General features: G+C 70.9%; 54 protein-coding genes. 35 read left to right on the top strand and 19 right to left on the bottom strand.

The genetic code is table 11. The features are described from left to right. Positions 1-8: 8 nt before the first annotated feature. From LCH29_RS31245 to LCH29_RS31220, 6 genes are all read left to right on the top strand, one after another. Positions 9-380 carry a DUF4229 domain-containing protein gene (locus LCH29_RS31245; RefSeq protein WP_446465049.1) on the top strand — a complete coding sequence of 124 codons (372 nt, stop codon included), beginning with the start codon at positions 9-11 and terminating at the stop codon, positions 378-380. Between the two features lie 350 nt (positions 381-730). Then, entirely contained in the window at positions 731-2,071 is a 1,341-nt protein-coding gene (locus tag LCH29_RS31240; protein WP_446465048.1) for a dicarboxylate/amino acid:cation symporter, read from the top strand. Positions 2,072-2,274: 203 nt separating this feature from the next. Then, positions 2,275-2,856, top strand: coding sequence for a hypothetical protein (locus LCH29_RS31235; protein WP_446465047.1), 582 nt, complete (start codon positions 2,275-2,277; stop codon positions 2,854-2,856). Next, entirely contained in the window at positions 2,856-3,308 is a 453-nt protein-coding gene (locus tag LCH29_RS31230; RefSeq protein WP_446465046.1) for a hypothetical protein, read from the top strand. Before LCH29_RS31235 ends, LCH29_RS31230 begins: the two co-directional genes overlap by 1 nt. A gap of 23 nt (positions 3,309-3,331) precedes the next feature. Continuing rightward, positions 3,332-3,772 (top strand): hypothetical protein, encoded by a 441-nt coding sequence (locus LCH29_RS31225; protein ID WP_446465045.1) that lies wholly within the window; start codon positions 3,332-3,334, stop codon positions 3,770-3,772. A 23-nt stretch (positions 3,773-3,795) separates the two neighbouring features. Continuing rightward, the gene (locus LCH29_RS31220) at positions 3,796-4,866 is read left to right on the top strand and encodes an ATP-binding protein (RefSeq protein ID WP_446465044.1); all 1,071 of its coding nucleotides are present in this window, start codon (positions 3,796-3,798) and stop codon (positions 4,864-4,866) included. Here LCH29_RS31220 and LCH29_RS31215 read toward each other — a convergent pair. Then, positions 4,831-5,832, bottom strand: a complete 1,002-nt coding sequence (locus tag LCH29_RS31215) for an alpha/beta hydrolase (RefSeq protein WP_446465043.1) — start codon at positions 5,830-5,832, stop codon at positions 4,831-4,833. The two genes, LCH29_RS31220 and LCH29_RS31215, sit on opposite strands and share 36 nt — an antisense overlap. Before the next feature lie 254 nt (positions 5,833-6,086). On the opposite strand from LCH29_RS31215, the gene LCH29_RS31210 reads away from it, so the two are divergent. Next, positions 6,087-6,692, top strand: coding sequence for a TetR/AcrR family transcriptional regulator (locus LCH29_RS31210; protein WP_446465073.1), 606 nt, complete (start codon positions 6,087-6,089; stop codon positions 6,690-6,692). A gap of 24 nt (positions 6,693-6,716) precedes the next feature. Here LCH29_RS31210 and LCH29_RS31205 read toward each other — a convergent pair whose 3' ends face one another. The 5 genes from LCH29_RS31205 to LCH29_RS31185 form a co-directional block, all read right to left on the bottom strand. Beyond that, on the bottom strand, positions 6,717-7,316 hold the full coding sequence (locus LCH29_RS31205; protein ID WP_446465042.1) for a hypothetical protein: 600 nt from the start codon (positions 7,314-7,316) through the stop codon (positions 6,717-6,719). Next, positions 7,313-7,813 (bottom strand): matrixin family metalloprotease, encoded by a 501-nt coding sequence (locus LCH29_RS31200; RefSeq protein WP_446465041.1) that lies wholly within the window; start codon positions 7,811-7,813, stop codon positions 7,313-7,315. The genes LCH29_RS31205 and LCH29_RS31200 overlap by 4 nt, the downstream gene beginning before the upstream one ends. 160 nt (positions 7,814-7,973) lie before the next feature. Continuing rightward, positions 7,974-9,152: a lipase family protein gene (locus LCH29_RS31195; protein ID WP_446465040.1), complete on the bottom strand. Its 1,179-nt coding sequence runs from the start codon at positions 9,150-9,152 to the stop codon at positions 7,974-7,976. A gap of 145 nt (positions 9,153-9,297) precedes the next feature. Beyond that, positions 9,298-10,395 carry an AraC family transcriptional regulator gene (locus LCH29_RS31190; protein WP_446465039.1) on the bottom strand — a complete coding sequence of 366 codons (1,098 nt, stop codon included), beginning with the start codon at positions 10,393-10,395 and terminating at the stop codon, positions 9,298-9,300. A 187-nt stretch (positions 10,396-10,582) separates the two neighbouring features. Then, on the bottom strand, positions 10,583-10,786 hold the full coding sequence (locus tag LCH29_RS31185; RefSeq protein ID WP_009715975.1) for a cold-shock protein: 204 nt from the start codon (positions 10,784-10,786) through the stop codon (positions 10,583-10,585). 360 nt (positions 10,787-11,146) lie between these two features. Here LCH29_RS31185 and LCH29_RS31180 point away from each other — a divergent pair, with 360 nt between their 5' ends. The 5 genes from LCH29_RS31180 to LCH29_RS31160 all read left to right on the top strand — a co-directional run bounded on the left by LCH29_RS31180 (position 11,147) and on the right by LCH29_RS31160 (position 16,632). Then, positions 11,147-12,019, top strand: a complete 873-nt coding sequence (locus LCH29_RS31180; RefSeq protein WP_446465072.1) for a menaquinone biosynthetic enzyme MqnA/MqnD family protein — start codon at positions 11,147-11,149, stop codon at positions 12,017-12,019. A gap of 260 nt (positions 12,020-12,279) precedes the next feature. Continuing rightward, positions 12,280-14,118 carry a protein kinase domain-containing protein gene (locus tag LCH29_RS31175; protein ID WP_446465038.1) on the top strand — a complete coding sequence of 613 codons (1,839 nt, stop codon included), beginning with the start codon at positions 12,280-12,282 and terminating at the stop codon, positions 14,116-14,118. 78 nt (positions 14,119-14,196) lie between these two features. Further along, positions 14,197-15,375: a cyclic dehypoxanthinyl futalosine synthase gene (mqnC, locus tag LCH29_RS31170; RefSeq protein WP_446465071.1), complete on the top strand. Its 1,179-nt coding sequence runs from the start codon at positions 14,197-14,199 to the stop codon at positions 15,373-15,375. Continuing rightward, entirely contained in the window at positions 15,375-15,845 is a 471-nt protein-coding gene (locus tag LCH29_RS31165) for an imidazolonepropionase-like domain-containing protein (RefSeq protein WP_446465037.1), read from the top strand. Before mqnC ends, LCH29_RS31165 begins: the two co-directional genes overlap by 1 nt. A 94-nt stretch (positions 15,846-15,939) precedes the next feature. After that, a complete protein-coding gene (locus LCH29_RS31160) occupies positions 15,940-16,632 on the top strand; it encodes a demethylmenaquinone methyltransferase (protein ID WP_446465036.1) in 693 nt (230 codons plus the stop codon). 22 nt (positions 16,633-16,654) lie between these two features. Here the strand turns inward: LCH29_RS31160 and LCH29_RS31155 are convergent, their stop codons facing one another. Continuing rightward, a complete protein-coding gene (locus tag LCH29_RS31155) occupies positions 16,655-17,161 on the bottom strand; it encodes a GNAT family N-acetyltransferase (RefSeq protein WP_446465035.1) in 507 nt (168 codons plus the stop codon). 105 nt (positions 17,162-17,266) lie between these two features. Between LCH29_RS31155 and LCH29_RS31150 the strand changes: the two genes are divergently transcribed. Beyond that, complete coding sequence (locus LCH29_RS31150) at positions 17,267-18,589, top strand: geranylgeranyl reductase family protein (protein WP_446465034.1); 1,323 nt, start codon at positions 17,267-17,269, stop codon at positions 18,587-18,589. Between the two features lie 22 nt (positions 18,590-18,611). On the opposite strand, the gene LCH29_RS31145 is transcribed toward LCH29_RS31150, so the two are convergent. After that, positions 18,612-19,394, bottom strand: coding sequence for a VOC family protein (locus tag LCH29_RS31145; RefSeq protein WP_446465033.1), 783 nt, complete (start codon positions 19,392-19,394; stop codon positions 18,612-18,614). A gap of 204 nt (positions 19,395-19,598) precedes the next feature. Here LCH29_RS31145 and LCH29_RS31140 point away from each other — a divergent pair, with 204 nt between their 5' ends. Then, entirely contained in the window at positions 19,599-20,018 is a 420-nt protein-coding gene (locus tag LCH29_RS31140; protein WP_123107985.1) for a CBS domain-containing protein, read from the top strand. Positions 20,019-20,132: 114 nt separating this feature from the next. On the opposite strand, the gene LCH29_RS31135 is transcribed toward LCH29_RS31140, so the two are convergent. Beyond that, positions 20,133-20,933 (bottom strand): C40 family peptidase, encoded by an 801-nt coding sequence (locus LCH29_RS31135; protein WP_446465032.1) that lies wholly within the window; start codon positions 20,931-20,933, stop codon positions 20,133-20,135. A gap of 743 nt (positions 20,934-21,676) precedes the next feature. On the opposite strand from LCH29_RS31135, the gene LCH29_RS31130 reads away from it, so the two are divergent. From LCH29_RS31130 to nuoN, 14 genes are all read left to right on the top strand, one after another. Then, on the top strand, positions 21,677-22,036 hold the full coding sequence (locus LCH29_RS31130) for an NADH-quinone oxidoreductase subunit A (RefSeq protein WP_009715964.1): 360 nt from the start codon (positions 21,677-21,679) through the stop codon (positions 22,034-22,036). A gap of 32 nt (positions 22,037-22,068) precedes the next feature. Continuing rightward, positions 22,069-22,623, top strand: a complete 555-nt coding sequence (locus tag LCH29_RS31125; protein ID WP_009715963.1) for a NuoB/complex I 20 kDa subunit family protein — start codon at positions 22,069-22,071, stop codon at positions 22,621-22,623. Then, the gene (locus LCH29_RS31120; protein WP_009715962.1) at positions 22,620-23,357 is read left to right on the top strand and encodes an NADH-quinone oxidoreductase subunit C; all 738 of its coding nucleotides are present in this window, start codon (positions 22,620-22,622) and stop codon (positions 23,355-23,357) included. The genes LCH29_RS31125 and LCH29_RS31120 overlap by 4 nt, the downstream gene beginning before the upstream one ends. Next, on the top strand, positions 23,357-24,700 hold the full coding sequence (locus LCH29_RS31115) for an NADH-quinone oxidoreductase subunit D (RefSeq protein ID WP_446465031.1): 1,344 nt from the start codon (positions 23,357-23,359) through the stop codon (positions 24,698-24,700). The genes LCH29_RS31120 and LCH29_RS31115 overlap by 1 nt, the downstream gene beginning before the upstream one ends. A gap of 17 nt (positions 24,701-24,717) precedes the next feature. Further along, positions 24,718-25,527, top strand: a complete 810-nt coding sequence (nuoE, locus tag LCH29_RS31110; RefSeq protein WP_179940456.1) for an NADH-quinone oxidoreductase subunit NuoE — start codon at positions 24,718-24,720, stop codon at positions 25,525-25,527. Further along, positions 25,527-26,906: an NADH-quinone oxidoreductase subunit NuoF gene (nuoF, locus tag LCH29_RS31105; protein WP_446465030.1), complete on the top strand. Its 1,380-nt coding sequence runs from the start codon at positions 25,527-25,529 to the stop codon at positions 26,904-26,906. The genes nuoE and nuoF overlap by 1 nt, the downstream gene beginning before the upstream one ends. Beyond that, positions 26,903-29,392 carry an NADH-quinone oxidoreductase subunit G gene (locus LCH29_RS31100; RefSeq protein ID WP_446465029.1) on the top strand — a complete coding sequence of 830 codons (2,490 nt, stop codon included), beginning with the start codon at positions 26,903-26,905 and terminating at the stop codon, positions 29,390-29,392. The genes nuoF and LCH29_RS31100 overlap by 4 nt, the downstream gene beginning before the upstream one ends. A 115-nt stretch (positions 29,393-29,507) precedes the next feature. After that, a complete protein-coding gene (gene nuoH / locus LCH29_RS31095) occupies positions 29,508-30,875 on the top strand; it encodes an NADH-quinone oxidoreductase subunit NuoH (RefSeq protein WP_446465028.1) in 1,368 nt (455 codons plus the stop codon). Further along, positions 30,865-31,494, top strand: a complete 630-nt coding sequence (gene nuoI / locus LCH29_RS31090) for an NADH-quinone oxidoreductase subunit NuoI (protein ID WP_446465027.1) — start codon at positions 30,865-30,867, stop codon at positions 31,492-31,494. The genes nuoH and nuoI overlap by 11 nt, the downstream gene beginning before the upstream one ends. Beyond that, on the top strand, positions 31,491-32,387 hold the full coding sequence (locus LCH29_RS31085; RefSeq protein WP_446465026.1) for an NADH-quinone oxidoreductase subunit J: 897 nt from the start codon (positions 31,491-31,493) through the stop codon (positions 32,385-32,387). Before nuoI ends, LCH29_RS31085 begins: the two co-directional genes overlap by 4 nt. Continuing rightward, entirely contained in the window at positions 32,384-32,683 is a 300-nt protein-coding gene (nuoK, locus tag LCH29_RS31080; RefSeq protein ID WP_009715954.1) for an NADH-quinone oxidoreductase subunit NuoK, read from the top strand. Before LCH29_RS31085 ends, nuoK begins: the two co-directional genes overlap by 4 nt. Before the next feature lie 16 nt (positions 32,684-32,699). Next, positions 32,700-34,640, top strand: coding sequence for an NADH-quinone oxidoreductase subunit L (gene nuoL / locus LCH29_RS31075; RefSeq protein ID WP_446465025.1), 1,941 nt, complete (start codon positions 32,700-32,702; stop codon positions 34,638-34,640). Between the two features lie 3 nt (positions 34,641-34,643). Beyond that, positions 34,644-36,308 (top strand): NADH-quinone oxidoreductase subunit M, encoded by a 1,665-nt coding sequence (locus LCH29_RS31070; protein ID WP_123103552.1) that lies wholly within the window; start codon positions 34,644-34,646, stop codon positions 36,306-36,308. After that, positions 36,305-37,957, top strand: coding sequence for an NADH-quinone oxidoreductase subunit NuoN (gene nuoN / locus LCH29_RS31065; RefSeq protein WP_446465024.1), 1,653 nt, complete (start codon positions 36,305-36,307; stop codon positions 37,955-37,957). Before LCH29_RS31070 ends, nuoN begins: the two co-directional genes overlap by 4 nt. 262 nt (positions 37,958-38,219) lie before the next feature. On the opposite strand, the gene LCH29_RS31060 is transcribed toward nuoN, so the two are convergent. The 3 genes from LCH29_RS31060 to fahA form a co-directional block, all read right to left on the bottom strand. Further along, complete coding sequence (locus LCH29_RS31060) at positions 38,220-38,531, bottom strand: hypothetical protein (protein ID WP_446465023.1); 312 nt, start codon at positions 38,529-38,531, stop codon at positions 38,220-38,222. 688 nt (positions 38,532-39,219) lie between these two features. Further along, the gene (locus LCH29_RS31055; RefSeq protein ID WP_446465022.1) at positions 39,220-39,723 is read right to left on the bottom strand and encodes a hypothetical protein; all 504 of its coding nucleotides are present in this window, start codon (positions 39,721-39,723) and stop codon (positions 39,220-39,222) included. 58 nt (positions 39,724-39,781) lie between these two features. Beyond that, positions 39,782-41,068: a fumarylacetoacetase gene (gene fahA / locus LCH29_RS31050; RefSeq protein WP_446465021.1), complete on the bottom strand. Its 1,287-nt coding sequence runs from the start codon at positions 41,066-41,068 to the stop codon at positions 39,782-39,784. Positions 41,069-41,277: 209 nt separating this feature from the next. On the opposite strand from fahA, the gene LCH29_RS31045 reads away from it, so the two are divergent. The 6 genes from LCH29_RS31045 to LCH29_RS31020 all read left to right on the top strand — a co-directional run bounded on the left by LCH29_RS31045 (position 41,278) and on the right by LCH29_RS31020 (position 48,454). Continuing rightward, the gene (locus tag LCH29_RS31045) at positions 41,278-42,522 is read left to right on the top strand and encodes a carboxylate--amine ligase (protein WP_446465020.1); all 1,245 of its coding nucleotides are present in this window, start codon (positions 41,278-41,280) and stop codon (positions 42,520-42,522) included. A gap of 19 nt (positions 42,523-42,541) precedes the next feature. Further along, the gene (locus LCH29_RS31040; protein WP_446465019.1) at positions 42,542-43,747 is read left to right on the top strand and encodes an FAD-dependent oxidoreductase; all 1,206 of its coding nucleotides are present in this window, start codon (positions 42,542-42,544) and stop codon (positions 43,745-43,747) included. Between the two features lie 237 nt (positions 43,748-43,984). Next, entirely contained in the window at positions 43,985-44,992 is a 1,008-nt protein-coding gene (locus tag LCH29_RS31035; RefSeq protein WP_446465018.1) for a polyprenyl synthetase family protein, read from the top strand. Positions 44,993-45,231: 239 nt separating this feature from the next. Further along, complete coding sequence (locus LCH29_RS31030) at positions 45,232-46,509, top strand: LolA family protein (protein WP_446465017.1); 1,278 nt, start codon at positions 45,232-45,234, stop codon at positions 46,507-46,509. A 21-nt stretch (positions 46,510-46,530) separates the two neighbouring features. After that, the gene (locus LCH29_RS31025) at positions 46,531-47,484 is read left to right on the top strand and encodes an ABC transporter ATP-binding protein (RefSeq protein ID WP_123103572.1); all 954 of its coding nucleotides are present in this window, start codon (positions 46,531-46,533) and stop codon (positions 47,482-47,484) included. Beyond that, complete coding sequence (locus LCH29_RS31020; RefSeq protein ID WP_446465016.1) at positions 47,471-48,454, top strand: ABC transporter permease; 984 nt, start codon at positions 47,471-47,473, stop codon at positions 48,452-48,454. The genes LCH29_RS31025 and LCH29_RS31020 overlap by 14 nt, the downstream gene beginning before the upstream one ends. 48 nt (positions 48,455-48,502) lie before the next feature. On the opposite strand, the gene LCH29_RS31015 is transcribed toward LCH29_RS31020, so the two are convergent. From LCH29_RS31015 to LCH29_RS31005, 3 genes are all read right to left on the bottom strand, one after another. After that, positions 48,503-49,504: a M28 family metallopeptidase gene (locus LCH29_RS31015; RefSeq protein WP_446465015.1), complete on the bottom strand. Its 1,002-nt coding sequence runs from the start codon at positions 49,502-49,504 to the stop codon at positions 48,503-48,505. A 193-nt stretch (positions 49,505-49,697) separates the two neighbouring features. Then, positions 49,698-50,684, bottom strand: coding sequence for an EamA family transporter RarD (gene rarD / locus LCH29_RS31010; protein WP_446465014.1), 987 nt, complete (start codon positions 50,682-50,684; stop codon positions 49,698-49,700). A gap of 140 nt (positions 50,685-50,824) precedes the next feature. Beyond that, a complete protein-coding gene (locus LCH29_RS31005; protein ID WP_446465013.1) occupies positions 50,825-51,682 on the bottom strand; it encodes an SDR family oxidoreductase in 858 nt (285 codons plus the stop codon). 106 nt (positions 51,683-51,788) lie between these two features. Here LCH29_RS31005 and LCH29_RS31000 point away from each other — a divergent pair, with 106 nt between their 5' ends. Next, a complete protein-coding gene (locus LCH29_RS31000; protein WP_446465012.1) occupies positions 51,789-52,157 on the top strand; it encodes a winged helix-turn-helix transcriptional regulator in 369 nt (122 codons plus the stop codon). Positions 52,158-52,233: 76 nt separating this feature from the next. Here the strand turns inward: LCH29_RS31000 and LCH29_RS30995 are convergent, their stop codons facing one another. The 4 genes from LCH29_RS30995 to LCH29_RS30980 form a co-directional block, all read right to left on the bottom strand. Continuing rightward, a complete protein-coding gene (locus LCH29_RS30995) occupies positions 52,234-53,316 on the bottom strand; it encodes a 2-oxoacid:ferredoxin oxidoreductase subunit beta (protein WP_446465011.1) in 1,083 nt (360 codons plus the stop codon). Beyond that, the gene (locus LCH29_RS30990) at positions 53,309-55,258 is read right to left on the bottom strand and encodes a 2-oxoacid:acceptor oxidoreductase subunit alpha (RefSeq protein WP_446465010.1); all 1,950 of its coding nucleotides are present in this window, start codon (positions 55,256-55,258) and stop codon (positions 53,309-53,311) included. The genes LCH29_RS30995 and LCH29_RS30990 overlap by 8 nt, the downstream gene beginning before the upstream one ends. Positions 55,259-55,501: 243 nt before the next feature. After that, positions 55,502-56,161: a LuxR C-terminal-related transcriptional regulator gene (locus tag LCH29_RS30985; RefSeq protein WP_446465070.1), complete on the bottom strand. Its 660-nt coding sequence runs from the start codon at positions 56,159-56,161 to the stop codon at positions 55,502-55,504. Between the two features lie 110 nt (positions 56,162-56,271). Further along, positions 56,272-56,575: sensor histidine kinase (locus LCH29_RS30980; RefSeq protein WP_446465009.1), on the bottom strand; the 304-nt coding region annotated here is incomplete at its 5' end.

Genomic DNA, 56,575 nt, shown 5'->3' with positions numbered 1-56,575 from the left:
ACCCCGTCGTGTCACTCAAGTCGAGCGCCACGTTCCGCTACACCGGCATGCGCCTGGGGATCTTCGCCGGTTGCTTTCTGGTCATGTGGGCCCTGGTCTACTTCCGCGTGGTCCCCGCGGGCCTCGGCGCCTCCAACCTGTTCTGGGTCGTGCTGCTCGCACTGATCGTCTCCGCCCCGCTCAGCTTCGTCCTGCTGCGCAAGCAGCGCGAGGCCATGGCGGTGCAGGTCGCCGAGCGCGTGGACCGGGCCAAGGAGCGGCTGGCGGCGAGCCAGAGCCAGGAGGACGCCTCGTCCGCCGAGTCCAGCGCGCCCGCCGAGTCCACCGCGCCCGCCGCGTCCCCCGCGTCCGCGCAGGACGGTTCGCGCGCCGGCGCGTAACCCGGTGTAAGGCTCCTCACACTCCGCACACCTTTCCCAACGCCCTCCGGGCCAGCAGCCGCTGGCCCGGAGGGCGTTGAACTGTTTCCGGCCACTCCGTGCGCCCCGCGGCCGGTCCGAAAGGTCAAAGATTTTCTTTGGGTCCCCCAAAGCAGCAGTGTTAATGTGCTTGTCATGAAGACAGCAGCCGCGCCCTCTATCGCAGCGAGCGTTCCGCTCGTGGCGCGCCTGCACATCGATCTTTGCCGCTGCCGGTCCGCGGCCTGTCGCCGCCGCTGACCCCTTCGTCGTACAGCGGCCGGATCCCGTACGGACTCCTGGCTTCTTCTCGCCCTCTTACCTCCCCCGGAGTGTGTCCGTTGTCGTCCCTCCCCGAGACGTCCGACAAGACGTCGTCCTTCCGCCTGCCCAAGGTGCCGTTCTGGGCGCAGATCCTGCTGGGTCTCGTCCTCGGCGTGGTGCTCGGCTGGGTCGCCCGCAGCGGTGACGTCGGCTGGCTGGTCACCACGCTCGACAAGATCGGCTCGATCTTCGTCCAGCTGCTGAAGCTCGCCGTCGCCCCGCTGGTCTTCTTCGCGATCCTGATATCGATCACGAACCTGCGGAACGTCAGCAACGCAGCCCGGCTGGCCACCCGCACGCTGCTGTGGTTCATGGCCACCTCGCTCATCGCGGTCGCCATCGGCCTGGCCATCGGCCTGCTCACCAACCCGGGCGGGGGCACCGGCCTCACCCCGAAGGACGGCGCCAAGCCCGACGAGGCCGGGTCCTGGCTGGACTTCCTCACCGGCATCGTGCCGATGGACGTCATCACGCCGTTCACCAAGCTCAACGTCCTCCAGATCGTCTTCATGGCCGCCGTCGCGGGCGTCGCCGCCCTCCAGCTCGGTGAGAAGGCGCAGCCGATCCTCACCCTGAGCCAGTCGGTGCTGGAGCTGCTCCAGAAGGCCCTGTGGTGGGTCATCCGCCTCGCCCCGCTGGGCAGCCTGGGCCTCATCGGCTCCGCCATCGCCGAGTACGGCTGGAACCTCATCAGCAAATACGCGACCTTCACCGCCGACGTCTACATCGGCTGCGCGCTGGTGATGTTCGGCGTCTACCCGCTGCTGCTGGCGACCGTCGCCAAGGTCAACCCGCTGAGCTTCTTCAAGGGCGCCTGGCCCGCGATCCAGCTCGCCTTCGTCTCCCGCTCATCGGTCGGCACCATGCCGCTCACCCAGAAGGTCACCGAACGCCTGGGCGTGCCCAAGGAGTACGCGTCCTTCGCGGTGCCCTTCGGCTCGACCACCAAGATGGACGGCTGCGCCTCCATCTACCCGGCGCTCGCGGCGATCTTCATCGCCGAGATCTTCGACGTGCACCTCGGCATCGGTGACTACCTGCTGATCGCCTTCGTCTCGGTCATCGGCTCCGCCGCCACGGCGGGCCTCACGGGCGCGACGGTCATGCTCACCCTGACCCTCTCCACCCTCGGCCTCCCCCTGGAGGGCGTCGGCCTGCTGATGGCCATCGACCCGGTCCTGGACATGATGCGGACGGCCACCAACGTCGCCGGACAGGCCCTGGTGCCGGTCGTGGTCTCGGCCCGCGAGAAGATCCTCGACCACGACGCCTACACCCACGCCACCTCCTCGCCCCTGGACGACCGCGACGAGGCCGCCGCGCCGGAGCGCCAACTGGCCACCGTGTAGCCCCTTCGTATCGGCGCGGCCGCCGGTACGCCGCCCCGTACGCCGATACGTCTGTGCCCCCGGGACCTCATTGAGGCTCCGGGGGCACTTTTGTGATCAGAGTGTGCTGCATTGCTGTCAATTCCTTTCACGCTATGTGTTATTGAGTGTTACGGCGCTAATATGTGCTTCGTGTACATGCGGTCGTAACGGGGGGAACACGCATGCCTGACACCACAGCGGGGAAATCGCTGCGCTCCGCGCGCGACATGATCGAAAAGGCGCTCCGGGAGATGACGGACAAGGCCGTTCTCCCGAAACCGGGTGCCGAGCGGGGCGTTGTCGGCAAAATCGCGCTCCGTCACATCCTGAAGATGATCGATGTCGTGATCGCGGCGCTGGAGACCCCGCCGGAATCCGACTCGATCGTCGTGTACGGGATCCTCGCCGAGGAGTGCGAGCCCGTTCTGGGGCTGTCGGCGAGTGACGTATTCAGCGCGCTGGTCGAGATGTGCGGCGAGCCGCATGGATCGTCCATCCGGCCGGAACTGCCGCGGGCGAAGCAGGCGGTGATCGACACGCTCCGCAGGGAGCTCGTCGCGGTGACCGTCGAATACCGGGCCCGGCCCGGGGAGACGGGGGTGCGGGTCATCGAGATGCTGTACGGAGCCGATCGGCAGAAGGTGCGGCGCAAGCGCATCAAGCAGGAGATCGACTGGGGCGACATCCCCGAGGACGTGCGTGCGCGGATCATTCGTGACGGCGACGAGGGCGTCACCTTGAGCCTTCCGCTGGGGAGGGATTGATGGCCTTCTTCATTCCCCTGATCATCGCCGCGTTCGGGCTGGCCATGTGGAACCGGATCATGGTCTGGGCCCGGGAGCAGCTTTTCCCCTGGGTGGCGGAGCACCTTCCCTGGATGTCCGAAACGGTGAAGCTCGCCTTCACCGAGCTGGACAAGTACGCCACGGCGGTCCGCAGAAATGTGAAGGCGGCCTGGAAGCAGCTGCGGTCCTATCTCCTCGAGCAAGTCATCGAGTTCGAGAAGGGGATCGCCCCGAACACCTACGTCCGGCGCATGACCGCGCTGATGAAGAACCATCTGCGCAGTGACGCGCCGGTCAAGCGGATCGTGGTCGAGGAGGACGTCGCCTGGGACGACCTTCCCGAGAAATACCGTCAGTCGCTGGTGGCGGGCGACGGGGGCAGTTATCGCATGGACGTGACCAGGATGCGCGACCAGGAACTCGAAGAATGAGCCGCAGAGAAAGAAGCGGGCACATGTCGCTGTGGTGGTGGACGGGCGTCGGTGTAGTGGTGGTGGCGGCGGCCCTGGTCGCGTCGCGGCGATGGCCGCGGCCCGCCGTGCGCGCGGGGGGCGGCCGTCTCACCGCGGTCGTGCTGGATGCCCTGGCTGAGGACTGGGCGGCGCGCATGGACACGCGCCCCGATGACATCCGGGCCGCCGTTCTCGGCTCCGGAGCCGCCGAGCTGCGCGCCCGGCTCCGATCGGAAGTGCGGGAGGTGGAGGTCGTGTTCATCAGGCCCGCGACCGGGCGGTCGGACGCGCACACCGTCGTCCGCTGCGTCTTCGGAAATCCCGAAAGCGCTCTGGTGACCGAGACCGTCACCGGCTGGGACGACATTCCCGACGGCGTCCGCGCGGAGTTCATCCGCCAGGAAATCGACGAGGTCAGCCGCCACTGGTCCGTGGCGAGCTGACACCACTGATACGGGGGCAGTGAATGGACGAGGGACGCAACACCGTGCCGCGGCGCTGGACGTTCACCACATCCGGCGCCGCGACGGCCGGATCGGCGACCGCGACCACAACCGAGACCGCCACGGCGACCGCGACCGAGCGCGACGGGGGATCTCCGGAGGCGGGATCTGCGGAGGCGGTCGACTTCCGGGTGGAGCAGCCCACCCGGACCTTCGGCGATCTCGTTCTCGCGGAGGTGGTCCGCAGACGCGTCGACACCGCGCTGAACGTGGTCGCGCACCGCGACGTGCTGTTCAAGGAATGGAACCTGGCGTCGATTTCCCCGCACCGCGGCGGTGCGGTGGTGAGCCTGTACGGACCGCCCGGCACGGGTAAGTCCGCGTGCGCGGAGGCCATCGCCCACCGGCTCGGCCGTCCGTATCTCCGGGTGAGCTACGCCCAGATCGAATCCCGGTACGTCGGGGAGACGCCGAAGAACATCGTGCGCTGTTTCGCCGAGGCCCGTCGGCACGATGCCGTGCTCATCTTCGACGAGGCGGATTCCATTCTCGGCCGCCGCCTGAGCCGGGTCACCCAGAGCGCCGACCACAGCGTCAATGTGTCCCGCTCGGTGATGCTCACCGAACTGGACCATTTCGACGGCGTCGTCGTCTTCACGACCAACTTCCCGGAAAACTACGACGTGGCGTTCGTCCGGCGGATCCTGGCGCATATCCGGCTGGAACTCCCCGACCTCGCCGCGCGGCGCGATCTGTGGACGAAACTCCTCCCGAAGGAACTTCCGCTGCACCCCGAGGTCACCGCCGACATCCTGGCGGCCGAATCCGAGGGCATGGCCGGTGGCGACATCGTCAATGTCGTCATGGCCGCCGCGGCGGCGGCCGTGGCCCGTCGCGGAGAGCGGCGCGTGGTCGAACTCGCCGATCTCCGCGACGAACTGGCCGCCACGGCGCGGGCGCGGCGGGAGGTCGGGAACCCGCCCTCGTCGCCGCGCCTGGTGGCCTGGGAGGACGTGCCCGGGGCCGGGGCGGAGGCGGGCGTGGGTGCGGGGGTGGGGTCAGGGCCGGGCGAGGGCGGCGGTCAGAAGGGGTAGCGCACGGCCCAGTTCGCGCTCCCAGTACGGCCAGGTATGGGTGCCGGGGCCGTAGAGACGGGCGGTGAGGGCCAGCCCATGGGCCCGGGCGCGGCGTACGTAGTCCTCGGCCATCAGCCCCAGGCCCCGTTCGAGGGTGTCGACGGGGCTGCCCGCGGGGTCCAGAGGGCCGGGGGTGCCGTCGCCGCAGGAGACGTACACCGGGTAGCCGCGGGGGAGCCGGGTGAGCTGGGTGTACGGGTCGTGGGCCGCCCAGATCGCGGACTGGGCCGCGGGATCGCCCCACAGGGCGGTGGGGTCGGCGCCGTACCGCTTCACGATGCCCTGGACTCCGCTGGGGTCCCGCAGGGGGTGGACGACACCGCTGAACGACGCGGCCGCGCGGAAGAGCCGGGGGTGGCGGGCCGCGTACGACAGGGCGCCGAAGCCGCCCATCGACAAGCCCGCGACCGCCCGGCGGCCGTTGCCGCGCAGCGTGCGCTCCAGCAGCGGGCGCAGCTCGCCGAGGTGGAAGGTCTCCCAGGCGGGCGGGCCGTAGGCGCCGTCGTTCCACCAGTTCGAGTAGAAGCCGGAGGGGCCGCCCTCCGGGGACACCACCAGGGCGGGGAGGGACGCGGTCAGCCCCTCGACGTCGGTGTTGAGGGTCCATGCCTCCCAGCCGGGCCCGGGGTCGCAGCAGCCGTGCAGGAGGTACAGGATCGGCCAGCGGTGGTGCGGCTTGCGGTCGTAGTCGCGGGGCAGCAGGACCCGGGCGTGGCCGTCGCGGGCGAGGGCGGGGGAGTGGATCGTCAGGTCGAGGACGCGTTCGCTGACGCGGTCGGCGGCGGTGATGCGCGCGCGGTCGGCGGCGGTGCCGCGGGCGAGGCCGGCGGGCCGGGGCCGGGAGCGGGCCTCGGCGGGGGTGGGGAGCAGGGGCGCGGCGGCCAGTGCGGCGAGTGCGGCGGCGGCGCGGCGGCGGGAGGGCATCGTCCGTATCTCCTTCGCTCGGTGCGTGCGAGCTGAACGGTGGAGCTGAACGGGGCGTTGCACGTGCGCTGTTGACACTGTGAAGGGAGCCGCGAGCCGTGACAAGAGTGAGGTGCCGACCACGTGATCTTCGTCCCGGTCCGCCGTAGGCTGGTGGGCGTAAGAGTGTGCGGGGGCACTGTCGTAAGGGGGCGGGGCGCGTGGGCGGGGCGACGAGGAGCAAGCGCGTACCGCGGGTGGTGCGGGAGCAGCAGATGCTGGACGCGGCGGTGCGGGCCTTCGCGCGGCGCGGCTACCAGAACGCCTCGATGGACGACATCGCCGAGCTGGCCGGGGTGTCCAAACCGCTGGTCTATCTGTACCTCAACTCCAAGGAAGAGCTGTTCGCGGCGTGCGTCCGGCGGGAGGCGGCGTCGCTGGTGGCGGCGGTGCGGGGCGCGGTCGAGCGGGGCGCGCCCCCGGATCGCCAGCTGTGGAGCGGGCTGAGCGGCTTCTTCGCGCACACCGCCCGGCACCCCGACGGATGGGCGCTGCTGCACGTTCAGGCGCGCACGCACGGACACCCATACGCGCGCGAAGTGGCCGCGATGCGGACGGAGATCGTGGCGTTCGTGACCCAGCTGATCGCGGCGGCGGCGCGGAAGGGCGCGCCGTCACCGGAGCGGCGGATGGCGGCCGCCGAGGTGTCCGGGCTCGCGCACGCGCTGGTCGGGGCGGCCGAGTCGCTGGCGGACTGGGCGGGCGACGGCACGGAGCCGGACGGCCCCTCGGCCCAGGAGGCGGCGGCCACCCTGATGAACTTCGCCTGGGCGGGGCTCGGGAACCTGCTGTGCGGACAGGGCTGGTCGCCCGCGCGATAGGTCCTACGGGTCCGGCGGGGCGGGTCAGCCGAGCCGGGCCCGTGCGTACAGCTCCGCCGGGTCCGCCGCGCGGGACACCGCCGAGGGGTGCACGTCCCGCTGGGACACCGGATGGCTGACGCCCTCCCGCCATTCCGCGGACGGGTCCGTTCCGCTGTCCGAGCCCGCCTTGTCCGGCGCCAGCTCCAGCGGCAGGAAGTTGGACGGGGCGGTGTGCCAGCCGTCCGGTGCCACCCGCGTGGCCAGCAGATACGTCCGCCCGGGCAGCAGCGACGGGGCCTCGCCCACCACGACCCGTTGCCGCCGCAGCGGGTCGTCGCCGCCCTCCTGGGCGACCCGTACGCTCCCGGACACCTTCCCCTTGAGGGCGGACTGGACCTCGACCCGGTACGTCGTCCACAGCAGCCGGTCGCCGTCGGTGCGCCGCACCCCCTCGCGGGCGGTGACCTTGCCGATGAAGACGTCATCGGCCCAGCCCGCGGCGAGCCCGGGCGTGTCCAGCCGGACCGCGTAGCTGGGGTGGTAGTGCGTACTGCCGTAGGGGACCTCGAACCAGGCCAGCGAGCAACCGCCCGCCGCCACCAGGGCCGTGGCCAGCGCGATCGTTCCGGTGCGGGGGTTCATGAGCCCCACACGGCCCGGTACGCGGCGATGTCGGCGGACGCCGGGGCGAAGGCGGTGCGGGTGTCGTTGCAGTACATGACGGCGCCGGGGGAGGAGCGGTGGCCCAGCCGGAGGGCGTGCCCCAGCTCGTGGGTGACGACGCCGCGCTTCACGTCGGCCGGGTACGAGGCGAGGAAGTGGGCGTTGAGGACGATGTCGTCGGAGCCCAGATCGTGCGATTCCCACAGCCCCGACCAGCCGATGTCGGCGCGGTCGACATCGGTCGCGTCGACGTCCGCGTAGGCCGTGCCGGTGTGCGGCTTGATGTCGACCTTGCCCAGGGCGTTCCAGTCCTCCCGGGCCCGTGCCCACTCCGCGGTGTACTTGGTGTGCAGGGTGTACGTCAGCTCCGAACCGTCCACCGACCCGGCCGTGTTCGGATCGTCCGGGCAGTCGGCGGCGACGGCCGGTGACGCGGGCAGCCCCGCGCACAGCCCGGCGGTCAGGGACGCGCTCACCGCGATGCGTATACACCGCCGGGCGAAACGGGCGCCATTACATCGACCCACGTCCGCAAACCCCTCGTTCGTGTGAGGCCCGAGAGCTTCAACGTACGAGGGGCCGCGGGGCGCCGCATGCGCACAGGGCCTCCCGGGGGAACCGGAGGCCGTGGCTCACTCAGGTGCCGCAGTTACCGGCGGCCGGTTCGTCGGCCAGCCGCGCGCCGAGCCAGGCCATGGCGGCCGGGACCCCGGTGACCGCGGTCGTCACATGGTCGGTCGGATAGCTCTTCCACTCCACCGGCGCCCCCTTCTCGCACCACCGGGCGCGCAGGTCCGCGCCGACCTGGTACGGGATCAGCTCGTCCACCGTGCCCTGGTAGAGGTAGACCGGATGGTCGGGGGCGTGGTCGCCCAGATAGGAGGCGCGCAGCGCGACCTGCCAGAGCGGCGAGGCCAGCGGATCCTTGACGGTCACGTCCGACAGGTTCTGGAAGAGCCCGGCGATGGTGCTGATCGAGACGCAGTTGTTCCGCATGAAGGCGACGTCGTCCTTGCCCTTCTCGTTGAGGTAGGAGTCGAGCGCCAGTTCGGGGAAGGCGGCGTCCTGCCCGGCGAGCGCCATCAGGGCGAGCCCGGCGCCCACACCGCCGTCGTTGTACTCGAGGGTGGCGGGCAGATCGGCGGGGACGCCCCCGGCGACCGTGCCCTTCACCCGCAGCTCGGGCGCGTACGAGGCGCGCAGCTGGGCGGCCCAGCCCGCCGCCTGGCCGCCCTGCGAGTACCCCATGATCCCGACCGGGCCGTCCGGCGAGAGGCCCGCCTCGGGGAGCCGCTGCGCGGCGCGCGCCGCGTCCAGCAGCGCGTGTCCCTCGGACCGGCCGACGGTGTAGGTGTGGTCGCCGGGGGTGCCCAGGCCCTCGTAGTCGCTGACGGCGACGGCCCAGCCGCGGCGCAGCGCGAGGTCGATCAGCTGGCCCTCGGAGCTGGTGCCCTGCGGGAAGCGGCCGGAGGCCGCACAGCCGTCGGCGAGGCCGACGGCGCCCATGCCCCAGGTGACCAGCGGACGGGGGCCGGTCTTGCCGTCGTCGGGGACGATGACGGTGCCGGAGACGGTGTTGGCGGTGCCCCGGGCGGTGGTCGAGCGATAGGTGATGTGCCAGGAGCGGGTGGTGACCGGCGCGCCGGGCACGGTGCGGAACGAGGTCGGGGACTTGGTGACGATGTCACCCGGCTTGCCCTGGGTGGTGGCGGTCCGGGGGGTGTCGGTCGTGGCCATGGCCGCTGGTGCTGTGGACAGCGCGGCGGGCAGGGCCAGGGCGGCGAGGGCGGCGAGCACGGTGGTGCGGGTGCGCATACGGCTCTCCCATGGGTGCGATGGTGCTGCGGTGCTGTGTGGGGGACCGTAGAGACGTGTGGTTTGTCTGTTGCTGACCGGAGCGCTCAGATTTGCTGGCCTCATGTCTCAGGGCATGTCTCACCGGGCGCGTTTCACCCGCGCGTCATCCGGTCGTGCGGCCGTACGCCAGCCGGTACGCGCCCGGTGTCATCCCCGTCCAGCGCCGGAACGCCCGGTGGAACGCGGTGGCTTCGGAGAAGCCCAGCCGCACCGCCAGCTCCTCGATCGGTTCGCCGGTCTCGCGCAGGCTGCCGATCGCCGCGTCCCGCCGCACCTGGTCCTTGAGTCGCTGGAACGAGGTGTCCTCCTCGTCCAGCCGTCGGCGCAGCGTCGCCGGGCTGACCGCGAGCCGGGCCGCGACCTCCCGCAGCTCCGGCAGCCGACCGGCGGGCCGTCGTCCGGCGCTGCGGACGCCTGGCCCGCCGCCGGTCCGCGGCCCGCCCGTCCGCAAGCCCCCGGCGAGCACGTGGCGCACCTGCTGGGCGACGGTCGTGCCGTACTCGGGGCGGCCGAGCAGCCCGTCGGGTGCGCGGCGCAACAGCGCCTGGAGGGACGCCTCGTCCTGGATCACGGGCGCGGACAGCCAGTGGGGGTCGAATCCGGCCGCCGTGCGGTCCCCTCCGAAGTACGGGGTGCAGTCGAACAATTGCTCGTACTCGTCGGCGTGCGGGGGCGCGGGGTGGGCGAACTGGGTCCACAGCAGCGGGATCCGGCGTCCGATCAGCCAGCCCGCGAGCCGGTGCCAGATGAGCATCAGCCATTCGGCGACGATCTGGCTCTCGTGGCGGGTGCGTAACTGCCCGCGGAGGCCGAACACCGCCTCCTGGCCCTCGCCGTGCTCCAGCGCCAGGTTCGGCCCGCCGGGGAAGAGCCGGTAGAAGCGGGCGCCGCGCTCCAGGGCGGTGCCGAGGTCGGGGCAGCCGAGCGAGGCGTAGCACATCATGGCGAACGTGCCGGGCCGGCTGCGCGCGGAGCCGAGCCCCAGGAACTCGTCCCCCGTGGCCCGGTGCAGGGCGCGCACCAGCCGGGCGAACTGCTCGGGGGAGAAGCGCGCACGGTCGTCGCCGAGCAGCAGCGGCGGTATCCGGGCCCGCTGGAGCAGTGGCGCGGTGTCGACGCCGAGCCGCTGCGCGCCGTGCACCGCGGCCCGTACGTGGTGCACCGTGACCGTTCGCCGCCCCCGACCCTTGGTCCGCCCCATGATTGAAACGTTAACCCGATCAGGCGGGCGGTGTCGACGGTGTGTCGTCGCCATCTTACGGAGCGTGAAGTTCGGGGTTTCGCTTTCGAAAGAAAATGAACGGTCCGTGAATAGAAAAGCCCGGAAAAGGCAGGAGCCCCGCCACCCCGTCGATGCGGGGGAGCAGGGCTCCTTGGGTACTGCTGACTCAGACCGCGCTGACGTTCTCAGCCTGCGGGCCCTTCGGGCCCTGGGTGACGTCGAAGGTCACGGCCTGGTTCTCCTCCAGGGAGCGGAAGCCAGACGCGTTGATCGCGGAGTAGTGAACGAAGACATCGGGGCCGCCGCCGTCCTGGGCGATGAAGCCGAAGCCCTTCTCGGCGTTGAACCACTTGACGGTTCCGGTAGCCATAAAGCCCTCCTTGGGCCAAAGGGTTGCCCTGCTCCAGAACCTGCAAGAAGTCTGAAAACTACAAAAGCCCGCGGTTACATGCTCCGCAGGCTCTGTACTGCAAGGGAAACCAAACTGCAACTTGCGGCGAGCCTAGCACGCTCTGTGTCCAAGGGGAAAGAGTCGAAGATCACGAATACGAGGGTTTCCGGATCTCTTGGGCGGGACAGGATCGCAGGTCGAGCCCTCGGCGCCGCGAGATATCGGGCCCATCCGGGTCCCCCCGCCGCAGGTTCGGGGGAAGAGCGGCGCTAGCCTCCGGTTGTGGACAATTCACCGAGTTCCCCCTCGCGGAGTACACCGGACGCCGCCGAAAGCGTCATCCCCGGCTCGCCGGGCCGCCGCGACAGGCCGAGGGTCGGCCACATCCAGTACCTCAATTGCATGCCGCTGTATTGGGGTCTCGCCCGGACCGGCTCGCTGCTCGACTTCGAGCTGACCAAGGCCTCGCCCGACGCGCTCAACGACCAGCTGGTCGAAGGCAGCCTCGACATCGGCCCGATCAGCCTCGTCGAGTATCTGCGCAACGCCGACGACCTGGTCGCACTGTCCGACATCGCGGTGGGCTGCGACGGGCCCGTCATGTCGTGCGTGATCGTCTCGAAGGTGCCGCTGGAGCGGCTGGACAAGGAGCGCGTCGCCCTCGGCTCGGCCTCGCGGACCTCCGTACGCCTGGCCCAGCTGCTGCTCGCCGAGCGGTACGGGATCGAGCCCGACTACTACACCTGCCCGCCCGACCTCAGCCTGATGATGCAGGAGGCCGACGCGGGGGTGCTGATCGGCGACGCCGCGCTGCGGGCCAACCTCCACCACGCCCCGAAGCTGGGCCTCCAGGTCCATGACCTGGGGCAGATGTGGAAGGAGTGGACCGGGCTCCCCTTCGTCTTCGCGGTCTGGGCCGCCCGCCGTGAGTACCTGGAGCGCGAGCCGGAGATCGTGCGCGAGGTGCACCGGGCGTTCCTGGAGTCCCGGAACCTGTCCCTGGAGGAGGCGGGCAAGGTCGCCGAGCACGCCGCGCGCTGGGAGGACCTGGACGCGTCGGTGCTGGAGCGCTACTTCACCACCCTCGACTTCTCCCTGGGGGCGAAGCAGCTGGAGGGCATCGCCGAGTTCGCCCGCCGGACCGGCCCGACGACCGGCTTCCCGGCGGACGTCCGGGTGGACCTGCTGGACGCCCCCGCCGCGAAGGGTTAGCCGACCGGGCTGTGCCGTGGCTGTCATGCCCGCCTAGGTCCTGTCCGGCGGATCTTCGTGGATCAGGCCGCGGCGTCTGGTGCAGGGGGCACCTCCCAGCGGTAGCTGGGGGAGCATCGCAAGGCGGAGGATCGTCCTCGTACTGGGCGTACTCGGACGACTCCGACAGCGCGGCGAGGTGCGGTGCCAGGCGTCGCGGCCCCGCGAAGATCCGCCGGACAGGGCCTAAGCTGGTCCGGCGCAGTCGACGGGGGAGGCACATGCAGCCGCTGGGAGCGGAGGACCCGCAGGTCATCGGGGCGTACCGGCTGCTCGGACGGCTCGGTTCCGGCGGCATGGGCGTGGTGTACCTGGGCCGCAGCGCGGGCGGGCGCACCGTTGCGGTGAAGGTGGTGCACGCGCACTTCGCGCTCGACGAGGAGTTCCGCGCGCGCTTCCGGCGCGAGGTCGACGCCGCGCGCCGGGTCGGTGGGTCCTGGACCGCGCCGGTCCTCGACGCCGACCCGGAGGCACGCGTTCCGTGGGTGGCGACCGGGTATGTGGCGGGCCCCTCGCTCAGCCAGGCCATCAGCGACGAGGGCCCGCTGCCCGAGTCCTCGGTACGGGCCCTGGCCGCCGGTCTCGCGGAGGCGCTGGGCGCCGTCCACGGACTGGCCCTGGTCCACCGCGACGTCAAGCCGTCCAACGTGCTGCTCGCCCTCGACGGCCCACGGCTGATCGACTTCGGTATCGCCCGGGCCACCGAGGGCACCGTCTCCCTCACCTCCACCGGCGCCTCCATCGGCTCGCCCGGCTACATGGCGCCCGAGCAGATCCTCGGCCAGCCGGTGAGCGGCGCGGCCGACGTCTTCTCGCTGGGCGCCGTGCTGACGTACGCGGCCACCGGCGAGCAGCCCTTCCCCGGCGACAGCTCGGCCTCGCTGCTCTACAAGGTGGTCCACGAGGAGCCGCAGCTCGGGTCTGAGCTGACCGGTGAGCTGCGCGACGTGGTCGCCGAGTGCCTGGCCAAGAACCCGGCGGACCGCCCCACCCCCGAGCAGATCGCGCGCCGCCTGGCCCCCGCGGACGGCGCCTCGGGGCTCGTACGGTCCGGCTGGCTGCCGGGCGCGCTGATCGAGCGGGTGAGCCGACAGGCGGTCGAACTGCTCGACCTGGAGGCGGAGGCGGTCGCGCCGCCGCCCGCCGCGCCGGGGACGCCCGCGTCCGGAGTTCCCGTGTCCGGAACACCCGCGGTGCCTGCGTCCGGAACGCCTGCGTCCGGAACGCCCGCCTCCGGAACGCCCGTGCCCGGACCTGCCTCCGGAACCCCCGCGTCCGGAACCCCCGCGTCCGGGACGCCCGTGCCCGGGTCTGCCTCCGGAACCCCCGCGTCGGCCCCCGTGCTGGGTGCGTTCGGCCCGCCCCCGACGTACGCGAACCAGCCGTCGTACGCCAACCAGCCGGGCCACGGGCCGGGCGACCCCGCGACCCCGCCCCCCAACCAGCCGTCGAGCGGCGGCGGCGACGCCGCCGGGCAGCAGGGCGGCCGCGGCTTCGCGCTCTCCGCCGCCCTCGGCGGCAAGAAGCGCCCCAAGGCGCTGAGTTGCTCCCTGGTGCTGTCCGTCGCGGGCGCGCTCGCGATCGCCACGACCGCCGTGTTCCTCGTCCAGAACATGTCCGGGGACCCGGGCGGCGACACGTCGGCCGACGGCGGCGCGTCCCAGACCCGCCCGGCCAGCCCGGGGGCGTCCGACTCGTCCGGCGGATCGGATGTGCCCAAGGCGTTCCTCGGCACCTGGCAGGGCGATCTGACCTCCCAGAACGGCATCCCCGTCGGCACCATGACCATCACCTTCCAGCGCGGCTCCACCGGCCAGCAGGTCGCGTCGGGCCGGGTGAAGCTGTCCGTGGTGCGTTGCGACTTCACCTGGAAGCTGGTTTCCGCGACGCAGAAGGAACTGCACCTCGACGCCCGCTTCCGCGGGGACGGGCCCAGGACGGGGTGCAGCGACAGCTCGACGGACGAGCAGTACACCCTCGGATCCGAGGGCACCCTGAAGTACCGGGCGAAGGACCGGCAGGCGGGCGATCCGACCGGTACCCTGCGCCGCTTGCGCTGAGATGCGGGGGCGTACGCTGGGTCGGTCCGCCCGAACACCTCCGAAAGGGACGCCCCGGTGACCGCACACGCCACGCTGATGGCAGTCCTCGACCGCGCCGCCGCCGGGGGGCGTATCACCCCGGAGGAGGCGCTCGACCTCTACCGGTCGGCGCCGCTGCACGCCCTGGGGGCCGCCGCCGACGCCGTACGCCGCCGTCGCTACGCGGGTACCGAGCACATCGCGACGTACATCATCGAGCGGAACATCAACTACACCAACGTGTGCGTGACGGCGTGCCGGTTCTGCGCGTTCTACGCCGCGCCCAAGGACACCGCCAAGGGCTGGACCCGCGACCTCGACGACATCCTGCGGCGCTGCGCCGAGACCGTCGAACTGGGCGGCACCCAGATCATGTTCCAGGGCGGCCACCACCCGGACTACGGCGTCGAGTACTACGAGAAGCACTTCTCGGCCATCAAGAAGGCGTTCCCCCAGCTGGTGATCCACTCGCTGGGCGCCTCCGAGGTCGAGCACATGGCGCGCATCTCCGGCGTATCGGTCGAGGAGGCGATCCGCCGCATCCACGCCGCGGGTCTGGACTCGTTCGCGGGCGCGGGCGCCGAGCTGCTGCCCGAGCGGCCGCGCAAGGCCATCGCCCCGCTGAAGGAGTCCGGCGAGCGGTGGCTGGAGATCATGGAGATCGCCCACAACCTCGGCGTCGAGTCCACCTCCACGATGCTCATGGGCACCGGTGAGACCAACGCGGAGCGGATCGAGCACCTCCGCATGATCCGTGACGTACAGGACCGGACGGGCGGCTTCCGCGCCTTCATCCCGTACACGTACCAGCCCGAGAACAACCACCTGAAGGGTCAGACGCAGGCGACCGTCTTCGAGTACCTGCGGATGATCGCGATCGCCCGGCTCTTCCTCGACAACGTGGCCCACATCCAGGGCTCCTGGCTGACCGTCGGCAAGGAGGCCGGACAGCTGTCGCTGCACTACGGGGCGGACGACCTGGGCTCGGTGATGCTGGAGGAGAACGTGGTCTCCTCCGCCGGTGCGAAGCACCGCTCCAACCGGATGGAGCTGCTCCACCTCATCCGTACGGCCGGGCGGGTGCCCGCTCAGCGCGCGACCACGTACGAGCACCTGGTGGTGCACGACGACCCGGCGAACGACCCGGTGGACGACCACGTCGTCTCGCACCTGTCCTCGACGGCGATCGACTCCGGCAAGGCGCACCCCGAGCTGAAGCTGATCGACGCCTCCTGATGCGCACGCTCCACGCGGCGCCCGTCGTCCGGTACACCCTCGGCGAGGGCGCGGTCCTGCACGACGGCGCGGTCCTGCACGACGGCGCGGTCCTGGTCGACGGCGGCCGCGTCGCGGCCATCGGTCCCCTGGACGAGCTGCGGGCCGCGCATCCGCAGGCCCGGGTGCGGCAGTGGCCCGGCACCCTCGGCCCCGCCCTCGTCCACGACGGGCCGGTGCCGGACGCGCCGACGCCCCGGGAGCGGATCCACGCCCTGCTGCGGCTGGGCGCGACGGCGGTCCTGGCGGAGCACGTCACCGACCCCGGGCTGCGCGCCGCCGCGGAACGCAACGAGGTCGCCGTTCACGACGACCGCCCGGGCCCGCCCGCCCTGACCGAGGCCGGGCGCGCCGATCTGGCGGTCTTCGGCGCGGACGGGGCCTGCCTGGCCACCGTGCTCGCCGGGCGCCTGGTGCACCGCCGCCGCTGACCCGGCCGCCGACCCCGCCGCCGACTTCCGCACCGGGCGGCGCGTCGTGCCCCCTGCGCGGGGCGAGCGCGGGGGCGAGGTGAACAATGGGCGGGTGACCCGAGCATCCCTGGACAAGCAGCCGCACGAAGTCGCCGCCATGTTCGACGACGTGGCGGCCAACTACGACCTGACCAACGACGTGCTGTCGCTCGGCCAGGCCCGGCTGTGGCGCAAGGAGGTCGCCCGCGCCGTCGACGCCCGCCCCGGGGACCGGGTGCTCGACCTCGCCGCCGGTACGGGCACCTCGTCGCTGCCCTACGCGGCGGCCGGTGCGTACGTGGTGCCGTGCGACTTCTCGCTCGGCATGCTCCGCGAGGGCAAGCGCCGTCATCCGCGGCTGCCGCTGACGGCGGGCGACGCGACCCGGCTGCCCTTCGCGGACGGGGTCTTCGACGCCGTCACGATCTCCTTCGGGCTGCGCAACGTGCAGAACACCGAGGGTGCGCTGCGCGAGATGCTGCGGGTGACCAGGCCGGGCGGGCGGCTGGTCGTCTGCGAGTTCAGCCACCCCACCTGGGCCCCGTTCCGCACGGTCTACACCGAGTACCTGATGCGCGCGCTGCCGCCGATCGCGACGGCGGTCAGCAGCAGCCCGGACGCGTACGTCTACCTCGCCGAGTCCATCCGCGCCTGGCCCGACCAGCCCGCGCTGGCGGCCCGCCTCCGCGAAGCCGGCTGGACCCGCCCGGCCTGGCGCAATCTGACCGGCGGCATCGTGGCCCTGCACCGGGCGACCCGGCCCTGACGCGGCGGCCCCGCCGACGGGGTCACAGGTCCAGGCGGAAGCAGCGGGCGGGGGACTTCGACACCGGCGTCACCAGGTGCTCCGCCACCCGCATGCCCAGCCGCCGCGCCACCGCGATCGACCGCGTGTTGTGCTCGTGCACCATCGCCACCACGTGCCCGATCCCGGCCGCCCGCACCCGCTCCAGGGCGGCCCGCGCGGCGACCGTGGCGTACCCCTTGCCCCAGTGGGCGCGCCCCAGCCGCCAGCCGATCTCGATCTCGCCCACCGGTCCCCAGTCGTGGGGCCACGGCTGGGCGCCGGTGAAGCCCACCACCTCGCCCGAGGCGTCGAGCAGCGTGTAGAAGCAGCAGCCGTGCCGTTCGGCGTGATCGCGCTGACGGGCGGTGAACTCCTCGTAGTGGGCGAGGGTCTGGGACGCGCCGCCGTGGAACTCCATCACCTCCGGGTCGTCGAAGGCCCGGTGCCAGGCGGCGGCGTCCTCGGGGGTGGGCACGCGGAGCCGTATCACAGGCGGGGACATGGTCATGGGAGGGCCGCCCTTCGCAGGTGCCGGAGTACGCCCCCATAGACTGCACATGTCCAGTGCCCGGCGCGACCGGCACGCTGTTACCCAGGCCACGGGAGACCCTGCGTGAGCGAGACCGCACCCACCGCGAGCGCCACCGGAAGCGCATCCTCCGGCATCTCGGAGCGCAGCGCCGATGTCATCGTCGTCGGCGCCGGACCGGCCGGTTCCACTACGGCGTACCACCTGGCCAAGTCGGGACTCGACGTCCTGCTGCTGGAGAAGACGGCGTTCCCGCGCGAGAAGGTGTGCGGCGACGGTCTCACCCCGCGCGCGACCAAACAGCTCGTCGCGATGGGCATCGACATCTCCGAGGAGGCGGGCTGGCTGCGCAACCGCGGCCTGCGGATCATGGGCGGCGGCCTGCGTCTTGAGCTCGACTGGCCGGACCTGGCGGCGTACCCCAACTACGGTCTGGTGCGTAAGCGCGACGACTTCGACGACCAGCTGGCCCGGCAGGCCCAGAAGGCCGGGGCGCGGCTGTACGAGCGCTGCAACGTGGGCGCCCCCATCGTCGACGACCGCACCGGCCGCATCACCGGTGTCGAGGCGAAGCTGGGCGAGGAGAAGACGCCCGTCACCTTCCACGCCCCGCTGGTCGTCGCCGCCGACGGCAACTCCACCCGGCTCTCCCTCGCCATGGGCCTGCACCGGCGCGAGGACCGCCCGATGGGCGTGGCCGTGCGCACGTACTTCACCTCGCCCCGCCACGACGACGACTACCTCGAATCCTGGCTGGAGTTGTGGGACCGGCGCGGCGCGGAGGACCGGCTGCTGCCCGGCTACGGCTGGATCTTCGGCATGGGCGACGGCACCAGCAACGTCGGCCTGGGCGTGCTCAACACCTCGGCCTCCTTCAAGGAGCTGGACTGGCGCGAGATCCTCAAGGCGTGGTGCGCGTCCATGCCGGAGGAGTGGGGCTACACCCCGGACAACATGACCGGCCCGATCCGCGGCGCGGCCCTTCCCATGGCCTTCAACCGGCAGCCGCACTACACCCGTGGGCTGCTGCTGGTCGGTGACGCGGGCGGCATGGTCAACCCGTTCAACGGCGAGGGCATCGCCTATGCGATGGAATCCGGGCAGATCGCGGCGGACGTGATCGTCCAGGCCCAGTCCCGCGCCACCCCCGCCCAGCGCGAAATGGCCCTGCGGCGCTATCCGCAGGTCCTCAAGGACGTGTACGGCGGCTACTACACGCTGGGCCGCGCGTTCGTGAAGCTGATCGGCAACCCGAAGGTGATGAAGCTGGCGACGGAGCGCGGGCTCACGCATCCGATGCTGATGCGCTTCACGCTGAAGCTGCTGGCCAACCTGACGGACCCGACGGGCGGCGACGCGATGGACCGCATCATCAACGCCCTGACGAAGGTGGCACCGCGCGCCTGACGCCGGGCGGAGTCCGGGCGGGTCAGGCGTCGGGGCTCGCGCTGGTGATCACACCGAACGGGGCCCCGGCCACGTCCGTCAGCCACGCCATCCGCCCGATGCCCTCCGACGTCATGGCGGGCATCAGCACGGACCCGCCCAGCTCCTGACCCTTCGCGACGACCCGGTCGCAGTCCGCCACCTCGAAGTACGGCAGCCACTGCGGCGGCGTCGAATGCCCCTCCTGGAGCTGGGCGACGCCGCCGAAGGTGTCGTCCTTGCCGCCGCCGGCGGTGGACAGGACGGTGTACGTCCCGCCGGGGAACGACATCTCCTCGGTCTCCCAGCCGAAGACGGTGCGGTAGAAGGCGCGGGCCGCGGCGGGGTCGGGGGAGTGCAGCTCCGTCCAGCACAGCGAACCGGGCACGGTCACCGCCTCCAGACCGGCCGTCTTGCCCGGCTGCCAGACCGCGAACCCGGCGCCGCCCGGGTCGGTGAACTGCCCCATCCGCCCCTCGTCGAAGACGTCGAACGGCGCGGCGCGCACCTGGCCGCCCGCCTGCACGACGGCGAGCGCGGTGGCGTCGGCGTCGGAGGTCTGGAAGTACGGGGTCCAGGCGGACCGGGACCCGGCGTCGGTGAGCGGGCCGAGGGCGGCGACGGTCTTGCGGCCGTGGGTGAAGAAGCCGTATCCGCCCGCTTCGGGACCGGCCGACTCGAAGGCCCAGCCCAGCAGCCCGCCGTAGAAGGTCCGGGCCGCCTCGATGTCGGGGGCGCCGAGATCCAGCCAGTTGGGTGCGCCGGGGACGAAATCGGTGGTGAGCATGGCTGCTCCTTCAACGATCGTGCGCGAGGGGCTCATGTGGTGCTCTGACGACAGTTCTCAGTCTGGCACCGGGCGGTCGCGCGGGCCCGCCGACGGTGGTGACATGGAAGGGAGGGGGCGCCGTGCGCGTCCGCCGCGGCGACGCCGGATCGATCGGGCCCACGGGCCGGTTCTAGGCGGCAGTGGGCCTTCAGGAGGTACACCATGACGAAGGCCGCAGACATCATGCACCCGGGCGCGCAGTGGATTCCGGCCACGGAGAACCTGGAACGCGCCGCGCAGCTGATGCGCGATCTGGACGTGGGTGCCCTGCCCATCAGCGACAGCCAGGAGCGGCTGTGCGGCATTCTCACCGACCGCGACGTCGTCGTCGGGTGTGTGTCCCAGGGCCGCGATCCGGCCCGGATGACGGCGGGAGACCTCGCCAAGGGCACGCCGCGCTGGATCAGCTCGGACGCCGACGTCTCGGAGGTGCTGCGGGAGATGGAGGATCACCGGATCCGCAGGCTGCCGGTGATCGACAAGAACAAGCGGCTGGTCGGCATGATCAGCGAGGCGGACCTGGCCCGGCACCTCTCCGAGCAGCAGATCAGTGAGTTCGTGGAGAAGGTCTACGCCACGTAGACAGGCGTGAGGCCGCCGTTCCGCTGCGAGCGGCGAGGAACGGCGGCCCCATGGCCGAAAACAGTCCAAATCAGCGCCTGAGACGGCTCAGACGGCTCGGACGGCTCAGGTGACTCAGAGGACGCGCACGGCCCCGGTCGGCTGGTCGTAGTCCAGCGGACGCTCGACGATGCCCGTGCTCGGGTTCTGGGCGCCGATGAACTTGCCGTCGCCGATGTAGACGCCGACGTGGTACGCGCTGCCGGAGCTGCCCCAGTAGAGCAGGTCGCCCGCCTGGAGGTTGTCCAGCGACACCTGGGTGCCGACGGTGGACTGGTCCTGCGAGACCCGCGGCAGGTCGACGCCGACCTGCTTGAACGCGGCCTGGGTCAGACCGGAGCAGTCGTAGGAGGACGGCCCGCTGGATCCCAGCACATACGCCTTGCCCAGCTGCGCCTTGAGGAAGCTGATCACCGCGGCGGCGTTGCCGGTCGCGTTGGAGACCGAGGTGGTGGAGAGGGTGGCGCGCTCGGCGGAGCGGGACGCCTTCTCGGCCCGGGCCTCGGCGGCCTTCTTGGCGGCGGCGCGGCGGGCCTCGGCCTCGCGCTCCTTCTTGTCCGCCACCGCCTTGGCCTTCTTGGCGGCGGTCTTGGCCTGGGCGGCGGCCTGGTCCTGCTGGGCCTGGAGCTCATAGCCGGAAGCCGCCTGCTCGGTGGCGTCAGCGGTCTGGGCGGCCGTGCTCGCCAGCGATTCGCTGACGGTCGGCATTTCGAGCGTCGCCTCGGGGGCGGCGGGCTCGGAGGCGGAGGCGGGCAGGGCGGCGCCGGCCACCGCGAGGGTGAGGAAGCCACCGGTCACCCCTGCGCGGAGTGCACGCGTGGGAGCCGCGGCACGGCGGGGCTTCCGGTGGCTGGGTATGTGTGCGATCGGGGACATAGGTCACTGGGTACCAGGGCCCAAAGGCCCGGATCAACAAAAGTGGGCTGCGCCACATTTGACGCGTGCACGCCCAGAATCCGGGCTAAATGATCTTCATCGCGGGCGCCGATGCCATGTCCGAATTCCTCGATCATGTGCGTACGCATGGCATTTGGCGTCGCGCGGTAACGGCGGGCGGCCTATCACCGATGCGGCCCGCATACCAATGGTTCCCTTCAAATCGAGATCCACAACTACTTCCGGCGTGGGATACCTCACTCCCCCGTGTCCTATTTGTGACGCTCGTGAATGGACGCGCGAAGCGGCGATCGAGGGGTGCCGGATCGCGACTCGGGCCGGGGTCGAGTGAGGGGTCGGGGAGGGGGTGGGTGCGGGTCACCCATGAGAATGGGAGGCCGATATCAGCTGACGGTGTCCGCCTCAAATTTGCATGTATGTACCATGTCTTGGTAGGGGCGCACCGCGCTCACCTGTGACGACGTCCTCGAATGTCACCTCTCGTGACCGAATGGATGCTTCACGTACAAGATCACCGCTCATCCGACTTCATGATCCTTCGTCAGGTGGTGGAGATCACAAAGACGTTGGCGTACCCCGTGTCGCAGATCACAGACCGACGGGCATAAGATGCAGGCGAAACGGGCTTGTGAACTGCCTCACATGAGCACGATCTTCGTGGGGCGGGGGCACGTCCGGACGGTCCGCCAGCCAGTCATCGTCGACTGAAGGGAGCGAGGACGGTGAACGCATACGCGCCCATCCTCGTACTGGGAGCACTCGGGGCAGGTTTTGCGATCTTCTCGGTGGTCATGGCCGCGATCATCGGCCCCAAGCGCTACAACCGGGCCAAGCTCGAGGCGTACGAGTGCGGCATCGAGCCGACTCCGCATCCGGCCGGCGGTGGGCGCTTCCCCATCAAGTACTACCTGACGGCGATGCTCTTCATCGTCTTCGACATCGAGATCGTCTTCCTCTACCCCTGGGCCGTCACCTTCGACGCCCTGGGGCTGTTCGGGCTCGTGGAGATGCTCCTCTTCGTGCTCACCGTCTTCGTCGCCTACGGGTACGTCTGGCGGCGCGGCGGCCTGGAGTGGGACTAAAGGGGCTCAAGAGGAGATAGGGGAAACAGCGCATGGGTATCGAAGAGAAACTTCCGAGCGGGTTCCTGCTGACCACCGTCGAACAGGCCGCGGGGCTGGCCCGTAAGTCCTCCGTCTTCCCGGCCACCTTCGGCCTGGCCTGCTGCGCCATCGAGATGATGACGACGGGTGCCGGGCGCTACGACCTCGCCCGCTTCGGCATGGAAGTCTTCCGCGGCTCGCCCCGGCAGGCCGATCTGATGATCGTCGCCGGGCGGGTCAGCCAGAAGATGGCCCCGGTACTGCGCCAGGTCTACGACCAGATGCCGAACCCGAAGTGGGTCATCTCGATGGGCGTGTGCGCCTCCACCGGCGGCATGTTCAACAACTACGCGATCGTGCAGGGCGTCGACCACATCGTGCCCGTCGACATCTATCTGCCCGGCTGTCCGCCGCGCCCCGAGATGCTCATGGACGCGATTCTCAAACTGCACGAGAAGATCCGCGAGGAGAAGCTCGGCGTGAACCGCGAGCGTGCGGCCCGTGAGGCGGAGGAAGCGGCGATGAAGGCGCTCCCGACGATCGAGATGAAGGGGCTGCTGAGGTGACAGCGAACGGTAACGGGGTCAATCCCGAGAAGGACCTCAACGCCGAGAACCTCCCCGGCCGCCGCGGTGACCAGGGCGAGGCGATCCGCGTCCAGCGCGGCATGTTCGGCGCGAACAACGGCGGCGACACCACCGGCTACGGCGGTCTGGTGCGGCCCGTACGGCTGCCCGGCCAGGCCAACCGCCCGTACGGGGGCTGGTTCGACGAGGTCGCCGACGAGTTGGAGGGCGCGCTGGAGGAGCAGTCGCTGCTCCCGGACAACGCGATCGAGAAGACCGTCGTGGACCGCGACGAGCTGACCTTCCACATCGCCCGCGAGCACCTGCCGCGGGTCGCCCGGACCCTGCGCGACGACCCGGCGCTCCGCTTCGAGCTGTGCACGGGCGTCAGCGGCGTTCACTTCCCCGGCGACAAGGGCCGTGAGCTGCACGCCGTCTACCACCTGCGGTCGATCACCCATAACCGGGTGATCCGGCTGGAGGTGAGCGCCCCGGACAGCGATCCGCACATCCCGTCGATCGTCGACGTCTATCCGACCAACGACTGGCACGAGCGGGAGACCTACGACTTCTTCGGCATCGTTTTCGACGGTCACCCCGCGCTCACGCGGATCATGATGCCGGACGACTGGCAGGGCTTCCCGCAGCGCAAGGACTACCCCCTGGGCGGCATCCCCGTCGAGTACAAGGGCGCCCAGATCCCGGCTCCGGACCAGCGGAGGTCGTACAGCTGATGTCTGCCACCCACGCGAACCCCTCGGCCTCCGCCGCCTCCGCGCGCGAGACCACCGAGGGCACCGTCTACACCGTCACCGGCGGCGACTGGGACGAGGTCGTGGCCGCCGCGGCGAAGGCCGACGACGAGCGGATCATCGTCAACATGGGTCCGCAGCACCCCTCCACCCACGGGGTGCTCCGGCTGATCCTGGAGATCGACGGCGAGACGGTCACCGAGGCCCGCTGCGGAATCGGTTATCTGCACACCGGGATCGAGAAGAACCTCGAATTCCGGAACTGGACGCAGGGCACCACGTTCGTGACGCGCATGGACTATCTGACGCCCTTCTCCAACGAGGCGGCGTACTGCCTGGGCGTCGAGAAGCTGCTCGGCATCGAGGACCAGATCCCGGACCGCGCCACCATCATCCGGGTGCTGATGATGGAGCTGAACCGGCTCTCCTCCCATCTGGTGTGCATCGCCACCGGAGGCATGGAGCTGGGCGCGACCACCGTCATGATCTACGGCTTCCGCGACCGCGAACTGATCCTGGACCTCTACGAGCTGATCACCGGCCTGCGGATGAACCACGCGTACATCCGGCCCGGCGGCCTCGCCCAGGACCTGCCGCCCGGCGCCGTCGACCAGATCCGCGCGTTCCTGAAGACGATGCGCAAGAACCTGGTCGAGTACGACAAGCTCGCGACCGGGAACCCGATCTTCAAGGCCCGCCTCCAGGACGTCGGCTACCTCGACCTCGCGGGCTGCATGGCGCTCGGCGTGACCGGCCCGATACTGCGCTCCACCGGGCTGCCGCACGATCTGCGCAAGGCCCAGCCGTACTGCGGCTACGAGACGTACGACTTCGAGGTGCCGACCGCCGACACCTGCGACGCGTACGGCCGGTTCCTGATCCGGCTGGAGGAGATGCGCCAGTCGCTGCGGATCGTCGAACAGTGCCTGGACCGGCTGGAGCCCGGGCCGGTGATGGTCGCGGACAAGAAGATCGCCTGGCCCGCGCAGCTCGCGCTCGGGGCGGACGGACTGGGCAACTCCCTCGACCACATCAAGAACATCATGGGCACCTCGATGGAGGCCCTGATCCACCACTTCAAGCTGGTGACCGAGGGATTCCGGGTCCCGCCCGGACAGACGTACGTGGCCGTCGAGTCGCCCAAGGGCGAACTGGGCGTGCACATGGCCAGCGACGGAGGCACCCGCCCGTACCGCGTCCACTTCCGCGATCCGTCGTTCACCAATCTCCAGGCCGTGGCGGCCATGTGCGAGGGCGGCCAGGTCGCCGACGTGATCGTCGCCGTCGCGTCCATCGACCCCGTGATGGGAGGTGTCGACCGGTGACCGACGTGACTCTGGGCATGCCGCAGCTGCCGGCTCCCGACTACCCGGCCGAGGTGCGGTCCCGGCTGGAGGCGGACGCCGCTGAGGTGATCGCCCGCTACCCGGACAGCCGCAGCGCCCTGCTGCCGCTGCTGCACCTGGTGCAGTCCGAGGAGGGCCATGTCACCCGCACCGGCATCCGGTTCTGCGCCGAGGTGCTGGACCTGACCACCGCAGAGGTCACCGCGGTCGCCACCTTCTACACCATGTACCGGCGCAAGGCCTCGGGCGACTACCAGGTCGGGGTGTGCACCAACACCCTGTGCGCGGTGATGGGCGGGGACGCGATCTTCGAGGAGCTCCAGCACCACCTGGAGCTGGGCAACGGGGAGACCACCGAGGACGGCAAGGTCACCCTGGAGCACATCGAGTGCAACGCGGCCTGCGACTTCGCGCCCGTGGTGATGGTCAACTGGGAGTTCTTCGACAACCAGACGGTGGACTCCGCCAAGCAGCTGGTCGACGACCTCCGGGCAGGCCGCACCGTCACCCCGACCCGCGGCGCGCCGCTGTGCACGTTCAAGGAGACCGCGCGCATCCTCGCCGGTTTCCCCGACCCGCGCCCCGGAGCCGTCGAGGCCGGTGGCTCCGCCGGTCCCGCCTCGCTCACCGGGCTGCGGCTGGCCAAGGGGGAGGAGGCGCCCGGCCGGGTCGTCTCGCCGCGGCACGGGGGAGCCCCGCAGGACGAGGCGCCGCCGACGCATCCCAGTTCGCACGATGCGCCGCAGCGGACCTCGGCCTCCGATCCGCACCACCCGGCAGGTCCGGTCGCCGAGGAGGGGGAGTGATGACCGTGACGACCGAGCGAGCCGAGCACAGCCCCGAGAAGCTGCTGGCACCCGTGCTCTCCGCGCACTGGGACGAGGCGAACTCCTGGACGCTGCGCGCCTATCTGCGGCACGAGGGCTACCAGGGCAGCGCCAAGGCGCTCGCCATGGACCCCGACGCCGTGATCGCGCTGGTGAAGGACGCCGGACTGCGCGGCCGCGGCGGCGCGGGCTTCCCCACCGGAATGAAGTGGCAGTTCATCCCGCAGGGCGACGGCAAGCCGCACTACCTCGTCGTCAACGCCGACGAGTCGGAACCCGGCACCTGCAAGGACATCCCCCTTCTCTACGCCAATCCGCACGCCCTCATCGAGGGCATGGTCATCGCCTGTCACGCCATCCGCTCCGAACACGCCTTCATCTACCTGCGCGGTGAGACCGTGCCGGTGCTGCGCCGCCTGCACGAGGCCGTGCGCGAGGCCTACGAGGCGGGCTACCTGGGCACGGCCGAGCGGCGCAGGGAAAAGCTCGGGGTGGACGGACTTCCCGGTCTCGACATCACGGTGCACGCGGGCGCGGGTGCGTACATCTGCGGTGAGGAGACCGCGCTGCTGGACTCGCTGGAGGGCCGCCGCGGCCAGCCCCGGCTGCGGCCTCCTTTCCCCGCGGTCGCCGGTCTGTACGCGTGCCCCACTGTGGTGAACAACGTCGAATCCATCGCCTCGGTTCCCTCGATCCTGAACAAGGGCAAGGAATGGTTCCGTTCGATGGGCAGCGAGAAGTCCCCGGGCTTCACGCTCTACTCGCTGTCGGGCCATGTGGCCAACCCCGGCCAGTTCGAGGGGCCGCTCGGCATCACCCTGCGCCAGCTGCTCGACATGAGCGGCGGCATGCGCCCCGGCCACCGGCTGAAGTTCTGGACGCCCGGCGGCTCGTCCACCCCGCTGCTCACCGAGGAGCACCTCGACGTCCCGCTGGACTACGAGGGCGTGGGCGCGGCCGGGTCGATGCTGGGCACCAAGGCCCTCCAGTGCTTCGACGAGACCACCTGCGTGGTGCGGGCGGTGACCCGCTGGACCGAGTTCTACGCGCATGAGTCCTGCGGCAAGTGCACACCCTGCCGCGAGGGCACGTACTGGCTGGTGCAGCTGCTGCGCGACCTGGAGGCCGGCAAGGGGCGCATGAGCGACCTCGACAAGCTGGCCGACATCGCCGACAACATCAACGGCAAGTCGTTCTGCGCGCTGGGCGACGGCGCCGCCAGCCCCATCTTCTCCTCGCTCAAGTACTTCCGCGCGGAGTACGAGCAGCACATCACCGGCGGAGGCTGTCCCTTCGACCCGGCCAAGTCCACCGTCTGGGCCGACGAGCCGCGCACCACTCTGGGGGTGACCGCATGACCGTGACCACCAACGCACCCTCGGGAGGCGGGGAGGCAGCGGTGCCGCCAGAAGACCTGGTCTCCGTCACCATCGACGGGATCGAGATCTCCGTCCCGAAGGGGACGCTGGTCATCCGCGCCGCCGAACTCCTCGGGATCGAGATCCCGCGCTTCTGCGACCATCCGCTGCTCGACCCCGCGGGCGCCTGCCGCCAGTGCATCGTCGAGGTGGAGGGCCAGCGCAAGCCGATGGCCTCCTGCACCATCACCTGCACCGACGGCATGGTCGTGAAGACCCAGCTCACCTCGCCGGTCGCCGAGAAGGCGCAGCGCGGAGTGATGGAGCTGCTGCTGATCAACCACCCGCTGGACTGCCCGGTCTGCGACAAGGGCGGTGAATGCCCGCTCCAGAACCAGGCGATGAGCGCCGGACAGTCCGACAGCCGCTTCGAGGGCCAGAAGCGGACGTTCACCAAGCCCGTTCCGGTCTCGGCCCAGGTGCTGCTGGACCGCGAGCGCTGTGTACTGTGCGCGCGCTGCACCCGCTTCTCCAACCAGATCGCGGGCGACCCGATGATCGAGCTGCTGGAGCGCGGCGCACTCCAGCAGGTGGGCACGGGGGAGGGCGACCCGTTCGAGTCGTACTTCTCCGGCAACACCATCCAGATCTGCCCGGTCGGCGCGCTCACCTCGGCCGCGTACCGGTTCCGCTCCCGCCCCTTCGACCTGGTCTCCTCGCCGAGCGTGTGCGAGCACTGCGCGGGCGGCTGCGCGACCCGCACCGACCACCGGCGCGGCAAGGTGATGCGGCGGCTCGCCGCGGACGACCCCGAGGTCAACGAGGAGTGGATCTGCGACAAGGGGCGCTTCGGCTTCCGCTACGCCCAGCTTCCCGACCGGCTCACCACCCCGCTGGTGCGCAACCGCGAGTCGGGGAAGCTGGAACCGGCGGGCTGGCCCGAGGCCCTGGCCGCGGCTGCCGAGGGGCTGGCCGCGGCGCGCGGCCGCACCGGGGTGCTGACCGGCGGCCGGCTGACCGTCGAGGACGCTTACGCGTACGCCAAGTTCGCGCGGACCGTCCTGGAGACCAACGACATCGACTTCCGGGCCCGGGCGCACAGCGACGAGGAGGCCGACTTCCTGGCCGCCCACATCGCGGGCCGCGGCCGTGACCTGGACGGCAGCGGACTGACGTACGCCGCGCTGGAGAAGGCGCCCGCGGTGCTGCTGGCCGGGTTCGAGGCCGAGGAGGAGTCGCCCGGCGTCTTCCTGCGGCTGCGCAAGGCGCACCGCAAGCACGGCCAGCGCACCTTCTCGCTCGCCACCCACACCACCCGGGGCCTGGAGAAGGCGGGCGGCACCCTGCTGCCGGCCGCGCCCGGCACCGAGACCGAGTGGCTGGACGCGATCGCGGGACGCACGGGCCTGGACGAGGACGGCGAGCGGGCCGCCGACGCGCTGCGCCAGGAGGGCGCGGTCATCCTCGTCGGCGAGCGGCTGGCGTCGGTGGCGGGCGGACTGACCGCCGCCGTACGGGCCGCGGCCGCCACCGGCGCCACGCTCGCGTGGATCCCGCGCCGGGCGGGCGAGCGCGGTGCGATCGAGGCGGGGGCGCTGCCCGGGCTGCTGCCCGGTGGCCGCCCGGCGCACGATCCGCGGGCCCGCGAGGAGACCGCAGCGGTGTGGGGGATCACCGATCTGCCGCACCAGGTGGGCCGCGACACCGGCCAGATCGTGGAGGCCGCGGCGAGCGGCGGGCTCGGCGCGCTGCTGGTCGGCGGGGTCGAGGTGGCGGATCTGCCCGACCCGGCGCGGGCCGTGGCCGCCCTCGACGCGGCGGAGTTCGTGGTCAGCCTCGAGCAGCGGCCCTCGGAGGTCACCGAGCGGGCGGACGTGGTGCTTCCGGTCGCGGCGGCGGCCGAGAAGTCCGGCACGTTCCTCAACTGGGAGGGCCGGGCCCGGCCGTTCGAGGCCGCGCTCAAGCCGGACCAGATGACCCGCCGTCACACCCTCCCGGACGCCCGGGTGCTGCACATGCTGGCCGACGCCCTCGACACGGACCTGGGCCTGCCGGACGTGGCGGCCGCCCGCACCGAGCTGACCCGGCTGGGCACCTGGCAGGGGCTGCGCGCCACCGCCCCGCTGGAGACCGGGGGCCCGCTGCCCCGGCCCGCCGAGGGCGAGGCGGTGCTCGCCGGTCACCGGCTGCTGCTCGACCAGGGGCGGCTCCAGGAGGGCGATCCGGCGCTGGCGGCGACCCGGCACGCCGCGGTGGCCCGGCTCTCGGCGGCGACCGCCGAGGAGGCGGGGGTGGCCGACGGCCAGACGCTCCGCGTCACCGGCCCGGCCGGATCCGTCCAGCTGCCCCTGTGCGTGACCCCGATGCCCGACCGGGTCGTCTGGCTGCCGCTGGCCTCCACGGGCGGCGGCGCACAGCGCGATCTGGGGGCCCACCCCGGTGACGTCGTCACGATCACCGCTTCCGCGACGGAGGTGTCTCTATGAGCGACGCACGTGCGGCCGCCGGGCCGCAGGCGGCCACGAAAGGCGCGCCTCTGCGCCGCACGGGCGACCGTGACATCAGCTGCCGGCGCAGCGGGGCGAATGAAAGGGGCGCCGCATGAGGTATCTCGCCGCAGAGGATCTGTCGATGTTCGGCCGCGACCCGTGGTGGCTGATCCTGATCAAGGCCGTCTTCTGCTTCGCGTTCCTGATGCTGACGGTGCTGATCTCCATCGTCATGGAGCGCAAGGTGATGGGCTGGATGCAGCTGCGCATCGGCCCGAACCGGCACGGCCCCTGGGGCATGCTCCAGTCCCTCGCGGACGGCGTGAAGCTGATGCTCAAGGAGGACGTGGTCGTCAAGGGCGCCGACAAGCTGGTCTACGTCCTGGCGCCGATCGTCGCGGCCATTCCGGCGTTCATGGCGGTCGCGGTGATCCCGTTCGGCCCGTCCGGAGGCGAGGTGTCGGTCTTCGGGCACCGCACCGCGATGCAGCTGACCGATCTGCCGATCGCCGTCCTCTACATCCTCGCCACCGCATCGGTCGGCATCTACGGCATCGTGCTGGCGGGCTGGTCGTCCGGGTCGACGTATCCGCTCCTCGGGGGACTGCGCTCCTGCGCCCAGATGATCAGCTACGAGATCGCGATGGGCCTGTCCTTCGCGGCGGTGTTCCTCTACTCCGGGTCGATGTCGACCTCGCAGATCGTCGCCTCCCAGCAGGACCGCTGGTACGTGGTGCTGCTCCCGGTCTCGTTCCTCATCTACATCGTGGCGATGGTCGGGGAGACCAACCGGGCGCCGTTCGACATGCCGGAGTCCGAGGGTGACCTGGTGGGCGGCTTCAACACCGAGTACTCGTCGATCAAGTTCGCGCTGTTCATGCTCGCCGAGTACGTCAACATGGTCACCGTCTCGATGGTCGCCGTGACCCTCTTCCTGGGCGGCTGGCGGGCGCCCTGGCCGATCAGCACCTTCTGGGAGGGCGCCAACCACGGCTGGTGGCCGCTGTTGTGGTTCGTCGGCAAGGTCGTCTCGTCGCTGTTCGTCTTCATCTGGATCCGCGCCTCGGTGCCCCGGGTGCGCTACGACCAGTTCATGAAGCTGGGCTGGAAGGTCCTCATCCCGATCTCGATGGTCTGGCTGATGCTGGTCGCCACCGTGCGGGCGCTGCGCAGCGAGAACTACGACAACCAGTCGATCGTGCTGTACGTCGGCGGCGCGGTGATCACGCTGCTGCTGCTGTCCTTCGTCGTCGACGTCTTCCGCGACCGCGGGGCGGCTGCGAAGGGCGAGGCCGGACCGGCGGTGGAGGAGGGTCCCGAGCCCGCCTTCGACCCGATGGCGGGCGGATTCCCGGTGCCGCCGCTGCCCGGCCAGTCCCTGCCGCCCGTACCGCGACGGCGCTCCCGACAGGAACGGGAGCTGATTGTCAGTGGTGGCCCCGACACTGTCAGTGACGGAAAGGAGGCCGATGGTGTCTGACTTCCAGAACCCCGTGGCCGGCTTCGGCGTGACCTTCAAGGCCATGTTCAAGAAGCGGCTGACCGAGCAGTACCCCGAGGAGAAGAAGCCCACCGCGCCCCGCTTCCACGGACGTCACCAGCTCAACCGGCATCCGGACGGGCTGGAGAAGTGCATCGGATGCGAGCTGTGCGCCTGGGCCTGCCCGGCGGACGCGATCTACGTGGAGGGCGCGGACAACACCGACGAGGAGCGCTACTCGCCGGGCGAGCGCTACGGCCGCGTCTACCAGATCAACTATCTGCGCTGCATCCTGTGCGGCCTGTGCGTCGAGGCGTGCCCCACCCGGGCGCTGACCATGACCAATGAGTACGAGCTGGCCGACCGCACCCGCGAATCGCTCATCTACACCAAGGAAGAGCTGCTCGCGGGCCTCGAGGACGGCATGGTCGACAGCCCCCACGCCATCTATCCGGGGACGGACGAGCAGGACTACTACCGCGGGCTGGTGACCGAGGCCGCGCCCGGGACCACCCGTCAGGTCGCGGTCAGCAAGGGCGAGACCCTGTCCGACCAGGCCGCGGGGAACGAGGACGTCACCGCGTCGGACGACCAGGCGGGACGGGGGGTGCAGGCATGAGCGGCGCGCTGGCCGCGGCGGCCTCCACCACCTCCACCGGCGAGGCCGTCCAGTTCTGGGTGCTCGGCACGGTCGCCGTGATCGGCGCGCTGTGCACGATCCTGATGCGCAAGGCCGTGCACAGCGCCCTCAGCCTGGCGGGCACCATGATCGTCCTGGCGGTCTTCTACCTGGCCAACGGGGCGTACTTCCTGGGCGTCGTCCAGATCGTCGTCTACACCGGCGCGATCATGATGCTCTTCCTCTTCGTCGTGATGCTGGTCGGCGTCACCGCGGCCGATTCGCTGAAGGAGACCCTGAAGGGGCAGCGCTGGCTCGCCGCCCTGTGCGGGCTCGGCTTCGGCATCCTGCTGTGCGCCGGAATCGGGAACGCCTCGCTGAAGACGTTCGACGGGCTGGCGCAGGCCAACTCCGGCGGCAATGTGGAGGGCCTGGCGGCCCTGGTCTTCACCAAGTACGTCTTCGCCTTCGAGATCACCGGCGCGCTGCTGATCACCGCGGCGGTCGGCGCCATGGTGCTGACCCACCGCGAGCGCACCGAGCGCGCGCGCAGCCAGCGCGAGCAGTCCGAGGCGCGGGTGCGCACCGGCAAGCACGTCCCGCCGCTGCCCGCCCCGGGCGTCTACGCCCGGCACAACGCGGTGGACATCCCCGGTCTGCTGCCCGACGGCACGACGTCCGAGCTGAGCGTCAACGCGACGCTGCGCGGCCGCGGCCAGGTCCGGGACGTCTCCGGTGAGGCGCTGGCGGAGCTGGCGGCGCTGGAGCAGCGCTCGGAGCGCTGGCTCGGGCGGCGGAAGCCGGAGGGCGCCGAGGCCGAGGGCGCCGACGGCGCTGAAGGCGCTGTGGGCGCGTCCGGGGACGTCGAGCACCGCAAGGGAGCCGCCAAGTGAATCCGGTCAACTACCTCTACCTGGCCGCTCTGTTGTTCACCATCGGTGCGGCCGGGGTCGTGATCCGGCGGAACGCGATCGTCCTCTTCATGTGCGTCGAGCTGATGCTGAACGCGTGCAACCTCGCGTTCGTCACCTTCTCCCGGCTGCACGGCAACCTCGACGGCCAGATCATCGCGTTCTTCACGATGGTCGTCGCGGCGGCGGAGGTCGTGGTCGGCCTCGCGATCATCGTGACCGTCTTCCGCTCCCGCCATTCGGCCTCGGTCGACGACGCCAGCCTGATGAAGCTCTAGAAGGGGTCGCGTTCAAGTGGAGAACCTCATCGGATTGCTCGTCGCGGCCCCGCTGCTCGGCGCTGCCGTGCTGCTGTGCGGGGGCCGGCGGCTGGACCGCACGGGCCACTACCTGGGCACGGTGCTCGCGGGCGCCTCCTTCGTGATCGGCGCCGTGCTCTTCGCCGACATGCTCGGCCGGGGCGAGCACGACCGCGCCCTGCACAGCCAGGTCTTCAGCTGGATTCCGGTGGGCGGCTTCCGCGCGGACGTCGCCTTCCAGCTCGATCAGCTGTCGATGACCTTCGTGCTGCTGATCTCGGGTGTGGGCACGCTGATCCACATCTACTCGATCGGCTACATGGCGCACGACGAGCGGCGCCGCCGCTTCTTCGGCTATCTCAATCTCTTCCTCGCGGCGATGCTGCTGCTCGTCCTCGCCGACAACTACCTGCTGCTGTACGTCGGCTGGGAGGGCGTCGGCCTCGCCTCGTACCTGCTCATCGGCTTCTGGCAGCACAAGCCGAGCGCGGCGACGGCGGCGAAGAAGGCGTTCATCGTCAACCGCGTCGGCGACATGGGCCTGTCCATCGCGATCATGCTGATGTTCACGACCTTCGGGACCTTCGCCTTCGCCCCCGTGCTGGGAGGCGCGGAGGACGCGGGCGAGGGCAAGCTCACCGCCATCGGGCTGATGCTGCTGCTCGCCGCGTGCGGCAAGTCGGCCCAGGTGCCGCTCCAGTCCTGGCTCGGCGACGCGATGGAGGGCCCGACCCCGGTCTCGGCCCTGATCCACGCGGCGACCATGGTGACCGCGGGCGTGTACCTGATCACCCGCTCCGGCGCGATCTTCAACGCGGCGCCCGACGCACAGGCCGCGGTGGTCGCGGTCGGCGCGGTCACGCTGCTCTTCGGTGCGATCGTCGGTTGCGCGAAGGACGACATCAAGAAGGCCCTGGCCGGGTCGACGATGTCGCAGATCGGCTACATGATCCTGGCCGCCGGGCTCGGCCCGGTCGGCTATGTCTTCGCGATCATGCACCTGGTCACCCACGGCTTCTTCAAGGCGGGGCTCTTCCTCGGCGCCGGGTCGGTCATGCACGGCATGAACGACGAGGTCGACATGCGCAAGTACGGGGCCTTGAGGAAGTACATGCCGGTCACCTTCGTCACCTTCGGCCTCGGCTACCTCGCCATCATCGGCTTCCCGGGGCTCTCCGGCTTCTGGTCCAAGGACAAGATCATCGAGGCGGCCTTCGCCAAGGGCGGCACCGAGGGCTGGATCCTCGGCGGCGCGGCCCTGCTGGGCGCGGCCATCACCGCGTACTACATGACGCGCGTGATGCTGATGACGTTCTTCGGCGAGAAGCGGTGGGAGCCCGCGCCCGACCCGGACAAGGCGCCCAGCGTCGAACCCGGTATCGACGTGCGCCCCGGCGAGCTGCCGCATCCGCACGAGTCGCCTAAATCCATGACGATCCCCATGATCGTCCTGGCCTTCGGGTCGGTCTTCGCGGGCGGTCTTTTCAGCCTGAACGACGCGTTCCTGAAGTGGCTCGAACCGGTCACCGGCCACAGCCACGGCCACTCCCCGCTCAGCGCCGCGACGGTCACCGCGGGGACGATGGTCGTCCTGGCCATCGGCGTCGCCCTCGCCTGGGCGCAGTACGGGCGCAGGCCCGTGCCGCGCACGGCGCCGCGCGGCTCCCTGCTCACCCGGGCCGCCCGCCGCGACCTGCTCCAGGACGACTTCAACCACGTCGCGCTCGTCCAGCCCGGCCGCTACCTCACCCGCGGTCTGGTCTACGTCGACCACAAACTGGTCGACGGCGTGGTCAACGGCACCGCGGCCGGGGTCGGCGGGCTCTCCGGCCGATTGCGCAAGCTCCAGAACGGCTACGCCCGTACGTACGCGGTCTCGATGTTCGGCGGTACGGCGGTGCTCATCGCCGCGACCCTGCTGATGAGGGCGGTCTGAGTCATGTCCTTTCCCCTGCTGACGGCCACGGCCGCGGTGCCCGCGCTCGGCGCGGTCGCCACCGCCGCGGTGCCCGCCGCCCAGCGAGCCGCCGCCAAGTGGGTGGCGCTGGCCTTCTCCCTGGTCACCCTCGCCCTCGCCGCGGTCATCACGGTCCGCTTCGACCCGGACGGCGGCCGCTTCCAGCTCACCGAATCCCACGCCTGGATCAAGGACTTCGGGGTCCGCTACGAACTGGGCGTGGACGGCATCGCGGTCGCCCTGATCGCGCTCACCGCCGTGCTCATCCCCTTCATCATCCTGGCGGGCTGGCATGACGCCGACCCGCTGGAAGGCGCCCGGCCCAACCGCCGCTGGCGGCCCACCCAGGGCTTCTTCGCGCTGATCCTGCTGGTCGAGGCGATGGTGGTGATCTCCTTCGAGGCCACCGACGTCTTCGTCTTCTACATCTTCTTCGAAGCCATGCTCATCCCGATGTACTTCCTCATCGGCGGCTTCGGGGACCGGGCCGGGGAGCGGTCCGAGGAGGAGACGGCCACCCAGCGCAGTTACGCCGCGGTGAAGTTCCTGCTGTACAACCTGGCGGGCGGGCTGATCATGCTGGCCGCGGTGGTCGGCCTCTACGCGGTCACCGCCGACGACCTGGGCACCGGCACCTTCTCGCTCCAGCAGATCGTGGAGGCCCGGGCGAGCGGACAGCTCGACTTCGCGACCACCACCGAACGGCTGCTGTTCCTCGGCTTCTTCTTCGCCTTCGCGGTGAAGGCGCCGCTGTGGCCGCTGCACACCTGGCTGCCCAACGCGATGGGCGAGTCCACCGCCCCCGTCGCCGTGCTGATCACCGCGGTCGTCGACAAGGTCGGCACCTTCGCGATGCTCCGCTTCTGCCTCCAGCTCTTCCCCGAGGCCAGCAAGTGGGCCACCCCGGTGATCCTGGTCCTGTCGCTCATCAGCATCATCTACGGCGCGCTGTTGGCGATCGGCCAGCGGGACATCAAGCGGCTGATCGCCTACGCCTCGATCTCCCACTTCGGCTTCATCATCCTCGGCATCTTCGCCATGACCACCCAGGGCCAGGGCGGCGCCACCCTCTACATGGTCAACCACGGCATCTCGACCGCCGCGCTGATGCTGGTGGCCGGGTTCCTCATCACCCGGCGCGGCTCGCGGCTCATCGCCGACTACGGCGGGGTGCAGAAGGTCGCCCCGGTGCTCGCCGGCACCTTCCTGATCGGCGGTCTGGCCACCCTCTCGCTGCCCGGGCTCGCGCCCTTCATCAGCGAGTTCCTGGTGCTCGTCGGCGCGTTCGCCCGCTATCCGGTGGTCGGCGTGATCGCCACCCTCGGCATCGTGCTCGCCGCGCTGTACGTCCTGATCCTCTACCAGCGCACCATGACCGGCCCGGTGAAGGAGGAGGTGCGGTCCATGCCCGATCTGCGGCCGCGCGAACTCCTCGTCGTCGCGCCGCTGATCGCGCTGCTGCTCTTCCTCGGCGTCTACCCCAAGCCGCTGACGGAGATCGTCAACCCGGCGGTCGACCACACGCTGTCCGTGGTGGACGAGAAGGATCCCAAGCCCGATCACCCCGTCACTGACGCGGGCTGGTTCCACTACAGCCCCAAGCCCGAGGGTGCTTCCCACGACGGTGCTTCCGGAGGTGCCAAGTGACCCACGCGGCCACTGTCCACAGCCTGTGGACGACAGCGGCGGCGGCGCCCGACAAGATCCCCGCGCCGCACATCGAGTACGGGCAGCTGGCGCCCACCCTGATCGTGCTCGGCGCCGCGATCATCGGCGTACTGGTCGAGGCGTTCCTGCCGCGCGCGCAGCGTTACGCCGCGCAGCTGTTCGTCTCCGTCGTCTCCCTCGCCGCGGCCTTCGCGGCCGTCATCGGCCTCGCCGCGAGCGACTACGGCACCGGAAAGGCCCACGTCGCGGCCATGGGTGCCATCGCCGTCGACGGACCCGCGCTCTTCCTCCAGGGCACCATCCTCCTGGTCGCGCTGGTCTCGGTGTTCACCTTCGCCGAGCGGCGGCTCGACCCGGTCGTCCACGGCAACCGCGTCGACAACTTCGCGGCACAGGCCGCCGCCGTGCCCGGCGGCGACGCCGAAAAGGCCGCCGTCAAGGCCGGGTTCACCACCACCGAGGTCTTTCCGCTGGTCCTCTTCGCGGTGGGCGGCATGCTCGTCTTCCCCGCCGCGAACGATCTGCTGACCCTCTTCGTCGCGCTGGAGGTCTTCTCCCTCCCGCTGTACGTCCTGTGCGCGCTCGCCCGGCGCCACCGGATGCTGTCCCAGGAGTCCGCCGTCAAGTACTTCCTGCTCGGCGCCTTCTCCTCGGCGTTCCTGCTCTTCGGGATCGCCCTGCTGTACGGCTACGCGGGCACCGTCGCGTACGCCGGTATCGCCGACGTCGTCGACGGCCAGGTCCGCAACGTCACCCCGGCGCTCGCCGGGACCATGGGCAACGACGCGCTGCTGCTCCTCGGCGGGGCGCTGGTACTGATGGGCCTGCTGTTCAAGATCGGCGCCGTGCCGTTCCACATGTGGACCCCGGACGTCTACCAGGGCGCCCCCACCCCGGTCACCGGCTTCATGGCCGCGGCCACCAAGGTGGCGGCCTTCGGCGCGCTGCTGCGGCTGCTGTACGTCGTCCTGCCGGGGCTGCGCTGGGACTGGCGGCCGGTGATGTGGGGCGTCGCCATCGTCACCATGCTGGGCGGCGCGATCGTCGCCGTCACCCAGACCGATGTGAAGCGGCTGCTCGCCTACTCCTCCATCGCCCACGCCGGGTTCATCCTCGCCGGTGTCATCGCCACGACCCCCGACGGCATCTCCTCCGTCCTCTTCTACCTCGCCGCGTACTCCTTCGTGACCCTCGGCGCCTTCGCCGTGGTCACCCTGGTGCGCGACGCGGGCGGCGAGGCCACCCACCTGTCGAAGTGGGCCGGTCTCGGCCGCCGTTCGCCCCTGGTGGCCGCCGTCTTCGCGGTCTTCCTGCTGGCCTTCGCCGGTATCCCGCTGACCAGTGGGTTCGCGGGGAAGTTCGCGGTCTTCAAGGCGGCGGCGGACGGGGGCGCGGGCGCGCTCGTCGTGATCGGTGTGATCTCGTCGGCGATCGCGGCCTTCTTCTATATCCGGGTGATCGTGCTGATGTTCTTCAGCGAACCCCGCACGGACGGCCCGTCGGTGGCCGTCCCGAGCCCCCTGACCTCGTCGGCGATCGCGATCGGCGTCGCGGTCACGGTGGTGCTGGGCGTGGCGCCGCAGTACTTCCTCGACCTGGCGGGCCAAGCGGGCGTCTTCGTGCGGTAGTCCTTTCCCTCACCCCGCCCCGGCCCGCCCCGCCCCGTCCCGGCCGGGGCGGGGCGAGGGTGTCCCGGCCGGGGCGGCCCTGCGCGGGTTCCCCGAGCTTTCCGGGCTCAGAGCGCGGGTTCGATTCCCGTCCCCTGTTCCATGACGAAAAACCAGGTCAGTGACCTGAAACAGAGAGAGGCGCCCCGACAAGGGGCGCCTCTTGTGGGCGTGAGCCACGCTCTCTCTCCGTTGTTGAGCCCTTGAGCGGTAAGGGGAAGGTTCAGCCCAGGTCCTCGACGGACTTCACTCCGTCGGCCGCAGCGCTGTAGTCGCTTCCCTTCTGGCCGGCCTTGAGGGTCACGTGGCTCTCAGCGCCATTAGTCCAAATGATCTCTGCCTTGTGCGTGGTCTTGCAATTGTTCTTGAGGTAGATCGTGGTAGTAAAGACCCCGCCGTCCTCCCAGGACCACGAGAAGCATCCGTCTTTTCCGCGGTGCACCTTGTCGGCAGCACTGGCCGGAGCTGTCGAAATTCCGATGGCTCCGAGAGCCATTGCTGCAGTGGCAACAAGTGCAGTGGCACGGGCGCGCATAGGAGTTACCTTTCGCTTCGGGTAGGAGTGGGGGAACGCTACCTCGCCCGTGATCTCGCCGTCGACTACGCATGAAGAGGACTAATCGGCTCCCGTCGGGCGTCGACTGCGTGGCCCGGACGAACCGGCGAGGAAACGCCCCGCTAAAACCGCAGTCGACGAGTGCGGGTGGCCTCAATAAAGGGCAGCTCCACCTCCTCGCGGGCGTCATGGCGGCGTGCGTGCGAGAAAGCCGGCGCCCTGCGGGCCCCGGTGGCGTTACTTGTCTCCCCACGCCCCTTGATGAGGAATGTCGCTGATCGTGTGCGGCAGGTTATGACGACGTTCAACGCTCTACGGATCGCATGGCTAACCGGAGCTCGCCGTCGAACTCCCCGTCCCGAGTTCGCAACGAGACGCGCAGTCGACGTGCCACAGCCGTGCTTCGGCCGAACAAGCGGTTCGGAGAGCCCGAACGTACGAACCCGCGCCCCAGGGGCCAGATGCCCCTGCCACCACTCCCGCCCCGCCACCAGCGGCGCCCCGCAAGCGAACCCGACGGGCTCACCACGGTCGTAGCCGACCACGCACACAAAGCCGCCGCGTCCGGATCAGTGGTCGACCCAAGGACTACCTCATCAGCAAGATCTGCCACTGTGCGCGGCGAGCCCCCGGCGGTTGCCGGGGGCTCGCGGGGCAGCTGGAGGGGTCAGCTCGACGGGAGGTTCGTCGGCAGGTCGGTGGGGATGTCGGAGGGCAGCGAGGTCGGGATGTTCGACGGGATGTCGCTGGGGGAGGTGGTCCGGGTGAAGGTGTCGTTCTCCGAGAGCGCGTCCCAGTCGACGGTGAGCGTCTTGCCGTCCCCGCTCGGGGCCACCTTGCCCATGGCGCGGTCGGTGTTGCCGTCGGCGCACTTGAGCATCAGCATCTTCTCGCCGGTGTCGGTGTACTCACCGTTGCAGACGTGCTTGCCCGCGATCAGGGACGCCTTCTCGCCGCCGATGGACAGGATGAGCGTCTGGCTGCCGCTCTTGGCGAGGTAGGCGCCGGTGATCTTGGAGTTCGCGCCCCCCTCCGCCGGGGCGCTCGACTCCTGTGCCGACGGGGTGTCCTTGGACGTGTCCTTCGTCCCCTCGTCGCTGTCACTGCCGCACGCCGTGAGCAGGAGGGCGGCCGCGGCCACCGTCCCGGCGATGCTCGCTGCCTTCTTCACGCGCTTCTCCTCGGATATCAGGGCCGTCAGGGCAGGAGCACGACAAATTAGCATTCGCTCATGACGCCGCCGGAACGACGTGGCCGGTCACCTCACCCATTCCGATGCGGACCTTGTCCGGGCCGGGTGCCCAGGCGGTGAGGGTCACCTCGTCGCCGTCCTCCAGGAACGTCCGGGTGCCGTCCGGGAGGTGCAGAGGGTCGCGGCCGCCCCAGGTGAGTTCGAGCAGGCAGCCCAGCTCGTCCGGGCGCGGGCCGCTGACCGTGCCGGAGGCGAAGACGTCGCCGGTGCGCAGCGAGGCGCCGTTCACCGTCAGATGGGCGAGCTGCTGAGCCGCCGTCCAGTACATGGCGGAGAACGGGGGCCGGGAGACGGTGTGGCCGTTGACGGCGACCTCGATGCGCAGATCGAACCCGCCGGGCTCGGCGGCCGCGTCGTCGAGGTAGGGGAGCGGCGGGACGTCGCGGGCGGGCGGGGCGGTACGGGCCGCGGCGAGGGCGTCCAGCGGGGTGATCCAGGCGGCGAGGGAGGTGGCGAAGGACTTGCCGAGGAAGGGGCCGAGGGGGCGGTACTCCCAGGCCTGGATGTCGCGGGCGGACCAGTCGTTGAGGAGGCAGACGCCGAAGACGTGATCGTGGAACCCGGCGAGGGGCAGCGGTGTATTCAGGGGTGAGGGCGCGCCGACGACGAACGCGACCTCGGCTTCGAAGTCGAGGCGCAGCGAGGGGCCGAAGACCGGCCGGGGAGGAGCGGACGATGCGGACGAAGAAGGAGAAGCTGATGCGGGGGCGGGCGAGGCGGGGGCCTCGGCCGGAGGCAGCCGCTGGCCGTGGGGGCGGACGATGGGCGAGCCCGAGACGAGCACGGTGCCGGCCCGGCCGTGGTAGCCGATCGGCATGTGCTTCCAGTTGGGGGTGAGGGCGTCGCCGTCCGGGCGGAAGATCTTGCCCGCGTTGGAGGCGTGGTGCTCGCTGGCGAAGAAGTCGACATAGTCCGCCACCTCGATCGGGAGGTGGAGGGCGAGGGTGGTGAGGGGGTGCATCAGGGGCTCGATGGCGTGCCGGTGCGCCGGGTTGGTCAGCCAGTCGCGCAGCTCCGCGCGGACGGCCTGCCAGACCGGACGGCCCGCGGCCATCAGCGGGTTGAGCGAGGAGGCGCCGAGCAGTTCGGCGTGCGGGGAGGCCGCGGCCGCCGCGGCGGCACCCGCGTCCAGCACATGGGCGCCGTAGCGCACGCCGATTTTCCGCAGATGAGGAGCGTTGGAGGTGGTGAACACGCCATAGGGGAGGTTGTCCGGGCCGAAGGGATCGCCTTCGGGCAGGTCGAGCGGGCTTCGCTGCGCCATGGGTGGTGCCTCGCCTTCTCCTCGTCGCCTTGGGTTGGCCGGTCCACACCCTATGGCCCGGGGTGCGCCACCCTTGTGGGGTGACTGCCACCTAAAGGGATGGCAATGTCCGGATCCTCCTTGCTGGAGGGAGTGATTCCGAAGTAGCGTCCTTCATCAGGTCACGCACAGTGGGGGGACCACTGCGGTGGGGTGACCGAGGGGGACTCGTGGCGAGCAGTGCCGTGCCGTTCGCGGTGGACCGTTCCGTGCCGGGGCTGATCGTGAAGATAGGCGATTACCCGCTGCATCACGGGGGCGTGGGGGCCATTCGCTCCCTGGGTCGTCTCGGCGTACCCATGTACGCGGTCACCGAGGACCGTTGGACCCCGGCCGCCCAATCGCGCTATCTGAGGCGGGCCTTCGTCTGGCCGACCACCGGCAGGGAGCGGCCGGAGCGGCTGGTGGAGGGGCTGCTGCGGGCAGGGCGGGCGATCGGCCGTCCGACCGTCCTGCTGCCCACGGACGAGGAGGCGGCGGTGCTGATCGGCGAGCATGCCGATGTGCTCGCCGGGGAGGGCCGGTTCCTCTTCCCGCGCACCGAGCCGGGGTTGCCCCGGCGGCTGGCCAGCAAGCAGGGGCTGTACGAGCTGTGCGTCGCGCATGCGGTGCCCACCCCGGAGGCGGCGTTCCCCGGTTCGTACGCGGACGTCAAGGCGTTCGCGGTGAGCGCGCGGTTTCCGGTCGTCGCCAAGAACCGGGAGGCGTTCGAGCGGCGGAGGCAGCCCGCGGTGGGCGGGACGACCCGGATCGCCGGGCCGCGCGAGCTGCTGGCGCTGGCCCGGGACTGGGGGCCGCGGCCCGGGGTGGTGCTTCAGGAGTACCTCCCGCGGGAGTCCGCCGAGGACTGGATCGTGCACGCCTACTTCGACGCGCAGTCCACACCGCTGGCGATGTTCACCGGCGTCAAGGTGCGGTCCTGGCCGCCGCACGCGGGCATGACGGCGTGTGCGTACGCGGTGGACAACAAGGAGCTGGCCGGGATGACGGCCCGGTTCATCCAGCGGATCGGCTTCAGCGGCATCGTCGATCTGGACTGGCGCTTCGACCGGCGCGACGGGCGGTACAAGCTGCTGGACTTCAACCCGCGGATGGGCGCGCAGTTCCGGCTCTTCGAGAACGGGGCGCGGCTCGATGTCGTCCGGGCCCAGCACCTCGATCTGACGGGGCGCCCGGTGCCCGAGGCGGAGCAGCTGGCGGACCGGCGGTTCGTCGTCGAGAACATCGACCTGCCCGCCCTGCTCGCCTACCGCCGCAGTGGATACACCACGCCGCACGCCCCCGCCCGGGCGAGCGGGACCGAGCTGGCATGGGCCGCGCGCGACGACATGCGGCCGTTCTTCACCATGCTGGCGCGCTGCGTGGGGCCCGGCGCGACGCATCTGTACCGGATGTGGCGCGCCAAGAACAGGTAACACCTTGGGGAGGGGATTCGTGAACGATCCGGTAGCAGTCATCGGGGCCGGTCCGTACGGTCTGTCGACCGCCGCCCACTTACGCGCCCGCGGCCTGCCCGTCCGCGTCTTCGGGGAGCCGATGGTGAGCTGGCGCGAGCAGATGCCCGCGGGCATGCTGCTCAAGTCCACCCCGGTCGCGTCGACCATCGACGCACCGCAGCCGGGGCACACTCTGCTCGACTACTGCCACGCGGTGGGCGGCAAGCGGTATCAGTCCGACTGGGACATCATCCCCGTCGAGACCTTCGCGGAGTACGGGCTGTGGTTCCAGGAGCGGCTGGTGCCGGAGCTGGAGCGGACCCGGGTCGTGGCCGTCGACCGGCGGGGCGGCCGCTTCGAGCTCAAGCTGGATTCGGGGGAGCAGTTCACGGCGCGGGCCGTCGTCGTCGCCAGCGGGCTCAGCGGGCTCGCCCATCTGCCCGCCGAGTTCGCCGCCGCCGTCCCCGACGGGCCGTCGGCGGCCGGGCCGGTCTCGCACAGTTCGCACCACCGGGACCTCGGACAATTCGCGGGGCGCGAGGTCGTGGTGGTCGGCGCCGGGCAGTCGGCGCTGGAGAGCGCGGTGCTGCTGGCCGAGGCGGGCGCCGCGTCGGTGCGGGTGGTGGCCCGCGGGAGGGCCGCGGTCGCCTTCGGCGCCCCGCCGGACCGTCAGCCCCGGCTGCGGCCCGTGTCCCCCTTCGGGCGCGCCTGGTCGCTGTACGCGCTGTCGTACCACGCGGCGGGCTTCCGGCGGCTGCCCGCACCGCTCCGGGCGTATCTGGTGCGCTCGGTGCTCGGCCCCAAGGGCGCCTGGTGGTTGCGCGGGCGCTTCGCGGGGCGGGTGCAGGTCACCCAGGGGGTGCGGATCACCCGGGTCACCGTGGAGGACGGCGGCCGCGCGGTGCTCACGCTGCGCGGCGGCAGCGGCCGGGTCGGCGAGCTGGCCGCGGACCATGTGCTGGCCGCGACGGGCTATCGGATGAATCTGGCCGCGCTCGGCTTCCTCGGCCCCGAGCTGCGCGCCGCAGTGGTCACCGGCGCCGGTGGACCCCGGCTGGACGCCGGGTATGGCTCGTCCGTACCGGGGCTGTACTTCACGGGAATTCCGGCGGCGGCCTCCTTCGGCCCGGCGATGCGGTTCGTCTGCGGCACGGAGTACGCGTCGCCCCGGCTGGCGAAGGCGGTGGCCACGGCGCACGGATGAGGCCCCTGGCGGGCTGACGGCCCCCGATCGGTGAACGGTCGGGGGCCGCATGATGAATGATCTGCTGGTGATCGCGGGACGGTGTGGAGAAGCCGGTCGATCCGGGCGAGGGCTTTGTGCGGCGCACAAGGCGGGAAGGCGCCCACAGTGATCGATACCCGACCGGATACGCTGCCTTTTGGTGGAGGCGGCGACACATCGACATTCCGCGTGAACGTAGGCAGACAGGAGTACCCCGTGAGCGTCATCGGGCCCTTCGGGCTGAGCGTGCGGGACCGGACTCTGGAAGCCGACACCCAGGCCGGGCTGACGGCTGTCGAAGAGGGCCTGCTGGAGGCCACCAAGAGTGACGTGCCGTTCATCACCGAAGCCGCCCAGCATCTGGTGCGCGCGGGCGGGAAGCGTTTCCGGCCCCTGCTGGTGCTGCTGGCCGCGCAGTTCGGCGACCCGTACGCCCCCGGTGTGGTGCCCTCGGCGGTCGTCGTCGAGCTGACGCATCTGGCCACGCTGTACCACGACGACGTGATGGACGAGGCCGAGGTGCGGCGCGGGGTGCCCAGCGCCAACGCCCGCTGGGGCAACTCCGTCGCGGTGCTCACCGGTGACTTCCTCTTCGCCCGCGCCTCGCACGTGCTGGCCGATCTGGGTCCGGAGGCGGTGCGGGTCCAGGCCGAGGCGTTCGAGCGGCTGGTGACGGGCCAGATCCTGGAGACCGCGGGACCGCGCGGCCGCGACCCCATCGAGCACTATCTGGACGTCCTCGCGGGCAAGACGGGCTCGCTGATCGCCGTCTCGGGGCGGTTCGGCGCGATGATGTCGGGCGCCGACGAGTCCATCGTCAACATCCTGACCCAGTACGGCGAGCGGCTCGGGATGGCCTTCCAGCTGGCCGACGACGTACTGGACATCGCCAGCGACAGCCATGAGTCCGGCAAGACCCCCGGCACCGATCTGCGCGAGGGTATCGCCACCCTCCCCGTCCTGCATCTGCGGGCGCAGGCGGAGGTGACCGGTGCGCCGGAGGACCGGGAGCTGTGCGAGCTGCTCGCGGGCGACCTCACCGACGACGCCCGCCATGCGGAGGTGCTGCGGCTGCTGCGCGCCCACCCCGCCCTGGAGCAGGCCCGCCAGGACACGCTGCGCTATGCGGCGGAGGCCCGGTCGATGCTGGCCCCCCTGCCGGAGGGCCCGGCGAAGTCGGCCCTGGAGGGCCTGTGCGACGCGGTGGCCCACCGGGCCGGGTGACCCCCGGATCCGGCCTGATCGGCACGACACCCCCTACGGGATACCCCGAGGGGGATCCGCCCCGGGGCGCGGGCCGTCATACCCGAGCAGTACACGGACGTGATCCTGCGGGCTGACGTATCGGCGCTCCCGTTTTGGTGGGATGAACACACCACCACATGGCGGGATCGGGAGACAATGGCCCGAGAGGTGGACGAGTGCAGGCTGACGACCGCCGCCGACGACGGAGGTAGAGCAACATGGCACGGATCCGACCGATACAGGTCGCCGACGACGGCTTCTGGGACGAGGAGCGACCAACACGGCGTACGAAGGCGCTCCGCTACGGGGCTCCGGTCGCGGTGGCGGGCATCGCGGCCGCGACGATCGGGCTCGTCCCGGCGCTGGCCAGCGGCGGCGCCCCGGATCTGCCGAAGATCACGGCACAGCAGCTGATCAGCAAGATGGCCGCCTCGGACCAGCAGCAGGTGTCCGGCTCGCTGAAGATCACCACCGATCTGGGCCTCCCCACGCTGCCGGGCGGCGGCTCCCTCGCCGGTGCCGCGAACGACCTCGCGGGCGAGAAGGGCGCGACGGCCTCGCCGGAGTCCAAGCTCGCCGAGCTGGTGTCCGGTACGCACACCCTGCGGGTGGCCGCCGACGGCCCCGATCAGCAGAAGGTGTCGATCGTCGAGAACGCCGCCGAGTACAGCATGATCCACAATGGTGACCAGCTGTGGGCGTACGACAGCGGCAGCAACTCGGTCTACCACTCCACCGCCCCGAAGGACGCCGCGGGCAAGCGCGACCACCAGCGCGAGGCACCCCGTGACCTGCGGGGCGCCACCCCGCAGCAGCTCGCGAAGCAGATGCTCGCCGCCGTGGACGACACCACCGAGGTGACGGTCGACGGCACCACCCGGGTCGCCGACCGGGACGCCTACCAGCTGCTGATCAAGCCCAAGCAGAGCGCGTCCACGGTCGGCTCGATCCGTATCGCGGTCGACGCGGACAACGGTGTGCCGCTGAAGTTCACCCTCACCCCGAAGAGCGGCGGCAAGGCGGCCGTCGACGTGGGCTTCACCAAGGTGGACTTCGGCAAGCCCGCCGCGGGCACCTTCGACTTCACCCCGCCCAAGGGCGCCAAGGTCACCGAGGACGGCGCCGCCGGCCACCGGGGGAAGGCCGACCACCGCGAGAAGGGCTTCACGGAGCGGCCGGGCGGCGCCGACGCCATGTCCGGCGGCCCCTTGTCCGGGCTGAAGAACATCACCGGCAAGGGCTGGGACACCATCGCCCGCCTCGACGACGGCCAGAAGACCGGTGCGACCGGCGAGTCTCCCTCCGCCCCGGGCGGCGACGGCGGAGCGGCCTCCGGTCTCCTCGGCAACTTCGGCAAGAAGGTCAAGGGCGACTTCGGCTCCGGCACGGTGTTCAGCACCCGCCTGGTGAACGCGCTGATGACCGACGACGGCAAGGTCTTCGTCGGCGCGGTCGACAAGGACGCCCTGGTCGCGGCCGCCGACAAGGCCAAGTAGAAGCACAGGGAAGGAGAGCCCGTGGACGAGCCGTCCGCCGATGCCGTGGTGGAGACCCGCGGGCTCACCAAGCGCTACCGGGGCGGGCAGCTCGCCGTCGACGGGCTCGACCTGACCGTTCCGCGCGGCAGCGTCTTCGGCTTCCTCGGGCCCAACGGCTCGGGGAAGACGACGACCATCCGCATGCTCATGGGCCTGATCGAGCCTACCTCGGGCGGCGCCCGGCTGCTGGGGCGGCCGATGCCGCGCGCCGCCCGCAGCGTCCTGCCGAGGGTGGGCGCCCTCATCGAGGGGCCCGCCCTCTATCCGTATCTGAGCGGCCGGGACAATCTGCTGCGCTACGACGCCGCCGACCCCACCGCCGACCCCCGCACCCGTGCCGCCCGCGCCGCGGCCGCCCTGGACCGGGTCGGGCTCGGGGCCGCGGCGGGGAAGAAGGCCCGGGCGTACTCGCTGGGGATGAAGCAGCGCCTCGGCCTGGCCGCCGCCTTGCTCCAGCCGCGTGAGCTGCTGGTGCTGGACGAGCCGACCAACGGGCTCGACCCCCAGGGCATGCGCGAGATCCGCACCCTGGTGCGCGAGCTGGCCCGGGAGGGCACCACGGTCTTCCTCTCCTCCCACCTCCTCGACGAGATCGAACAGGTCTGTACCCATGCGGCGGTCATGGCCCAGGGCCGTCTGATCGCCCAGGGCACGGTCGCCGAGCTGGCGGCGGGCAGCCGCGGCAGGCTGTCCGTCACCACCCCGGATCCGGCCGACGCCGTCCGCGTCCTCAAGGAGCACGGGGTGACGGACCTGGTGGTCCTGGAGGAGCGGGTCACCGGAGAGCTGCCCTCGCCCGCGCCCGAGCCCGCCGACCTGAACGCCGCCCTGGTGCGCGCCGGGGTGCGGGTACGGGCCTTCGGCGCCGAGGGCGCCTCGCTGGAGGACGCCTTCGTGGCGCTGACCGGGGAGGGATTCGATGTCGCGGGCTGAAGCGGCTGGAGCGGCTGAACCGGCCGAAACGGCTGAACCGGCTGAAAAACGCGGGACGCCCGGGACCGGAGAGTCGTACGAGGCGCCCCGGCCGCGTCCGCTGTGGGCGCTGGCCCTCTTCCGCAGCGAGCTGTCCACCACCTTCCACCGCTGGCGGACGCTGGCGCTGCTCGGGGTGCTCGCGGCCGTCCCGGTCCTCATCGGCGTCGCCGTGAAGATCGAGACCAGCGACGGCGGTGGCTTCGGCCGCGGCGGAGGCGGGGGCGGCGGCGGTGGCGGTGGCGGAGGAAGCGGCGACGGGCCCGCCTTCTTCTCCCAGATCACCAACAACGGGATCTTCCTCGTCTTCGCAGCGCTGGCGGCGACGCTGCCCGTCTTCCTGCCGATGGCCATCGGCGTGATCGCCGGGGACTCCATCGCCGGTGAGGCGGGCCCGGGGACGCTGCGCTATCTGCTGGTCGCCCCCGCCGGGCGTACCCGGCTGCTGCTCGCCAAGTTCGTCACCGTCCTGACGTTCTGCCTGGCCGCGACCCTCGCGGTGGCCATCGCCGGACTCGCGACCGGGGCGATGCTGTTCCCGCTCGGCGATGTCACGCTGATCTCCGGCACCTCGGTGTCCTTCGGTGACGCGCTGGTGCGGGCGCTCGGTGTGGCGGGCGCCGTGGCGCTGTCACTGGTGGGGATCGCGGCGGTGGGCCTGTTCGTCTCCACCCTCACCAACAGCGGCATCGCGGCCATGGCGACCACGGTGGGGCTCGTGGTCACCGTGCAGATCCTGGACACGATCCCGCAGCTGCACGCGATCCACCCGTATCTCTTCCCGCACTACTGGCTCAGCTTCGCGGATCTGCTGCGCCAGCCGGTCTACTGGGACCAGCTGATCAAGAACGTGGAGCTCCAGGGGCTGTATCTGGCGGTGTTCGGCTCGGCGGCCTGGGCCCGGTTCACCGCGAAGGACATCACGGTCTGAGCGGTCCGCACCGACGGGTACGAACGCTCGGACCGTGATGCCGGTGCGTCAGGAGGACAGCGTCCAGACGGCGTACGCGATGGCGTCGCTGTTGCGGTCCAGCGCGGTGTCGTTGATGTTGGTCGTGGTGTCGCACGACCGGTGGTAGCAGCGGTCGAAGGCCTGACCGGAGGTGCCGCCCCACTTCTGGGCCTGGGCGGCGGTCTTGATGTAGTCGGCGCCGCTGAACAGGCCGCCCACCGGGATGCCCGCGTTCTTGAACGGGGCGTGGTCGGAGCGCCCGTCGCCCTCCGTCTCTCTCTCCGTCGCAACGCCCTTGGTGGCGAAGAAGTCCTTGAAGACGCCTTCGATGCGGGTGTCGTCGTCATAGACGAAGTAGCCCGGGTTGGGCGAGCCGATCATGTCGAAGTTGAGATAGCCGTCGATCTTCGCCCGGTTGGCGGACGACAGGCCGTTGACGTACTTCCGCGACCCGACCATGCCCAGCTCCTCGGCGCCCCACCAGGCGAACCGCAGGTGCTTGGTGGGCTTCAGCCCCGAGCGGGCGACGGTGAGCGCGGTCTCCAGGACCGCGGCGGACCCCGAGCCGTTGTCGTTGATGCCGGGACCCGCGCTGACGGAGTCCAGGTGGGCGCCGGAGAACACCACGTTGTCGGTGTCGCCGCCGGGCCAGTCGGCGATGAGGTTGTAGCCGGTGGAGCCGCTGGAGGTGAACTGCTGGACCGTGGTGGTGAACCCGGCCGCGTCCAGCGCGGCCTTGATGTAGTCGAGCGACGCCTTGTAGCCGGGACGGCCGTGGGCGCGGTTGCCGCCGTTGGCGGTGGCGATGGACTGGAGCTTGGTCAGATGGGCCTTGACGTTCGCGAGGGGCACGTCCGGCACGGCGAGGGCGGCGGCCGCCGGAGGCGGCGGGGGAGCCGCGGCGGCCGCGGAGGTGGCGGGGGCGGCCGAGACCAGGGCGGCGATCGCCGTTCCGGCCGCGATCGCGGCGGCCGTCCGGCGGGACGCGGATCTTCGGGGGGCGCGGTGCGGATCAGCACATGACGACATGGGGGGCTCCGATTCCGAACGGGGACTGCACGGAAGGACGTGACGCTGTGTGATGCACGTACGTACGTATACCCATGGGGGTGGTGGAGCGATGTGACAATGTGACGCCGCGATGGCGCGAGGCTGATGCTCCGGGTGGGGCTGACCCTCCGTCAAGAGCGGAAACCGGACATCACCCGCCGGATATCGGTCCCTACGGTGCCTCCGCCGCCTCCGCCTTCCTGGCAGTGGCCGGGGCCGCGGCCGCCAGGGCCGCGGCGTCCGCCAGCTCCCGCCGGGCGCGGTGACCGGTCCGCAGCGCGTCCCAGGTGAGCAGCGCGAGCGCGACCCAGACGAGGGCGAAGCCCGCCCATCGCTCCGGCGGCATGTACTCGTGGAAGACGACCAGCCCCAGGATGAACTGGGAGGTCGGCGTGAGGTATTGGAGCATCCCGATCGTCGACAGCGGCAGCCGTACCGCGGCGGCGCCGAACAGGATCAGCGGCCCCGCGGTGATCAGCCCGCAGCTCACCAGCAGCGCCGAATGCCCCAGGCCGCCGCTGCCGAACGTGCTGTCGCCGCGCATCGTGAGATAGCCGAGGAAGCCGAGCGCGGGCAGGAACTGGACGGCGGTCTCGGCGGCCAGCGACTCCAGCCCGTCCAGCCCGATGCGCTTCTTGACCAGGCCGTACGTGGCGAAGGAGAAGGCCAGCGTGAGGGCGATCCAGGGCAGCTTGCCGTAGCCGACGGCCAGTACGCCCACCGCCACCACGCCGACGCCGACCGCCGCCCACTGCGCGGGGCGCAGCCGCTCCCGCAGCAGCAGGACGCCGAAGCCGATGCTGACCAGCGGGTTGATGAAGTAGCCGAGCGCCGTCTCGACGACGTGCCCGCTGTTGACACCCCAGATGTACAGGCCCCAGTTGACGGAGATGGCGGTCGCGGCGAGCGCCACGAGACCGAGCCGCCGGGGCTGCCGCAGCAGCGGGCCGACCCAGGACCAGCGGCGCAGCACCAGCAGGAGGAGCCCGACGACCACCAGCGACCAGACCATGCGGTGGGCGAGGATCTCGACCGCCCCGGCGGGTTGCAGCAGCGGCCAGAAGAGCGGGGCGAGGCCCCACAGGCCGTACGCGGCGAAGCCGTAGAGGAGACCGGCGCGGTCCTGGTGGTGCGGCTGCGGCTGTTTCTGCGGCTGCATGAAGGCCCTCCCCGACGGCGTGACCGCCCTGGCGAGGGGGCCCGTCCGACGGTAGCGCCGGGCGACCCGCCTGTCATCACCGTATCCGCGATATGGGACTGACGGGCGGGCCGTGCCCTGGCGTCCGGGGTCGGCCCTGGTCAGCCCTTGAGGGCCACCGCGAGGGAGTCCGCGATCGGCGTGGTCGGGCGGCCGGTCAGCCGGGACAGGTCGCCGGGGGTGGCGGCCAGCAGCCCGCGCTCGATCGCCGTGTCGACGTCGGCCAGGATGGCGGCGAGCGGCTCGGGCAGGCCCGCGCCGGTCAGGATGGACCGCACCTCGTCGGCGGAGACGGCGCGGTAGGCGATCTCCTTGCCGGTCTGCCGGGCGATCTCGGCGGCGTATTCGGCGAAGCTCCAGGCGGTGTCGCCGGACAGCTCGTACGCCGTGTTCTCGTGGCCCTCGCCGGTCAGGACGGCGACGGCGGCCGCCGCGTAGTCGGCGCGCGCGGCGGAGGCGACCCGGCCCTCGCCCGCGGCGGCGACGACGGCGCCGTGCTCCAGCACGGGGGCCAGCCGCTCGGTGTAGTTCTCGTTGTACCAGCCGTTGCGCAGCAGGACGTACGGCAGCCCGGACTCGATGACGGCCCGCTCGGTGACCTTGTGCTCGTCGGCGAGCGTGAAGTCGGCGTCGGGCCCGCCCAGCACGCTGGTGTACGCGAACAGCGCGACCCCGGCCTCCTTGGCGGCGTCGATGACCGCCTGGTGCTGCGGAACGCGCTGCCCGACCTCGCTGCCGGAGATCAGCAGCACCTTGTCACCCGCGGCGAAGGCGCCGCTCAGCGTCTCGGGGCGGCTGTAGTCGGCCACCTTGAGGGTGACGCCGCGGGCGGCGAGCGGGGCGGCCTTGTCGGCGTCGCGCACGACCGCGGTGATCCGGTCCGCCGGAACCTTCCCCAGCAGGCCCTCGATGACGAGGCGGCCGAGCTGCCCGGTGGCTCCGGTGACGACGATGCTCATGAGGGTGTCTCTTTCTCTGTTGCTGTCCGATGCTGTCCGATGCGCGACCCACCCTAGACACAGCGCTAACGATTCGAAAGTACCCACTTTGACGTAAGGTACTGGCATGAAGGTAAGTGATGACCCCGCGGTCTGCCCCTCGCGGCTGATCCTGGAGCACATGACCAGCCGCTGGGGCGTGCTGGTCTTCGCCGCGCTGCTGGAGGGCACGTACCGCTTCAGTGAGCTGCGGCGCGAGATCGGCGGGGTGAGCGAGAAGATGCTCGCCCAGACGCTCCAGACCCTGGAGCGCGACGGCTTCGTCCACCGCGAGGCGCACCCCGTCATCCCGCCGCATGTGGACTACTCGCTGACCGAGCTGGGCCGGGAGGCGGCGAGCCGGGTGGGGGCGCTGGCGGGCTGGGCGGAGGAGTACGCCCCGCGGGTGCTGGCGGCCCGGGAGACCTACGACGCGGCCCGGGCTGATGCGTCGTAGCGGGGCGGCATACGACGCGGCCAGGCCGGGTGCGTAGACCCGGCCTGGCCGCGTTGCGTGTCGGATCCGGTACGGCTCAGCCGACGACGGTCCAGGTGTCGTTGCCCGCGAGCAGCGCGCCGAGGTCGCCCTTGCCCTTGCGCTCGACGGCGGCGTCGATCTGGGTCGACATCTGGTCGTCGTAGACCGGCCGCTGGACGTCGCGCAGCACCCCGATGGGGGTGTGGTGCAGGGTGTCCGGGTGGGCCAGCCGGGACAGTGCGAACGCGGTGGTGGGGGAGGCCGCGTGGGCGTCGTGGACCAGGACGCTGCCCTCGTTCTCCGCGGTGACCGCGACGACCTCCAGGTCGCCGGTGGCCTGGTTCCGTACGACGCCCTTGGCGCCGCCCGAGCCGAAGCGGATCGGCTTGCCGTGCTCCAGCCGGATCACGGCTTCCTCGGCCTGCTCCTTGTCCTTGAGCGCGTCGAAGGCGCCGTCGTTGAAGATGTTGCAGTTCTGGTAGATCTCCACCAGCGCGGTGCCCGGGTGGGCGGCGGCCTCGCGCAGCACCTGGGTGAGGTGCTTGCGGTCGGAGTCCACGGTGCGGGCGACGAAGCCCGCCTCGGCGCCGAGCGCCAGGGAGATGGGGTTGAACGGGGCGTCCAGGGAGCCCATCGGGGTGGACTTGGTGATCTTGCCGACCTCGGAGGTCGGGCTGTACTGGCCCTTGGTGAGCCCGTAGATGCGGTTGTTGAAGAGCAGGATCTTCAGGTTCACATTGCGGCGCAGGGCGTGGATGAGGTGGTTGCCGCCGATGGACAGCGCGTCGCCGTCACCGGTGACCACCCACACCGACAGGTCGCGCCGGGCGGCGGCGAGGCCGGTGGCGATGGCGGGGGCGCGGCCGTGGATCGAGTGCATCCCGTAGGTGTTCATGTAGTACGGGAAGCGGGAGGAGCAGCCGATGCCGGAGACGAAGACGATGTTCTCCTTCGCCAGCCCCAGTTCGGGCATGAAGCCCTGCACGGCGGCGAGGATCGCGTAGTCGCCGCAGCCGGGGCACCAGCGCACTTCCTGGTCGGACTTGAAGTCCTTCATGGACTGCTTGCCCTCGGCCTTGGGCACCAGGGACAGCGCCTGGGCCAGGGCGGTGGGCGGCTGCGAGACGGTCTCAGTCATCGATGGCCTCCTTGAGGGCCGTCGCCAGCTGCTCGGCCTTGAACGGCAGTCCCCGCACCTGGGTGAAGGAGCGGGCGTCGACGAGGTACTTGGCGCGGATGAGGGTGGCGAGCTGGCCGAGGTTCATCTCGGGCACGACGACCTTGTCGTAGCGGGCCAGCACCGCGCCGAGGTTGGCCGGGAAGGGGTTGAGGTGGCGCAGATGCGCCTGGGCGATCCGGTCGCCCGCCCGGCGCACCCGGCGCACCGCGGCGGTGATCGGCCCGTACGTCGACCCCCAGCCCAGCACCAGGGTGCGGGCGTCGCCGGTGGGGTCGTCCACCGCCAGCTCCTCGACCTCGATGCCGTCCACCTTGGCCTGCCGGATGCGGACCATGTGGTCGTGGTTGGCGGGGTCGTACGAGATGTTGCCGGAGCCGTCCTGCTTCTCGATGCCGCCGATGCGGTGTTCGAGTCCCGGGGTGCCGGGCACCGCCCACGGGCGGGCCAGGGTCTGCGGGTCGCGCTTGTACGGCCAGAAGACCTCGGTGCCGTCCTCGGTGGTGTGGTTGGGGCCGGTCGCGAACTGGACCCGCAGATCCGGCAGGCCGTCGACCTCCGGCACCCGCCACGGCTCCGACCCGTTGGCCAGATAGCCGTCGGAGAGGACGAAGACCGGGGTGCGGTAGGTGAGCGCGATCCGCGCCGCGTCCAGCGTGGCGTCGAAGCAGTCGGCCGGGGTTTTCGGGGCCACGATCGGCACCGGGGCCTCGCCGTTGCGCCCGTACATCGCCTGGAGCAGATCGGCCTGCTCGGTCTTGGTCGGCAGCCCCGTGGACGGCCCGCCGCGCTGGATGTCGATCACCAGCAGCGGCAGCTCCAGGCTGACCGCGAGCCCGATGGTCTCCGACTTCAGCGCCACGCCGGGACCGGAGGTGGTGGTGACCGCGAGCGCCCCGCCGAACGCGGCGCCCAGCGCCGCGCCGATCCCGGCGATCTCGTCCTCCGCCTGGAAGGTGCGCACGCCGAAGTTCTTGTGCTTGCTCAGCTCGTGCAGGATGTCGGAGGCCGGGGTGATCGGGTACGAGCCCAGGAACAGCGGCAGGTCCGCCTGCTGGGACGCGGCGATCAGCCCGTACGACAGCGCCAGGTTGCCGGAGATGTTCCGGTACGTCCCGGCCGGGAAGGCGGTGGCGGCGGGCGCCACCTCGTAGGAGACCGCGAAGTCCTCGGTCGTCTCGCCGAAGTTCCACCCGGCCCGGAAGGCCGCCACGTTCGCCTCGGCGATCTGCGGCTTCTTGGCGAACTTCTGGCGCAGGAACGTCTCGGTGTTCTCGGTGGGCCGGTGGTACATCCACGACAGCAGGCCGAGCGCGAACATGTTCTTGCTGCGCTCCGCCTCCTTCCGGGACAGCCCGAACTCCTTCAGCGCCTCGATGGTCAGCGTCGTCAGCGGCACCGGGTGGACCTGGTACGCGTCCAGCGAGCCGTCTTCGAGCGGGCTGCGCTCGTATCCGACCTTCGCCATCGGGCGCTTGGTGAACTCGTCGGTGTTGACGATGATCTCGGCGCCGCGCGGTACGTCGCCCAGGTTGGCCTTGAGCGCGGCCGGGTTCATCGCCACCAGGACGTCCGGCGCGTCGCCGGGGGTGAGGATGTCGTGATCGGCGAAGTGGAGCTGGAAGCTCGACACTCCGGGCAGGGTGCCGGCGGGGGCGCGGATCTCCGCCGGGAAGTTCGGCAGGGTCGACAGGTCGTTCCCGAAGGACGCCGTCTCCGAGGTGAACCGGTCTCCGGTGAGCTGCATGCCGTCACCGGAGTCACCCGCGAATCGGATGATCACGCGATCCAGACGGCGGACCTCCTTGCCGCCGTCCGGTGTTCCCCGTTCCCCGGCGAGCCCTCGCTCGCCCTGCTGATCGGCTGGTTCGGCCTGCTCGGCCGGGCTGACCTGGCTGGTCACTGCTTCGGACCTCCCTCGAGGCGGCGCACCTGGACCGTCGGTGCCGACCGGTTGTCCCATGGCCATCGTACGTCGGTAAGGCTCGCCTTCCTTGGTCGGATCCCCTGTGGGATCCCGCGCAGAGTGTCCGTGATGTCACGGTACGGCATGACTTTCCCCCACCCCCGTGGTGTCATTTCAGGTGAGTCCCTCGCTCGGCTTCGGTCCCGCTTTGGTCCTACGACCGCAGGTGTCGGGACGGTGTCAGGAATTGAGGTAGGTGAGCACCGCGAGCACCCGGCGGTGATCCCCGTCACTCGGCGACAGGCCCAGCTTCAGGAAGATGTTGCTGACGTGCTTCTCCACCGCGCCGTCGCTCACCACCAGCTGCCGGGCGATCGCCCCGTTCGTCCGGCCCTCGGCCATCAGGCCCAGGACCTCCCGCTCCCGCGGGGTGAGCCCGGCCAGCACATCCTGCTTACGGCTGCGGCCCAGCAGCTGGGCGACGACCTCCGGGTCCAGCGCCGTGCCGCCGCCGGCGACCCGCACCACCGCGTCCACGAACTCGCGCACCTCGGCCACCCGGTCCTTGAGCAGATAGCCGATGCCGCGGCTGCTCCCGGCCAGCAGCTCGGTCGCGTACTGCTCCTCCACGTACTGCGAGAGCACCAGCACCCCCAGCCCCGGATGGTCCTGGCGCAGCCGGATGGCGGCCCGCACCCCCTCGTCGGTGTGGGTGGGCGGCATCCGTACGTCGGCGACCACCACATCCGGCAGCGCACCCTCGTCGGCCAGCGCGCGGATCGTCTTGACCAGCGCCTCCGCGTCCCCCACCCCCGCGACGACCTCATGGCCGCGGTCGGTCAGCAGCCGGGTCAGGCCCTCCCGCAGCAGCACCGAATCCTCGGCGATGACCACCCGCACTCTGTCTTCCACGATGCCCGGCCCCCAGTTGCCGTTCGAATTGACGGAGCCAGCATTCCAGGATCCGGACGAATCCGCCGCGCATACCGCGCGCGGCGGGGCGCGGGGCGTCAGCGCCAGGGCAGCTCGACCGTCACCGAGGTCGGGCCGCCGGGCGGGGAGTGCACGATCAGCACCCCGTCCACCGCCTCGATGCGCTCGGCCAGCCCCGCAAGACCGCTGCCACCGGCCGACACGCTCGCCCCGCCCCGCCCGTCGTCGCCGACCCGCAGCATCACCCGGCCCTCGGCGCGCCACACGTCGACGTCGGCGGTTCGGGCGTTGCTGTGTTTGCTGATGTTCTGGAGGAGTTCGGAGACGGTGAAGTAGGCGATGCCTTCGATGGCGGGTGCGGGGCGTTCGGGGAGGTCGGTG

It is taken from the genome of Streptomyces sp. BRA346 (assembly GCF_052851135.1).
This window is presented reverse-complemented; position numbering and strand designations above follow the sequence as displayed.

Excerpts from the sequence above, each read along its gene's own strand:
- LCH29_RS31070 (WP_123103552.1), top strand. The coding sequence starts at position 34,644 with ATGTCCTTTCCCCTGCTGACGGCCACGGCCGCGGTGCCCGCGCTCGGC.
- LCH29_RS31115 (WP_446465031.1), top strand. The coding sequence starts at position 23,357 with ATGTCTGCCACCCACGCGAACCCCTCGGCCTCCGCCGCCTCCGCGCGC.
- LCH29_RS31085 (WP_446465026.1), top strand. The coding sequence starts at position 31,491 with ATGAGCGGCGCGCTGGCCGCGGCGGCCTCCACCACCTCCACCGGCGAG.
- LCH29_RS31185 (WP_009715975.1), bottom strand. The coding sequence starts at position 10,786 with ATGGCTACCGGAACCGTCAAGTGGTTCAACGCCGAGAAGGGCTTCGGC.
- LCH29_RS31205 (WP_446465042.1), bottom strand. The coding sequence starts at position 7,316 with ATGAACCCCCGCACCGGAACGATCGCGCTGGCCACGGCCCTGGTGGCG.
- nuoH (WP_446465028.1), top strand. The coding sequence starts at position 29,508 with ATGAGGTATCTCGCCGCAGAGGATCTGTCGATGTTCGGCCGCGACCCG.
- LCH29_RS31015 (WP_446465015.1), bottom strand. The coding sequence starts at position 49,504 with ATGTCGTCATGTGCTGATCCGCACCGCGCCCCCCGAAGATCCGCGTCC.
- rarD (WP_446465014.1), bottom strand. The coding sequence starts at position 50,684 with ATGCAGCCGCAGAAACAGCCGCAGCCGCACCACCAGGACCGCGCCGGT.
- LCH29_RS31060 (WP_446465023.1), bottom strand. The coding sequence starts at position 38,531 with ATGCGCGCCCGTGCCACTGCACTTGTTGCCACTGCAGCAATGGCTCTC.
- LCH29_RS31155 (WP_446465035.1), bottom strand. The coding sequence starts at position 17,161 with ATGACCATGTCCCCGCCTGTGATACGGCTCCGCGTGCCCACCCCCGAG.
- LCH29_RS31195 (WP_446465040.1), bottom strand. The coding sequence starts at position 9,152 with ATGCGCACCCGCACCACCGTGCTCGCCGCCCTCGCCGCCCTGGCCCTG.
- LCH29_RS31140 (WP_123107985.1), top strand. The coding sequence starts at position 19,599 with ATGACGAAGGCCGCAGACATCATGCACCCGGGCGCGCAGTGGATTCCG.
- LCH29_RS31210 (WP_446465073.1), top strand. The coding sequence starts at position 6,087 with ATGCTGGACGCGGCGGTGCGGGCCTTCGCGCGGCGCGGCTACCAGAAC.
- mqnC (WP_446465071.1), top strand. The coding sequence starts at position 14,197 with ATGGCAGTCCTCGACCGCGCCGCCGCCGGGGGGCGTATCACCCCGGAG.
- LCH29_RS31000 (WP_446465012.1), top strand. The coding sequence starts at position 51,789 with ATGAAGGTAAGTGATGACCCCGCGGTCTGCCCCTCGCGGCTGATCCTG.
- LCH29_RS31020 (WP_446465016.1), top strand. The coding sequence starts at position 47,471 with ATGTCGCGGGCTGAAGCGGCTGGAGCGGCTGAACCGGCCGAAACGGCT.
- nuoF (WP_446465030.1), top strand. The coding sequence starts at position 25,527 with ATGACCGTGACGACCGAGCGAGCCGAGCACAGCCCCGAGAAGCTGCTG.
- LCH29_RS31215 (WP_446465043.1), bottom strand. The coding sequence starts at position 5,832 with ATGCCCTCCCGCCGCCGCGCCGCCGCCGCACTCGCCGCACTGGCCGCC.
- LCH29_RS31100 (WP_446465029.1), top strand. The coding sequence starts at position 26,903 with ATGACCGTGACCACCAACGCACCCTCGGGAGGCGGGGAGGCAGCGGTG.
- LCH29_RS31135 (WP_446465032.1), bottom strand. The coding sequence starts at position 20,933 with ATGTCCCCGATCGCACACATACCCAGCCACCGGAAGCCCCGCCGTGCC.
- LCH29_RS31175 (WP_446465038.1), top strand. The coding sequence starts at position 12,280 with ATGCAGCCGCTGGGAGCGGAGGACCCGCAGGTCATCGGGGCGTACCGG.
- LCH29_RS31030 (WP_446465017.1), top strand. The coding sequence starts at position 45,232 with ATGGCACGGATCCGACCGATACAGGTCGCCGACGACGGCTTCTGGGAC.
- LCH29_RS31235 (WP_446465047.1), top strand. The coding sequence starts at position 2,275 with ATGCCTGACACCACAGCGGGGAAATCGCTGCGCTCCGCGCGCGACATG.
- LCH29_RS31165 (WP_446465037.1), top strand. The coding sequence starts at position 15,375 with ATGCGCACGCTCCACGCGGCGCCCGTCGTCCGGTACACCCTCGGCGAG.
- LCH29_RS31230 (WP_446465046.1), top strand. The coding sequence starts at position 2,856 with ATGGCCTTCTTCATTCCCCTGATCATCGCCGCGTTCGGGCTGGCCATG.
- LCH29_RS31145 (WP_446465033.1), bottom strand. The coding sequence starts at position 19,394 with ATGCTCACCACCGATTTCGTCCCCGGCGCACCCAACTGGCTGGATCTC.
- LCH29_RS31220 (WP_446465044.1), top strand. The coding sequence starts at position 3,796 with ATGGACGAGGGACGCAACACCGTGCCGCGGCGCTGGACGTTCACCACA.
- LCH29_RS31225 (WP_446465045.1), top strand. The coding sequence starts at position 3,332 with ATGTCGCTGTGGTGGTGGACGGGCGTCGGTGTAGTGGTGGTGGCGGCG.
- nuoI (WP_446465027.1), top strand. The coding sequence starts at position 30,865 with ATGGTGTCTGACTTCCAGAACCCCGTGGCCGGCTTCGGCGTGACCTTC.
- LCH29_RS31125 (WP_009715963.1), top strand. The coding sequence starts at position 22,069 with ATGGGTATCGAAGAGAAACTTCCGAGCGGGTTCCTGCTGACCACCGTC.
- LCH29_RS30995 (WP_446465011.1), bottom strand. The coding sequence starts at position 53,316 with ATGACTGAGACCGTCTCGCAGCCGCCCACCGCCCTGGCCCAGGCGCTG.
- LCH29_RS31190 (WP_446465039.1), bottom strand. The coding sequence starts at position 10,395 with ATGGGGCGGACCAAGGGTCGGGGGCGGCGAACGGTCACGGTGCACCAC.
- LCH29_RS31005 (WP_446465013.1), bottom strand. The coding sequence starts at position 51,682 with ATGAGCATCGTCGTCACCGGAGCCACCGGGCAGCTCGGCCGCCTCGTC.
- nuoE (WP_179940456.1), top strand. The coding sequence starts at position 24,718 with ATGCCGCAGCTGCCGGCTCCCGACTACCCGGCCGAGGTGCGGTCCCGG.
- fahA (WP_446465021.1), bottom strand. The coding sequence starts at position 41,068 with ATGGCGCAGCGAAGCCCGCTCGACCTGCCCGAAGGCGATCCCTTCGGC.